This window comes from Aminobacter sp. UC22_36 (assembly GCF_044056035.1).
GTDB lineage: Bacteria > Pseudomonadota > Alphaproteobacteria > Rhizobiales > Rhizobiaceae > Aminobacter.
Genome location: NZ_CP171996.1, coordinates 4,880,129 through 4,937,035 on the forward strand (window position 1 = coordinate 4,880,129; position 56,907 = coordinate 4,937,035).

Below are 56,907 nucleotides of genomic sequence, written 5' to 3' on the forward strand. Positions count from 1 at the left end.
ATTCGACTGTCCCGCGTCCGCCACGACGACGCCATCGACAACCACGCTGCCTTCACCATGCAAGCTGCAAAAAATGCCGCCATCGGGCACTTCCGCAAGCTGCAGCGGCGCAGCGAGATCGATGCCGAGGTCAACGAGCTTCTGTCGGCGTCGGTCGACGAACTCTCGCCCGAACGCATCGTCATGGGCCGCGACATGCTGCGCGCCGTCGACAAGGCACTGCAGACGATGCCGGAAAGAAGCCGGCGTATCTTCCTGATGAACCGCGTCAACGGCATCTCGCACCGCGAGATCGCCCGCCAGCTCGGCATCAGCGACGAGGCCGTTTACTATCATATCCGGCGGGTGGTCGAACGCCTGGCCGAGTTGCGCGATAGCAACGACTGACCTGATCCGGGATTTATTTTCCATGACGCTTAGGCGTGGTGCCATCTCGCGTGTCTATGATAGCAAGATGGTTAGTGTGCCCGAACAGATGGGCACTGCTTGCGTGACTGGCGATGGGCAAAGGGCAACAACGATCCGAGATCGACCGTAGCGTCGCACTGGATGCGCGCGACTGGATCGTGCGACTGACCGCCGGCAATGTCAGCCGGCAGGATCTCGACCGATTCCACGCCTGGCGCGACCAGTCGGCGGAGCATTCGCACGCATTCGCCCGCGAAAAGGAATTCTGGCAGCTGCTGCAGAACGTGAACGGCAGCGACCTGGATGCTGCCCCGGTTGCGGCGCCAAGACAGCGGCAGGCTGTCAGCCGGCGCTCGTTTCTGGTCGGTAGCGCCCTCGCCGCCTCGGCGGCTGCTGTCGCTGCCCCGCGTGTCTACACCTGGATGCGCTCGGACTTCGTCACCGGTACGGGCGAACAGGCAACAGCCACCCTGCCCGACGGCTCGACGATGCTGCTCAATACCAACAGCGCCGTCGACGTCGATTTCCAGCCGGGCTTGCGCCTGGTGAACCTGCTCTCGGGCGAAGTCGAATTCTCCGTCAGGCCGGACACCGCTGCACCGTTCCGGGTCGCAGCACTTGGCGGCAACAGCGATGCCTTTGAAGGCACCTATGCCGTGCGCTCCATCGCCGATGAAGTGGCTGTCACGGCGTCAGCTGGAACCATTGCCGTCACGGGCGGGGACAGGCCTGCCCTGGCCAACACCGTGTCGCTCGCCGCTGGCCAGCAGACGCGCTACCTGAGCGGCGAAGCGCCGGTCGCTGCTGCCAACGTGAACCTTGCAAGCGAACTCGCCTGGCGCGGCGGCCGCGTGGTGTTCGAGGGCAGGCCATTCAGGAGTGCCGTCGGCGAGCTTGGCCGCTATGTTCCCGAACGCCTCGTCATCGCCACGCACACACATGATGCGAGCCCGGTCAGCGCGGTGTTCCTGACGCGCGACGCGCATGACGCGATCGAGGCCCTGGCCCAGACGCAGGGTCTGACCGTGCGCCGGGTTCCGGGCGTCGTCATCGTCATCTCCTGACCCCAACGAACCCGACCCAACCTATTTCAGAAAAATTGCAGCTGGCTCTTTAGGCGGCGGCCTTTGTCACGCGTCACACCATCGAGGGCGCTCGGTGGATGGGGCGCATGACTATTTGGGGACCAGCATGACGAGCAAGAGCAACAAGGACTTTCGCGGCACGGCATCGGGACGCCTGCTGGCACGGCTTCTGGTGGGAACGGCGCTTGGCGCCGGGATGCTGACGGCGGCTGCACCATACAACGTGGCCCATGCCCAGTCGGTCACGCGCGTGCAGAACATCAACCTGCCGGCGCAGCCGCTAGGCCAGTCGCTGAAGCAGCTCGCGGCCCAGACCGGCCTGCAGATTGCCTTCGGCACGGCTGAAATCGGATCGGCCCGCGCACCTGCGGTCTCTGGCAATCTCTCGCCGGAACAGGCGCTGCAAAGCCTGCTCGCCGGCAGCGGGCTCAACTACCGCTTCACCGGGCCCAACACGGTTTCGATCCAGTCAGCCGTCGCGAGTTCCGCGACCGGCGGGCTCAGCGTCTCGGCCAATGGTGCCGTGGTTCTCGACACCATCGACGTGAGCACGCTGGGTTCCGGCGGCAGCGTCAACAATGTCCAGATCACGGCCGAGGACCTGGCGCGGAAGGCCCCCGCCGACCTGCAGGAGGTGTTCACCAACGAGCCGAAGGTCGCTGTCGGCGGCTCGACGTCGACATCGCAGAAGGTTTACGTCCAGGGCATTGAGGAGAACAACCTTGCAGTGACTGTCGACGGCGCGCGGCAGAACAACAAGGTCTTCCACCACAACGCGACAAACCTGATCGACCCGGCGCTGCTCAAGGCCGTCAGCGTCGACGCGGGCGTGGCACCGGCCGATGCCGGTCCCGGCGCACTCGGCGGCTCGATCGCCTACGAGACCAAGGATGCGCGCGACCTGCTCGAGCCGGGCAAGAGTCTCGGCGGGCTGGTCACCGGCACCTACGACTTCAACAGCAAGACCTCGACGGTCGGCCTGTCGGCATATGGCATGAAGGACGGCTTCGAGTTCTTCGGCTACCTGAACTTTGCCAAGGGCGACAACTACACCGGCGGTGATGGCAAAGTTATCGATGGTACCAGCGCCAACCTTTTGAGCGGCATCGGCAAGGTGGCTTACCAGGCTAAAAGCGGTCACCGTTTCGAGCTCAGCCACGAACAGCTGCGTGACGACGCCCCGCGGCCGTTCCGCGCCAATATGGGCTCGATCACGAACCCAAAGCCGGGAGAGGTCCCGATCCGCGACTACACGCTGGACCGCAGCAGTGCAGTTTTCACCTATACCGACGAAACTCCCGAGGGCTGGTGGGATCCGAAGGTAGTGATCGCTTACACGAGTGCCAGAGTGGAGATCCCGATCTATCCTGCCCCCACCTATCCTGGCATTGGCAAGACCGAAAGCTTCAACGGAAAGGCCGAAAATCGCTTCGCCTTTGACATCGGCACCGTCACCGCCGGCTTTGACTTCTACAAGGACAAGGCCCATCTCGACGCAAAGGCGGATACCTCGACAGAGCATGCCAGCAATGTCGGCCTTTATGCCCAGGCACGTCTGGAGCCCTGGGAGCGGACGCGCCTGTCGTTTGGCGCGCGCGGCGACAACCAGTGGTTCGAGGGGACCAAAGGCCAGAAATGGACAAATGCCGGCCTGAGCGGCAACATTTCGGGCGAGTACGATCTCATTCCGGATTTCCTGACCGCCAAGGCGGGCTATTCGCATGTCTGGGCCGGCGTGCCTCTCGCCGAAAACTTCATCTTCAATCCGAACTGGAATTATGGCGCCGGGCCGAAACCGGTGACCTCGGACAACGTCACTGTTGGACTGATAGCCACCTATGAAGGCTTCACTATCGAGGGCGACGTCTTCCGCACCGACATCTACGATGCCCGCACTGCCCGCTACGGCGTCACGCGTGGCATCGAGGCGAAGGACGTGCGCTCGCAGGGCTTCACCATCGCTGGCGGTTACGATTGGGGTGCAGGCAATGTCAGCGTCAAGTACGCCAACATCGACGTCACCATCAACGGCGCGCCTGCCGACTCCGACACAGGCACTTATCTGGCGACGCCGGTTGGCGAGATCATTACCCTTGCGGCTACACACCGCTTTGACGACTGGGGCGTGACCGTCGGTGCCGATGTCGAGATCGCGCTGAAAAGCAACAAGCCGAAGCTCGAAGGGCACGAAGTCGTCAACATCTTCGCTGAGTACCAGCCGGAGTCGAACCCGAACCTGACCTTCCGTGGGGAGGTGAAGAACCTGTTTGACGAGGACTACGCCAGCCGCGCCACATATGGCCAGGAATTCGCCAACGTGAAGCCCCTGCTGGAACCCGGCCGCTCGTTCCGCCTGAGCGCGACGGCCAAGTTCTGAGCTAGATGGCCACGGGTCTTCGCCCGTGGTCCTTCAACTACAACGACGGACAGGGAACGACATCATGTTTCAATCGACGGGACGGTTCGAGACCGAGCATGGCTCCAAGTACCTGACCCAGCTGTGCAAGCATTTTGCCCACAAGATCAAGGTAACCCAAGGCGACGGGCACGGCGAATGCCATTTTCCGTTCGGCCATGCCGTGATGGACGCCGACGCCGCCGCGCTGACCATTGCGGTGGACGCGCCCGACGTCGATCAGCTGGCGCGGACCAAGGCCGTCATCGACGACCATCTCGCCCGCTTCGCCTTCCGCGAGCCGGAACGCACCATCCAGTGGAGTGCCTGAGGCTCGTTAGGCAGCGCCTACGTTCCCGAGAAAATCCGTCAGATACCTAGCTGCTGCAAGGGACTCTATCGGTCAAACCATGTGGTGACGACAGATGAAGTTCACGCTGCGGCAGGTTGCCGAACACGCAACGTTCCAGAATTTCGCCAACTGCTATGTCCGCGAAATCTCGCCCGGCAGGGTGACGCAACACAGGGTCGGCACGGACGACCCCATCGACTGCATCGAACTTGTTCTGGCAGCACAGCAGCTTGTGCTGCGCGCCGAACTTGCTTCGCACTCGCTATGTGGTCCGCACCGCTTCGGACAGGTCTGGCAGCGACGGGCGACGGAAGGTGGTTGGCGCCATGTCGAACCCTTCGCCGCACTGCAGCTGCTGTTGCAGGAGGCTTACAGGCAATTGCACGATGAGCGCGGCGACGCGATGCGCGGCTGCGAACTCGAACTGCTCGGCCGGGCGCTGCAGAGCTACCAGCAGACGCTGCGCTATATCGAGGCGCATTGCCCCGTCGATGACGACGACAGCTTCATTTCAGCCGAGCAGTCACTGGTGTTCGGGCACTCGCTGCACCCGACGCCGAAGAGCCGGCAAGGCATGAGCTCGTGGCAGGAGCCGAGCTACGCGCCGGAGCTGCGCGGCGGCTTCCAGCTTGTCTATTTCGCCGCCGAAGCATCCGTCGTCAGCCACAAGTCGGCCGACAGGCAGTCGGCACCCGAGATCGTCGCATCGCTGGTCGGACCCGGCGGGATCGAAACGCGGCCAGGGGAGATGCTGCTGCCGATGCATCCGCTGCAGGCCGAAGCGCTTTTGCTCGATGAAGGTATTCGCGCACTGCAGGCATCGGGCAAGCTGCGCCTCGTCGGCCCGGCCGGCCCGGCCTTCACCGCAACGTCGTCGGTGCGCACCGTCTACAATCAGGATCTGCCATGGATGCTGAAATTCTCGCTGCCGGTGCGGATTACCAATTCGCTCAGGGTCAACAGCCGCAAGGAGCTGGAGGCAGGGGTTGCCATGGCCAAGCTTGTGCAACGCACGGGCATCGGCAGCGGCGACGGCCGCTTCAAGATCATTTCCGACCCGGCCTACATCACGCTCGACCTGCCCGGCCGCAGTGAAAGCGGCTTCGAGATCATCCTGCGCGAAAACCCCTTCGTTGCCTGCAAGGGTCACGGCAAGATCACCATCGCGGCACTCACCGCCGAACCGCTGCCGGGCGAACAATCGCGGCTCGAACGCATTATCAAGCAGGTGCGCCTCAGGGATGGCACGCATCCCGAACTGGTCTGCCGCTACTGGTTCCAGCGCTATCTCGACTGCGCGCTCGACCCCCTGGTGATGCTGTATGACGACTTCGGCCTGGCGCTCGAAGCGCATCAGCAGAACAGCCTGATCGACGTCAGCCAGGGTTACCCGACCACCGGCTATTATCGCGACAACCAGGGCTTCTACCTGTCGAAACGCCATCGCGCCCGCCTCAGCCAGCATGTGCCGGAGGCCGCGGAGATCGCCTCGCTGTATTATGACGACCACGATATCCAGGACCGCTTCGCCTACTACCTGATCGTCAACCAGATCTTCTCGGTCGTCGCCCGCATGGGGCATGACGGCCTGATCGACGAGGAGGTCCTGCTGCACATGCTGCGCGACCGGCTGGAGGTGCTGTCGCGAACGACGTCGGGCGTCGGCCGCGAATTCGTCCGCAGCGTGCTCGACCGGCCAACAGTGGCGTTCAAGGCCAATTTGATGACGCGGCTGTTCGACGTTGACGAGTTGCAGACCAGCAACGAGCGCTCGCTCTATGCCCGCCAGCCCAATCCGCTCCTCGCCGCCATCGCGGGCCTCTATCACGGAGATGGCAGTGCCCTTGCCTCTTGACCTGCCCGGCCGTCCGGACGAGCGCGTGGTCAGGCAGTTGGTCGAGGCCGCGCTGTATGAGGGGCTCGTCGAGATGACGGTAACCGGCGATGGCGCGCAGCTGACCTTCGCATGGTGGGATGGCGACAAGCGGTTTCGCTGCGAGGGCGTGAAGGGCGCGTTCGGCCGCATCCGCCTTTCGGCCGGCTCGGTCGAGAGCGAGAGCCGCGATGGAGCATGGCAAGCAGCGACGCTCGACGAGCTGGTCGCGAGCCTGCCGGCCTCAGTGGAAGACAAGCGCCGGCTGCTGGGCGAACTGTACAGTACGGTGGCGCATTGCAGCTGGAACGACCGCAATTTGCGGCAAGGGTCGCGCCGCGACCTCGGCTTCGCCGCGCTCGAAGGCGCGCTGCATGAGGGCCATGCCTACCACCCCTGCTTCAAGGCGCGGACGGGGTTCAGCGAAAGCGACCACCGCGATTTCGGCCCCGAAGCCGGCAACAGCTTCCAGCTCGCCTGGCTGCTGGTCAAGCGCAGCGAAGTAAGCCAGCGCCTGCCGGTGGATGAAGCCGCGTTCTGGATTGCCGAGCTTGGCACAGAGGTCTTCGCCCAGCTCGACCGCGAGCGCGCCCGCCTTGGCCTTGCCTGGAACGACTACTGCCTGCTGCCGCTACACCCATGGCAGTGGCAATCGCTGCGGGACACGCTGCTTTCGCCATGGCTTGAGGACGGAACCGCGCATTTCGCCGCCATCGCCGGCGACCGCTACACGGCGAGCCAGTCGATCCGGACGCTGCTCAACGCGGACCGGCCCGAGGCGGCAAACGTCAAGCTATCGATGAACATGAGCAACTCGTCGTCGCTGCGGACGATCGAGCCGCATTCGGTGTGCACGGCACCCGATATCTCGCGCTGGCTCGGCGCCCTCGTCGCCGACGATCCACTGTTCGAGACGACATATCCGCTTGTCGTGCTCGACGAATATGCCGGCATCATCGCCGGGCGCGATGGGCCGCTGGCCGGCCAGCTTGCGGCGATCTGGCGCCGCAGCGTCACCTCGACGCTCGGCGACGGCGAACAGGCCGTGCCGTTCAACGCGCTGATGGCGACCGAACACGACGGACGCCCCTTCATCGATGAGTGGGTGCGCCGCCATGGCTTCCGCAACTGGCTCGGGCAGTTGCTTGGGGTTGCCATCCTGCCAGCCTGGCACCTGCTTGTCGGGCACGGCATCGCCACCGAAGCACATGGCCAGAACATGGTGCTCGTCCATCGCGACGGCTGGCCGGTGCGGCTGGTGCTGCGCGACTTCCACGACAGCGTCGAATACGTGCCCCACTTCTTGCGCGAGCCAGACCAAGCGCCTGATTTCCTGGCGCTCGACCCGGCCTATCGCACAGCACTGCCCGACCAGTATTACTGGATGGAGGATGTCGAGACGCTCGGCGAGCTGGTGACGGACGCGCTGTTCGTCTTCAACCTGGCCGAGGTCTCGCACCTGCTGCAGACGTTCTACGGCCTTGATGAAGCCGACTTCTGGCAAGCCGTCCGACGGATGCTGGCAGACTACGCCGCCACCCACGGCCTTGGCGCGCGCCAGGACCAGCTCGGACTGGCCCGACCGACAATCACGGCCGAAGCCCTGCTCGCCCGCAAGCTGAACACCGGCCGGTCGAGCCACGCCGTTGCCAACCCCCTCTCCACCCCCGACGCCTGAAGGAAAATCGATGCTCCAGATCGACGACAGGTACTATGACCGACAGAAGTTCGAGCAGATGGTGGCGCAGAGCGCCGACGCGGCCGGACTGAACGCCAATGCGCGCTACGCCGTCTGCTTCAGCGACACAGCCGCCTGGCTGGCGCTGTTTTTCGCCATCCGCGACATCGGGGCCAGTGTCTTCCCGATCCACCCGGCAACGCCGCATGCTGCGGCGCGCCGGCTGGCGGTCGCCGCAGGCTGCCACGCTTTGTACTTCAACAGCCTCGATGCGGAGACGCTGTCGAGCGACGTCGGGCCGGGTGCCACCGGCCAGCTGCTGCAGATGAGCTCAGGCACGACGGGCGCGCCGAAATGCATCGCCCGCGGCTGGGCCGAGATCGACGCTGAAGTGGCAAGTTATGTCGCGACCTTCCGCCAGCCGGAGGAGATGACAGCAGTCATCGCCTGCCCGACGACGCATTCCTACGGCCTGATCTGCGGTATCCTCGTCGCGCTCAAGCGCGGCCGTACGCCCGTCATCGTCGATGCCGGCAACCCGAAATACCTGCTCAGGATCCTGCGCGGCATCGAGCGGCCATTGCTCTATTCGTCGCCGGCGGTGCTGCACACGCTGGCCCGGCTGATGCCCGAAGGCGAGAAGCTGTTTGCGGCGATGACCTCAGGCACGGTGCTGCCCGAGCCATGGTTCGCTCGCATCCGGGCGCGGACAACGCATCTGTTCCAGCAATATGGCTGCTCGGAAACCGGCTGCATCGCGGTCAACCCTGATGTCACCGATGCCGCCGACATGGGCTTCGTGCTGCCGCACCACAGCGTCGCCTGCAGCAACAGCGCGGTCGCGCCGGCGGAGATGATTGTCAGCGGTCCGAACGGCGAGGTCGCCACCCGCGACCTCGGCTACTACAGGCCTGATGGCATGCTGGTGTTCGTCTCCCGGCTCGACGACACCATCAATGTCTCCGGCCTCAATGTCTATCCGCGCGAGGTCGAGGATGTGGTGATGTCGATGCCCGCTGTCACCGACGCCGTCGCCTTCCGCAAGGCCGACACACTGGCCGGCGAGCGGGTCGGCTTGCTGTTCAGTGCCACCGAGCAGCTGGAGGGTTCTGCGGTGCGGCAATGGTGCGCGCAGAACCTCGCCAGCCACCAGCTGCCGATGGAGATCGTCCAGGTCGATGCGATACCGCGCCAGTCCAATGGCAAGATCAGCCGCCGCGAGGTCGCGGCACAGCATGCCGCGGGTCAGTTCACGGCATTGGCGAGGGAGGTCGCGTGATGAACACCGAACAGGTGATCGAAGCGATCGGCAGCGTGCTGCGCGATCACATGAACCATGCCCATCTCGACCGTTTCGGCCCCGACGCGCGGCTCAACGAGGACCTCTATCTCGACTCGGTGCTGATTCTCGAAATCTTCCTCAGCCTGGAGCTCGAGTTCGGCCTGCCGGCGCCCGAAGAGGCGATCAACCGCCAGGACATCGAGACGGTGCGTGAGCTGGCGCAGCTGTTCACCGGCGAGGCCGGCACAGCTGCCGCGCGTCCCGAGCCACAAGGCGAGGGCGTGCACGGCGAGGACTATATCGACATCAAGGTGCATTGCTTCGTCAGCAGCGTCTGCGACGCGCTGAAGCGTTGCGGCATCGACCAGCGGCCGTTCTATTTCAGCGTCTGGGACGCCGGCTTTGCCATCAACGAGCGCTGGCAGCTCGCTTATCACGACAAGTCGATCACCCACGATTTCTTCCGCGCCTGGTACCAGCGGCTCTATGGCGTGGGCATGCACTGCTGGTACGACCCGGCGCGGTCGAAGGACCAGAACATCGTCGTCATGCTCGACCTGCTCGAGCGCAAGCGCGACAGCGAATATCTGATGGTAATGCTGGACCTGTTCCACCTGCCGGAGCGGGAAAACAAGTTCAACCAGAACCCGTTCCCGCATTACCTGATGATCGAGAAGACCGACGATCCGAAGATCTGGCAGGTCAACGATCCTGACTTCCGCTGGGAAGGCCAGATCGCCCGCGACAAGGTCATCCACGCCATTCGCCAGCCGACAGTCGGCGGCGGCTACATCTTCGACCGGCTAGAGGCGCGTGTGCCCGCCGCCGCCGACCTGCGCGACTTCTTCCTCGCCTGCTACCAGCCCGACCACAACCCGCTGGTCGACGGCGTGCGTCGCATCGTTTCCGCCCATCTCGAAGGCCGGGATGGCGTCAAGCTCGCCGCTCTCGGCGCCGCCTCGCGCGAAGTGCCGGTCATTTCGATCCGCAAATATGCCTACGAGCACGGCTTTGCCTTCTTCTGGCGCGAGATGAAGCTGGCCAATGCCGATTTCGATCACTGGTGCGACGCGATCGAGCGGGTGATCCAGGACTTCAAGGCGCTGCACTACGCCGTCATGAAGCTGGCCCAGACCGAGGACCGCAGCCTCGCCGACGACGTCTTGCTACGGCTCGACACGCTGGACGGGCTCGAACGGCAGATCAAGGCGAGGCTCGGCGAGGCCTTCCAGGCCTGGTGCGCCACAAAGGGCATCCCCCACACCATCCCCACCGAACTGCTCGGAGCAGCCGAATGAAGATCTCGCTCTGCACCATCACCTTCCGCCATCACCTCGTTTCGCTCGAAGACATCGCCAGATGGGCTGGCGCCAACGACTTCCAGGGCATCGAGCTGTGGGGCTCGCATGCGCGCAACCTGGCCTACCAGCCGCAATACGACGCCGATTGGCTGGCCGAGCAAGGGCTCTATGTGCCGATGGTCAGCGACTACCTGCCGCTCGACGGCGACGCCGAAACGCTGCGCAAGAAGACCATCGACCTGTGCCGCCTCGCCCGGCACTGGCGCGCCGGCAAGATCCGCACCTTTGCCGGCAGCCGCGGCAGCCGCGACACTCCGGCCGAGGTCAGGCGCATCATCACGGCGCGGCTGCATGAGATCTCCGGGATTGCCGGGGATTTCGACCTCGAACTCCTGGCCGAGACGCATCCCGGCACGCTGGCAGATTGCGGCGCCTCGACGCTCAGGCTCGTTGCCGAGGTCGGCCACCCCGCGTTCAAGCTCAATTTCGACACGCTGCATGTCTGGGAGGGCGGCGACGACCCTATCGCTGCGCATGCCGCGATGCGTCCGCATATCCGCCACTACCACCTCAAGAACGTGCGCTCGCGCGCCGATCTCCGGGTATTCGAGCCGGCTAACGTCTATGCGGCGGCGGGAAGCCGCGAAGGCATGACGTCGCTTTTCGACGGCAAGGTCGACTACCGGCGCTTCCTGGCGGAACTGCGCAACGACCCCGGCGTCGAGGCATCACTCGAATGGTTCGGCAACGATTGCTTCAACGTGCTGCGCAGCGACCGCCAAGCAATAAAGCGCTTGAAGGGCCGCGACGAAGTCTTGCTGCGCACCGGCAGCTTCTGATATGCGCAAAAGATGAGTATATCGCGAAGGTTTTAAGCAACCGACGCAAATCCACCAGGACGGAGACAAAAGATGAAGTTTGTTCGGCTGCTGGCCAATCTTGCGGCGACACTGGCAATTGCCACGGCACCCGCCTTCGCCATCGAGATCACCACCGCGACCGGCCCCAAGACCATCGACAAGGTGCCGGCCAAGGTCGCCGTCTATGACATCGCCGCAATCGACACGCTGACCCGCCTCGGCATCCAGCCGGCCGGCATTCCCGACAAGCTGTTCGTGCCGGAACTCGCCGACGTCGCCAAGGGCGCCACAGTTGTCGGCACGCTGTTCGAGCCGGACCTCGAGGCGCTGAATGCGCTCGCCCCCGACCTGGTGATCGTCGGCGGCCGCTCGTCGACGCAGGTCGAGGCGACGTCGCGCGTCGCCCCGACCATCGACATGACCATGGATGGCGACGACCTGGTGGCCCAGGCCAAGGAGCGGCTTGCCGCCTATGGTGAGCTGTTCGCCAAGCCGGACGAGGCCGCCGCCGCCGCCAAGGAGCTGGATGCCGCCGTCGAAGCCGCAAGGCAGGCCGTCAAGGGCAAGGGCAAGGCGCTGATCCTGATGACCAACGGCCCGAAGATCACCGCCTATGGCCCGGGTTCGCGCTTCGGCTGGGTGCATAAGACACTTGACCTCGAGCCGGCTGTCGCCGACGTCGAGGCGGCAACACATGGCGAGGCGATCTCGTTCGAATTCATCAGCAAGACCAACCCGGACTGGCTGCTGGTTCTCGACCGCGCCGCGGCGATCGGCTCGAACGACCAGGGCGCCAAGGCGACGCTGGACAATGAGCTGGTGGCCCAGACGACCGCCTGGAAGAAGGGCCAGGTGATCTTCCTGCCGTCGCCCGACTTCTACATCGCTGCCGGCGGCGTGCAGTCGACGCACCGCGTGCTTTCGGCCATTGAGCAAGCTTTCGCTAAGGCCAAGTGATGACACCGTTGCCCAACGCCCGGCTGCTCGTCGCCGCCGGGCTCGTCGGGCTTTTTGCCGTAAGCCTGTGCATCGGCGTCGATGACCTGCCGATGGGCAGCGTGTTCACCGATGCTGGCGCACTGCAGCTGCTGCTGGTCAGCCGCCTGCCGCGAACGGTCGCCGTGGTGCTGACCGGTGCCGGCCTGGCTATCGCCGGGCTGGTGCTGCAGATCCTGGTGCGCAACCGCTTCGTCGAGCCGATCACCACGGGTACGGGCCAAAGTGCTGCCCTGGGTGTGCTTGCCGTGACCTTGCTGTTTCCAACCGCCTCGATCGCGATGAAGACGCTGGGCGCCAGTGTGACCGCCCTTGCCGGCACATCGATTTTCCTCACCATCGCGCATCGGCTGCCGCCGACGCAGCCATTTCTCATTCCGCTGTTCGGCCTCGTCTATGGCGGTGTCATCGGGGCCGCGGTGACCTTCATCGCCTGGCAGACCGACCTGCTGCAATATGTCGACGTCTGGACCAATGGCGAGTTCTCCGGCGTGCTGCGCGGCCGCTACGAGCTGTTGTGGATCACGGCCGCCATGGTGGCGCTGGCCTGGTGGGTCGCCGACCGGCTGACCATCGCCTCGATGGGTAGAGAGGTCAGCCTCGGGCTCGGCCTCGACTACCAGCGCATCGTCCAGCTCGGCCTGGTCATGGTGGCAGTGATCTCATCGCTGGCCGTCGTCGTCGTCGGCATGATCCCCTTCGTCGGGCTGGTGGTGCCGAACCTCGTGTCCCGGCTGATGGGCGACAATCTGAAAAGCGCCCTGCCCTGGGTGGCGGTGACAGGTGCGGTGCTGCTGCTCGCCTGCGACATCATCGGCCGCCTCATCCGCTACCCCTATGAAATTCCTGTCGGCACGGTGCTCGGTGTCGTCGGTTCGGGGCTGTTCCTGTGGATCCTGTTCGGGCGGACCCAGCGTGCCTGACAAACGTCTCCTGATACTGGCGGCCCTTGCAGTGGTCGTGGCTGTCGCCTTCATGACCGTCGGATTGCGTGGCAATATCGGCTTCGCGCTCGAACTGCGCGCGGTGCGGCTGGTGACTCTGGTCCAGGTCGGTGTCGCGATCGCAATCTCGACGGTGGTATTCCAGACGGTGACGGCGAACCGGGTGCTGACGCCGCAGATCATGGGGCTCGATGCGCTCTATCTGTTCGGACAGATGGCGCTTGTGCTGACGCTCGGCAGTGTTGGCTATGTCGCGCTCGACCCGCGCCTGAAATTCGCCGGCGAGGCCGGCCTGATGATGGTCATGGCGCTGCTACTGTTTCTGCCGATGCTGCGCCGGCGTTTCGACATCGGCCTGCTGCTGCTGACCGGCGTGGTGCTGGGTGTGCTGTTCCGCAGCCTCGCAATGCTGATCGCCCGGCTGATCGACCCGAACGAATTCGCCGTCGTCCAGGGGTCGAGCTTCGCCGATTTCAACACCGTGCGGCCGGACCTCGTCGTCGTCGGCCTGGCGGTGACAACGATTGCCGCCGTCATCATCTGGCGCCTGCGCCGTTTGCTCGACATCGTTGCTCTCGGGGCTGACAGCGCCACCGGGCTCGGCGTCGACTGGACCAAAGCGCTGGCCGGCCTGCTGCTGCTGGTCGCGGCACTGGTTGCGGTGTCGACCGCACTGGTCGGGCCGGTGACCTTCTTTGGGCTGCTGGTCGTGGCGCTGGCCGAGCGCATCGTCAACAGCCGGCGCCACCACCTGCTGTTGCCGGCGGCGATGCTGACGGCAGTCGTCGTGCTGCTCGGCGCCCAGATGTTGCTGCAGCACGTGCTGGGTGGTGCTGCGACGCTCGGCGTCGTCATCGAATTCGTGGGGGGCCTGGTGTTCCTGGTTATGCTGATCACAACGAGCAAACGATGATCGAGATCAACAACGTTTCGCTTCGCCTCGGCGACACGCAGATCCTTGAGAATGTGTCGCTGACCATGCCCAAGGGCGGCGTGACGGCGCTCGTCGGGCCCAACGGCGCCGGCAAGTCGAGCCTGTTGTCGCTGATCGCCCGGCTGCAGCCGCTGCAGAGCGGATCCATTTCGGTCGACGGGCTGCCGGTCGACACGACGCCGAGCCGGCAGCTGGCCAGGACGCTCGCCATCCTGCGTCAGGACCCGGCGGTGGCAAGCCGGCTCAAGGTGCGCGAACTTGTCGGCTTCGGCCGCTTTCCGCACCAGCGCGGGCGCATCAACGCAAATGACCTGAAGCTGATCGAGGCGGCACTGCAGCAGTTCGGCCTGATGGATCTCGCCGACCGCTTTCTCGATAATCTTTCGGGCGGCCAGCGCCAGCGCGCCATGGTCGCCATGGCCTTCTGCCAGGGCACCGACTACATGCTGCTCGACGAGCCGCTGAACAATCTCGACATGCTGTTTGCCCGCCAGTTGATGCGCGACCTGCGCGCGGCAGCTGACGACGACAAGCGTACCGTGATCGTGGTGCTGCACGACATCAACCATGCCGCCGTCTATGCCGACCGCATCGTGGCGATGAAATCAGGACGCATCGTCGCCGACGGATCGCCGGCGGAGGTGTTGCGGCCGGACGTGCTCGCCCAGGTTTTCGGCTACGACATGAACGTCATCGACGTCGGTGGCGCGCCGCTGGTGCTGCACCACCGCTAACGGCACGGCGCATTATGCTTCGACCTCGATGGCCGACAGCGGCTTCGAGCAGCAAGCGAGGATGAAGCCGTCTTCGATCTCGTGATCGAGGATGCCGCCATTGTGGCTCATCTCGACCTCGCCGGAGAGCTTCCTGACCTTGCAGGTGCCACACAGGCCGAACTCGCACGCCGCCGGGATCCGCACGCCCGAGGCGCGTGCCGTCTGCAGCACGGTCTGGCCGGCCAGGCAGTCGGCATCGATGTCCGACAGTGAGAAGCGGACCGGGATGACTTCTTCTGCTTCGAACCCGCCCTCGCCTGGTGTCGGGAAAGGTGCCGGGACCTCCTCGATGATTGGTGCGGCGAAGCTCTCCTGATGGTAGCTGGCCATGTCGAAGCCCGACGCTTCCAGCATGCCGCGCACGGCGCGCATGAAAGGATCGGGGCCGCAGCAGAACACCTCGCGCTCGCGGAAATCGGGCGACAGCAGCGGGAGCCGCACCGCATCGATGCGCCCCATATGGCCGAACCAGCCCTCGCGGCTCGACCGTTCCTCGATCATGAAACCGAGCGACAGGCCGGGCATATGGGTGCCGAGCAGCTCAAGCTCCTTACGGAAGATGATCTCTTCCGGCCGCCTTGCACAATTGACGAAGGAAACGTCCGTCCACGGCGCGCAGTCGTTGAGCCAGCGCAGCATCGACATCATCGGCGTGATGCCGGAGCCGGCGGAGACGAAGAGATATTTGGCGGCCGGATGCTGGTGCAGCGAGAAGTCGCCCGAAGGGCCATAGGCCTTGATGCGGACGCCCGGCCTCAAATGGTCGAACATCCAGCGCGTGCCGACACTGCCCGCCTGCGCCTTGACGGTGACGGCGATGGAGAACGGCCGCGACGGGCTGGACGACAGCGTGTAGGTACGCATGACAGGCACCGGGTCGACCGGCAGCTCGAGCGTCACGAACTGGCCGGGCTTGTAGCGGAACCAGGTCTGGTTGTCGGAGCGGAAGGTGAAGGTCTTGACGTCGGGCGCCTCGTCGGTGACGCCGATGACCTCCAGAACCTGAAGCCTGTCGTTCCAGGGCACCATCTCGTCTAGGTTGCGGTAAAGGCCGAGATCGGACATCGCGTTCATGCCTCCTCCTGCTCAGGCAACGTTGCGCAATGCCGGCTTGCCGTCATCGGCCAGCCGCGGCTCGATGAAATTGGCGTACCATTCGATGAACTGCATGACCCCGCCCTCGTGCTCGACCGAATAGGGCCCGGGCTCGTAGGCCGGCGATTTGATGCCGAAGGCGTTTTCCTCGACGATGCGGCGGTCCTGGTCGTTGGTCTCGGTCCAGACATGGGTCAGTTCGGCAAGATCGTAGTCGACGCCCTCGACGGCATCCTTGTGAACCAGCCACTTGGTGGTGACTGCCGTTTCGGTGGCGCTGATCGGCAGCACGCGGAAGGTGACGGCGTGGTCGCCGAGCACATGGTTCCAGGTCGTCGGATAGTGATAGAGCAGAAGCGTGCCAATCCTGTCGGCCGACACGCTATCTGAGAGATTTCGTTGCACAGCGCGCTTGCCGGACAGGGTGTAGCTCACCGCATCGCGCAACAACGGCGCGCGCGTCGCCCGGTACTGGCCGCCGGCATCGATGCGGAACTTGCTCGGCAGCCCTGCCGCTTCGCACTTTGCCCAGTGCGCCAGCATTTCGGGATCGCTCTCGGCACCGTTGACGCCGGTGACCGTCGGCGCCTCGGGGAAGGTCTTGCACAGCTCGGGATGGTTTGCGGCGCAATGATAGCACTCGCGGTTGTTTTCCCAGACCAGCTTCCAGTTGCCCTTCTCGACGATGGTGCTTTCAAAGGCAACCTTCGCCTCGCGCAGCCGGTGCGGCAGAAGGTAGGGCTCGACCAAAGCCCGCATCGGCGCGAAGTCGGCCGGCTCGTCGGCGAGGCAGATGAAGATGTAGCCGCCAACGGATTCGCAGGCGACCGGCTTCAGGCCGAACTGGCTCTTGTCGAAGCCTTCCGCCATCTGGCGCGCGAACAGCAGCCGGCCGTCGAGCTCATAGGTCCACTGGTGGTAAGGACAGACAAGCTTGGCCGCCGTGCCCTTTTCCGTCGCGCAGACACGGCTGCCGCGGTGGCGGCAGGAATTGTGGAAGGCACGAAGCTCGCCCTTCTGGTCACGGACGAGCACGACGGGATAGTCGCCGATCTGGACGGTGAAGAAGCTGCCCGGTTTGGCCAGTTCGCAGTCATGGCCGACAAACAGCCAGTCGCGATACCAGATCAGCTCCATGTCGACCCGGAAGAAATCCGGATCGGTGTAGAAGGGCTGCTCGAGGCTGAACCCGTCACGGCGTCCGCGCAGCAGCCTCAGCATTTCGTTCTTCGTGTCCATGTCCTGTCCTCATGCCAAGGACTGAACTGGTGGTGATGTCGGGAAGAACGACTGCCTGGCGGACACAAGGTCCGCGCAGCAACGATCCGCCTCTTGACCGCCCACCGCGATCAGTCGAGTTGTTTCAGGTTCAAGGCTGGTTTCCGGGCTCCGGAGCTGTCCTTTCGGACTGTTTCGACACCTTCCCAGGCCTTCAGGCCCAGTGGTCTCCCGTCGAAACAACAAACTCCGCCACCGTTGCGGGGGCAGCGCCGGCATCTCACCGGCTTCCCAATTCTCCGCTTCGTCTCACGCGAAGCAGCACCTTGAACATGTTCTGATCAGACCACGGAAAGCTGGCCGGACACGAGCACGAAAACGACACGGGCTCAGCGCAAAGGCGACAGAGCCCGCGAACGCTATTCGGCCGCCTCGGCGAATGAGGCCGGTATGTAGTTAAGGATCGGCCCGAGCCAGCGTTCGACTTCGGCGATGGTCATGTCCTTGCGCCGGGCATAGTCTTCGACCTGGTCGCGCTCGACCTTGGCGACACCGAAATAGTAGCTCTCGGGATGCGCCAGATAGATACCTGAGACCGAGGAGCCCGGCCACATCGCCATGCTCTCGGTCAGGCTGACACTGGCGTTCTTCTCCGCGTCGAGCAGGCGGAACAGCGTCACCTTTTCGGTATGGTCGGGCTGGGCCGGATAGCCCGGCGCCGGCCGGATACCGCGATATGGCTCGCCGATCAGATCGTCAGGCGCCAGGTTTTCATCCGGCGCATAACCCCAGAACTCCTTGCGCACCTTTTCATGCATGCGCTCGGCGAAGGCCTCGGCGAAACGGTCGGCCAGCGCCTTGACCATGATCGAGGAGTAGTCGTCATTGGCACGTTCGAAACGCTCGGCGATCGCCACTTCCTCGATGCCTGATGTGACGACAAAGCCGCCGAGATAGTCCGGCTTGCCGCTCCCCAGAGGCGCGATGAAATCGGCCAGCGCGACATTGGCCTTGCCGTCGCGCTTGGTCAGCTGCTGGCGCAGGGTGAAGAAGGTGCCAAGTTCCTTTTTACGCGCCTCGTCGGTGAACAGCCTGACGTCGTCGCCGACGGCATTGGCCGGCCAGAAGCCGATGACCGCCTTGGGCGCGAACCACTTCTCGTCGATGATCTTCTTCAGCATTGCCTGCGCGTCCTCGAACAGCTGGCGCGCCGCAGGACCCTGCTTCTCGTCGTCGAGGATCTTGGGGTAACGGCCCTTGAGCTCCCAGGTCTGGAAGAACGGCGTCCAGTCGATGTAGCGGGCAAGCTCGGCCAGATCCCAGCCTTCGAACACCCTGGTACCGAGGAAGGATGGCTTGGGCGGCGTGTAGGACGCCCAGTCGACCTTGTGCGCATTGGCACGCGCCTTGGCCAGCGGCAGCCGTTGCTTGTCGGCCTCCGAGCGGTGATGGGCGTCGGCGACCTTCTGGTATTCAGCCTGAATGGTCTCGACATAGCCGGCCTTGGCCTCCGACGACAACAGGTTGGACACCACGCCGACCGCACGGCTGGCGTCGGTCACGTAGACGGTCTGGCCGCTGTGATAGCGCGGATGGATCTTCACCGCCGTGTGGACGCGGCTGGTGGTGGCACCACCGATCAAAAGCGGAATGTCGAAACCTTCGCGCTCCATTTCAGCAGCGACATGCGCCATCTCGTCGAGTGACGGCGTGATCAGGCCGGAAAGGCCGATGATGTCGACCTTTTCGTCCCTGGCGACCTGCAGGATCTTGGTTGCCGGCACCATGACGCCGAGGTCGATGATCTCGTAATTGTTGCAGGCGAGCACGACGCCGACGATGTTCTTGCCGATGTCGTGGACGTCGCCTTTGACCGTCGCCATCAGGATCTTGCCGGCGGTCTGGCGTTCGCCATTGTCGATGCCGTTGGCGGCGTTGGCGAGCTTCTCCGCCTCCATATGTGGCAGCAAGCCGGCCACCGCCTGCTTCATGACGCGTGCCGACTTGACGACCTGCGGCAGGAACATCTTGCCGGCGCCGAACAGGTCGCCGACGACATTCATGCCGGCCATCAGCGGACCTTCGATGACATGCAGCGGACGCTCCGCCCTCAGCCGCGCCTCGTCGGTGTCGGCATCGATGAACTCGGTGATGCCATTGACCAGCGCGTGGCTGATGCGGCTCTCGACCGGCCAGTCGCGCCAGGCGAGATCACGCTCCTTGGCCTCCTTGCCGGCCGTGCCCTTGTAGCGTTCCGCCAGTTCCAGCAGCCGCTCGGTGGCGGTGCCGCCGGCCTTGGGCGCGCGGTTGAGCACGACGTCCTCGCAGGCCTCGCGCAGCTCCGGATCAATCGATTCATAGACGGCAAGCTGGCCGGCATTGACGATGCCCATGTCCATGCCGACCTGGATGCAGTGGTAGAGGAACACGGCGTGCATGGCTTCGCGCACCGGCTCGATTGCCGCGGAAGGAAAACGACAGGTTGGACACGCCGCCCGAGATGTGGACATGCGGCAGGGTCGCAGTGATCTCGCGGGTCGCCTCGATGAAGTCGACGCCGTAATTGTCGTGCTCCTCGATGCCGGTGGCGACCGCGAAGATGTTGGGGTCGAAGATGATGTCTTCCGGCGCGAAGCCGGCCTGCTCGGTCAGAAGCTTGTAGGCGCGGGTGCATATCTCGACCTTGCGCGCCCTGGTGTCGGCCTGGCCCTGCTCGTCGAAGGCCATGACGACGACGGCGGCGCCATAGGCGCGGCAAAGCCTGGCGTGATGCAGGAAGGCCTCTTCGCCCTCCTTCATCGAGATCGAATTGACGATCGGCTTGCCCTGGACGCATTTCAGCCCGGCCTCGATGACCTCCCATTTGGAGCTGTCGATCATTACGGGCACACGCGCGATGTCGGGTTCGGCGGCGATCAGGTTGAGATACTCGACCATCGCCTTCTTCGAGTCGATCAGGCCCTCATCCATGTTGATGTCGATGATCTGCGCGCCATTGACGACCTGGTCGCGGGCGACGTCGAGCGCTGCGGCGTAATCGCCGGCAGTCACCAGTTTGCGGAACTTGGCCGAACCGGTGACGTTGGTGCGCTCGCCGACATTGACGAAGGGAATCTCGTCGGTAAGCGTGAACGGCTCGAGACCCGACAGGCGCATCTGCGGCTTGAGCTCCGGCACCTGGCGCGGCGGATATTTGGCCACTGCTTCGGCGATGGCGCGGATATGCTCCGGCGTCGAGCCGCAGCAGCCGCCGACGATGTTGATGAAGCCCTCGCGCGCGAACTCCTCGACCTGCGCGGCCATGAATTCCGGGCTCTCGTCATACTGGCCGAAGGCGTTGGGCAGGCCGGCATTGGGATAGGCGCAGATGAAGGTCTCGGCGACATCGGACAGTTCGGCCAGATGCGGGCGCATGGCGGCCGCACCGAGCGCGCAGTTGAGCCCGACCGTAAACGGATCGGCATGGCGGATCGAATTCCAGAAGGCCGACGGCGTCTGGCCGGACAGCGTACGGCCGGACAAGTCGGTGATGGTGCCCGAAATCATCACCGGCAGGCGTACGCCCTTTTCGATGAAGATCTCATCGCAGGCAAAGATCGCCGCCTTGGCGTTGAGCGTATCGAAGATGGTCTCGATCAGGATGATGTCGGCGCCGCCGTCGATCAGGCCGCGCAGCTGTTCGCCATAAGCGATGCGCAGGTCGTCGAAGGTGACTGCGCGGTAGCCGGGATTGTTGACGTCGGGCGAGATCGAGGCGGTGCGGTTGGTCGGCCCGAGCGCGCCGGCAACGAAACGGCGCTTGCCGTCCTCCTGCTGCGCCCGGATGACGGCGCGGCGGACCAGCCGCGCGCCGTCGCGGTTGAGCTCATAGACCATGTCCTCCATGCCGTAATCGGCCTGGGCGATGGAGGTCGACGAAAACGTGTTGGTCTCGATGACGTCGGCGCCGGCGATGGCGTATTTGTAGTGGATCTCCTCGATCGCCTTGGGCTGCGACAGGATCAAAAGGTCGTTGTTGCCCTGCTGGTAGCAGGCGCAACCGGTGAACTTGTCGCCGCGGAAATGATCCTCGTTGAAGCCGAGCCCCTGGATCTGGGTGCCCATCGCGCCATCAAGGATCAGGATGCGTTCGCGCGCCGCAGCTTTCAGCGCCGCAAGCACCTCCGAGCCGTCAGGCTTGGCGGCAACCGACCCAAACAGGGCGTCGAGCGAGGTGGCGTTTTGCGACACTTTTCATCCTTTCGGCGACAAAGCCGTCAGGTCACATAAAGACATCTTTATGTCAATATGTCGAGAGCATCGTTATCGTATTTGCGACCGCGCGTTATGCGCCCAGCCCACGGGCTACTCCTGTTGTTTCAGCAGGTAGGTGTCCATGATCCAGCCATTTCGCTCGCGCGCCTGCTTGCGGATGCGCTCGATGTCGCCGACGACCTCGCGCAATTTGCCCGACACCAGGATTTCATCAGGCGTGCCGACATAGGCACCCCACCAGATATCGAGATCCCCATCGAGACCGGCGAAGGCGCCTTCGCCATCGAGCATGACCACGACGCTGTCGGCATTGTTGGGAAAACCCTCTGCAAGCTTGCGACCGGTGGTGATGGCGATCGACTGGCCGATCTTGTTCAGCGCGACCTTGTGCCGGGCGGCAAGCGCCTGGACGCTGGTGATACCAGGAATGACATCATATTCGAGTTCGAAACCACCCTTGGCCTGCAGTCGATCGAGGATGCGCAAGGTGCTGTCGTAGAGCGTCGGATCGCCCCAGACCAGGAACGCGCCGCACTCGTCTTCCTCGAGTTCCTCCATCAGCAGCTGTTGGTAGACGCCTTCGACAGCGTCGTGCCAATCCGCCACGGCGGTGCCGTAGTCCTCCGCCGCCGGCCGGCGGCGCGGCACGTCGAACGCGACGGTGCGATAGCTCTGGTCGCGGATGAAGCGTTCGCAGATCTCGCGCCTGACACGTGCCAGCCCGTCCTTCTCGATACCCTTGTTGGGGATGAAGAAGACGTTGACGCGGTTGAGGGCATCGACAGCCTGGATCGTGACATAGTCGGGATTGCCCGCACCGATGCCGATGACAAGAATCTTTCGCTTCATGACGGCATGGCCCTGCCGCCCGCCGTGCCACCGCCAAGCTCGGCGGCGAGGTCGAGGAACAATTGCCTGAGCTGCCTTGGACCCGGATGCCCACCCGCATACTCGGCGAGGCGGCTGGCCTGTCGCGATGCGGCCTCGTAAAGATTGCCGCCTTCAGGTTGCGCGACCAGCCACGCCAGGAACACCTGTTCGGGTTCGGGCATGACCGGAGCAACGGTAGGACGGTTCCAGTTCAGTCCCATGCCAGAGCTCCACCGTTCTGGTATTCGATGACGCGGGTTTCGAAGAAGTTTTTCTCCTTCTTGAGGTCCATCGCCTCCGACATCCACGGGAAAGGATTCTCGACTTCGGCGAAGACCGGCTGCAGGCCGAGCTGGGCGCAGCGCCGGTTGGCGATGAAGTGCATGTAAGTTTCGCAAAGCGCTGCATTGAGGCCGAGGAAACCGCGCGGCATCGTATCGCGGCCATAGGAAGCCTCAAGCTCGGCCGCCGTGCGGATCATGCCGCGGATCTCGTCCTGGAACGCCGGCGTCCACAGATGCGGGTTCTCGTGCTTGATTTGGTTGATGACGTCGATGCCGAAGTTGAGATGGATCGACTCGTCGCGCAGGATGTACTGGTATTGTTCGGCTATGCCGACCATCTTGTTGCGCCGGCCCAAGGACAATATCTGGGCGAAACCGGTGTAGAACCACATGCCCTCGAAGATGACGTAGAAGGCGACGAGGTCGCGCAGGAAAGCCTGGTCGGCCTCGGGCGTGCCGGTCCTGAAATCCGGGTCGTCGAGATGCTGGGTGTGCTTCAGCGCCCATGCCGCCTTGTCGGTGATCGAAGGCACCTCGCGGTACATGTTGAACAGCTCGCCCTCGTCCAGGCTGAGGCTCTCCACGATGTACTGGAAGGTGTGGGTGTGCACCGCCTCCTCGAAGGCCTGGCGCAGCAGATATTGCCGGCATTCGGGATTGGTGAGGTGGCGGTAGATGGCCAGCACGATGTTGTTGGCAACCAGGCTCTCCGACGCGGCAAAGAAGCCGAGATTGCGCTTGATCATGCGCCGTTCGTCGTCGGTCAGCCCATCCTTCGACTTCCACAGGGCGATGTCGGCCTGCATCGACACTTCGGTCGGCATCCAGTGATTGTTGCAGCCGGCGAGATATTTCTCCCAGGCCCAGCGGTATTTGAGCGGCAGAAGCTGGTTCACGTCGGCACGGGCGTTGATCATGCGCTTGTCGTCGACGCGGACGCGGCAGCCACCGCGTTCGATCACACCCAGCCCGGTGGCATCGGCAAGCGGGACGTCGCCTGTGAAGGCGGGGTGGATGGTTGCGGCGGCAGCCTTTGGATCAGACCAGTCGAGCATCTTGTTGTTCCTCTTCCTGATCGCCGCTTACTGGCAGGCTTCACATTCGGGATCGTCGATGGCGCAGGCCTTGCCCCATGCGGCATCGGCGTTGACGATGATTGGGGCTGACGCTGCAACAGCGACAGCGGAGACGGAATTGAGCTTGCCGTCGGTGCCCTTCAGCGTCGACTTCTCGACATGCGAGGCCGAGCGCGAGCGCAAATAGTAGGTCGTCTTCAGGCCCTTGTTCCATGCCAGACGGTAGAGCGCGTCGAGCTTCTTGCCGCTCGGATTGGCGATGTAGAGGTTGAGCGACTGGGCCTGGTCGATCCATTTCTGCCGACGCGACGCCGCTTCGATCAGCCAGACACTGTCGATCTCGAAGGCGGTAGCGAAGAGCGCCTTGAGATCGTCGGGGATGCGGTCGATCTGGCCGATCGAGCCGTCGAAATATTTGAGGTCGGAGACCATGACCTCGTCCCAAAGGCCGCGCGCCTTCAGCTCATGCACCAGTGCCGCGTTGACCACGGTGAAGTCGCCGGACATGTTCGATTTGACGAACAGGTTCTGGTAGGCCGGCTCGATCGACTGCGCGACACCGCAAATGTTGGAGATGGTCGCCGTCGGCGCGATGGCCATGGTGTTTGAGTTGCGCATGCCTGTCTTCCTGACGCGCTTGCGCAAGGCATCCCAGTCGAGCGTCAATGCCCGGTCCATGTCGACACCGGGGCGCGCCTTGGCCAGCAGGTCGATGGAATCGATCGGCAGGATGCCCTTCGACCACAGCGAACCGTCAAAACTCGGATAACGCCCGCGCTCGGCAGCAAGGTCGCAAGACGCCGAAATCGCGTTATAGGAGATCGTTTCCATGCTGGCGTCGGCGAAGGCCACCGCCTGATCGGAGGCATAGGGGATCTTCAGCGCCTGCAAGGCATCCTGGAAGCCCATCAGACCGAGGCCGACCGGACGATGCTGCAGGTTGGAGCGCCTCGCTTCGGGGATGGTGTAGAAATTGATGTCGATGACATTGTCGAGCATGCGCATCGCCGTCTTCACGGTGCGGGCGAGACGGTCGAGGTCGAGACCTTCGGCTGCGATGTGATTGGCGAGATTGACCGAACCGAGATTGCAGACGGCGACCTCGTCCTTCGAGGTGTTGAGGGTGATTTCGGTGCAGAGGTTCGACGAATGCACGACGCCGATGTGGCCTTGTGGCGAACGGATATTGCAGGGGTCCTTGAAGGTGATCCATGGATGCCCGGTTTCAAACAGCATGGTTAGCATCTTGCGCCACAGGTCGAGCGCCTTGACCGTGCGGAACACCTTGATGCCACCAGCCAGAGCCTTCACCTCGTAGGCTTCGTAGGCCGCCTTGAATGCCGTGCCATAGAGATCGTGCAGGTCGGGCACCTCGTCGGGCGAAAACAGCGTCCATGCGCCATCGGCCTCGACGCGCTCCATGAACAGGTCCGGCACCCAGTTGGCGGTGTTCATGTCGTGGGTGCGGCGACGGTCGTCGCCGGTGTTCTTCCTGAGGTCGAGGAATTCCTCGATGTCGACATGCCAGGTTTCGAGATAGGCGCAGACAGCACCCTTGCGCTTACCGCCCTGGTTGACGGCAATCGCCGTGTCGTTGGCCACCTTGAGGAACGGCACCACACCCTGGCTCTCGCCATTGGTGCCCTTGATGTGGGCGCCGAGGCCGCGCACCGGGGTCCAGTCGTTGCCGAGCCCACCGGAATATTTGGCGAGCAGCGCATTGTCCTTCACCGCCTTGAAGATGCCGTCGAGGTCGTCGGCGACGGTAGTCAGGAAGCAGGAGGACAATTGCGGGCGCAGCGTGCCGGAATTGAACAGCGTCGGCGTCGAGGCCATGAAATCGAAGGACGACAACAGGTCATAGAACTCGATGGCGCGGCTCTCGCGGTCGATCTCGCGCCCAGCCAGGCCCATCGCCACGCGCATGAAGAAGGCCTGCGGCAGTTCGAAACGCTTGCCCCTGGTGTGCAGGAAATAACGGTCATAAAGCGTCTGCAGGCCAAGATACTGGAACTGCAGGTCGCACTCGGGTTTAAGCGCGGCACTCAGCCTGGCAAGGTCGAAACGGCCAAGTTCGGGGTCGATCAATTCGGCCTTGATGCCGGTGGTGATGAAGGCGGGGAAATAGGAGGCGTAGCGCTCGGTCATTTCGGCCTGGGTGGCCTGCTCCGGCCTGCCGGAGACGAAGCTCAGCGCCTCGCGCCGCAACCGGTCCAGCAAAAGCCGGGCGCTGACGAAGGCGTAGTTCGGCTCGGTCTCGACAAGCGTGCGCGCGGCGAGGATCGGCGCCAGCGAAAGCTCGTCCACGGTGATGCCGTCATAGAGATTGCGCCTGGTCTCGGCCAGGATGGCAGCCGCCGAGACGGCCTCGAGCCCGGCGCAGGCCTCATCGACGATACGGGCTAGGCGCGTCTCGTCCAGCGGAGCCAGGCTGCCGTCATCGGCCTTGACCTGGAGCGCCGGTGCGGCGACCTCGACCGACACAACCTTGGCGGCGGCGCGCTCACGCGCACGTTCCTCGCGGTAGAGCACATAAGCGCGGGCGACCTTGTGGTGCTCCGAGCGCATCAGCGCCAGTTCGACCTGGTCCTGGATTTCTTCGATGTGGAAGGTGCGGCCCGCGTCGGCACGCCGGGTCAGGGCTGAGACGACCTGTGCCGTCATGTCTTCGACCACCTCATGGACGCGGCGCGAACCCGCCGCCACGGAGCCCTCTGTGGCGAGAAACGCCTTGGTCAGCGCCACAGTGATCTTGGTCGCATCGAATGGCGTCACCGAGCCGTTGCGCCGGATGACGCGGAAGCCAGGTTCGGACGCGGCCTTAGGACTCTGGCTGAGCCCGGACGGTATCCTGTCGGTCCCGTTGCTGTGAAATGTAGAGGTCGCCGGCATCATCTTCCCCGATGGTTTGGGGGCGAAGGGCCTCGAGCGGACGCTGCCGGATTTCGACCGGCGCAAGCCGGCAGAACGCAAGCGCACCACCGGACACCCCGCCCGTGGACGTTCAGAATCTATCGCGGCAGGTCTCCTGGCTCACAGGTCATTACCGCTGTCTGGCCTTCCCAGCGCCCATTGGCGCCAGTGGCACTACGCGACAGCAACTCACTGCTTACAGTTGCGGGGGCAGCGCCGGCATTGCGAAATCGCTCACCGGCTTCCCTCTTAGCTCCCGAGCTGGAATCAACTCGGAAGACCACGATGTCTACATGTAGTATGACTGACTGGTGTCGTGTCAACAGGTGGAAAAATCATTTCCACCTGTTCGACCACTCAACGCCGGCGGCCGATCAATCCTGACGTAGTCGCGCCACAGCGCCTGATAGAGCGAGCACTCGGCACTCAGGGGTTCATGGCTGCCAACACCAACGATCCTGCCTTCGTCGAGCACGGATCGTGTCGGCCGAACGCGCCGAAAAGAGATGATGGGTGACGATGATGACGAGGCGGTCGCGGCCGAAGGACAGAAGCTCGCGCTCGAGCGACATCGCCGATGCGGCGTTAAGTCCGGAGGAAGCCCCCCAGAAACGAAAAAAGCGGGCGCCAGCCCGCTTCCCTCTGGGTCCTGAGACTTGCACACCGCCGGTACATTCGTGGTCGGCCAGCCGTCAATCAGGGCAAATTCAACAATCCGCGGCAAAACCCGACATCGTATCTCGACGCGCGTTTCACTCCCGGCGGACTGCCGATGGGGCTCATATGGGGAGGGGCGTCGGATAAGACAATAGGATTGCCGACGGTTGCAAGGCCGGCATCGTCGAACTGACGCCGACCGACTGGCCATCCTGCCTAGCGCATCGGCTCGAAAATCGGAAACAACTTTCGGAAAGCACGATGCGTAGATTTAAAGACTAGAGCGTCGTTTGTGGCAGTCCGGCCAGGCAGGTGCCGCTTGCTACTTTGCAGCGCGGGCTACGCGCTTCTTCTTGGGTTCTACGGGTTTCAGAGCCTCGGCGGCGCGGTCAGCCTCGTCCTTGGCCAAGCGCAATTCCCGCAACTTTGCGGTCTTGATGGCCCGGGCTTTTGCTTCCGACTGATATTCGGCCATGGCGCTGTTGCGCTCCGCTGTCTTCTTCTGTGCCTCGATCGAACGAGACTGAGCTTTTTCCAGAAAATTTTCCATGACTACATCCAATATCTGAAATCCTCTTCGTGCGCGGAAAATAAAAATTCCACTGCGCCTTAAATAAGGTTTCTCAGCCCGGAATTCAAATTTCTCGGCTATTTGTCACTGAATCAGGTTTTTAAGCGCCTCTGGCACCTGTTATTTTTGAATACTCTGGCGCCTGCGGAATAATTTTTGGCACTCCTGTCATTCGAGTGCCAAAGGGCGTACATAGAGGATGCGGTCCCCTATGCGCCGACTGCAGAAAGAATCTTCATGAAATTCCGACCACTTCACGACCGCGTCGTCATCCGGCGCGCCGAAGGCGATATCACATCCAAAGGCGGCATCATCATTCCCGACAATGCCAAGGAAAAGCCCCAGCAAGGCGAAGTCATTGCCGTTGGCCCAGGCACGCGCGACGAAAGCGGTAAGCTGATCCCGCTCGACGTCAAGGCTGGCGACACCGTGCTGTTCGGCAAATGGTCGGGTACCGAAGTCAAGATCGACGGCGCCGATCTCCTGATCATGAAAGAGGGCGACGTCATGGGCATCGTCGACACGAGCGAAGCGGCCAAGAAAGCCGCCTGATCCGGCTCTGCCGCCTCAAGAACGAACTGGACCAAAATCATGTCTGCCAAGGAAATCAAATTTTCGACCGATGCCCGCGACCGCATGTTGCGTGGCGTCGAACTGCTCAACAACGCCGTCAAGGTAACGCTCGGCCCGAAAGGCCGCAATGTCATCATCGACCGCGCCTATGGTGCGCCGCGCATCACCAAGGACGGTGTCACGGTCGCCAAGGAGATCGAGCTTTCTGACAAATTCGAGAATATGGGCGCGCAGATGGTGCGCGAAGTGGCCTCGAAGACCAACGACCTCGCCGGCGACGGCACGACGACAGCAACAGTGCTCGCCGCCTCCATCCTGCGCGAGGGCGCCAAGCTGGTGGCCGCGGGCATGAACCCGATGGACCTCAAGCGCGGCATCGATCTTGCTGTCGCTGCCGTGGTCAAGGACATCCAGGCGCGGGCCAAGAAGGTCAAGTCGTCGGACGAGATCGCCCAGGTCGGCACCATCGCCGCCAATGGCGATGCCACCGTCGGCGACATGATCGCCAAGGCGATGGACAAGGTCGGCAATGAAGGTGTCATCACCGTCGAGGAAGCCAAGACCGCCGAGACCGAACTCGACGTCGTCGAAGGCATGCAGTTCGACCGTGGCTATCTCAGCCCTTACTTCGTCACCAACGCCGACAAGATGCGGGCCGAACTGGAAGATCCCTACATTCTCATCCACGAGAAGAAGCTCGGCAATCTGCAGGCGATGCTGCCGATCCTCGAGGCCGTTGTGCAAAGTGGCAAGCCGCTGCTCATCATCTCGGAAGACGTCGAAGGCGAGGCTTTGGCCACACTCGTCGTCAACAAGCTGCGTGGCGGCCTCAAGGTCGCCGCCGTCAAGGCGCCCGGCTTCGGCGATCGCCGCAAGGCCATGCTCGAGGACATCGCGGTTCTGACCGCCGGCCAGCTGATCTCGGAGGACCTCGGCATCAAGCTTGAGAATGTCACCATCGACATGCTTGGCAGGGCAAAGCGCGTGCTCATCGACAAGGACACGACCACGATCATCGACGGCTCCGGCGACAAGGCCGGCATCGCCGCCCGTATCGCCCAGCTGAAGATGCAGATCGAGGAAACCACCTCGGACTACGACAAGGAAAAGCTGCAGGAGCGCTTGGCCAAGCTCGCCGGTGGCGTTGCCGTCATCCGCGTCGGCGGCGCGACCGAAACCGAGGTCAAGGAAAAGAAGGACCGCATCGACGACGCGCTCAACGCCACCCGTGCGGCCGTCGAAGAAGGCATCGTTGCCGGCGGCGGCGTGGCCCTGCTGCGCGCCAAGGCGGTGCTTGAAACGCTCACCGGTGCGAATGCCGATGTCACCGCCGGCATTTCGATCGTGCTCAAGGCGCTCGAAGCACCGATCCGGCAGATCGCCGAGAATGCCGGTGTCGAAGGTTCCGTCGTCGTCGGCAAGTTGATGGAAGGCAAGGATGCCAATCTGGGCTTCAATGCGCAGACGGAAACCTATGTCGACATGATCAAGGCCGGCATTGTCGACCCCGCCAAGGTCGTTCGCACGGCACTGCAGGATGCTGGCTCGATCGCAGCCCTGCTGATTACCGCCGAAGCCATGATCGCCGACATTCCGGCGAAGGAAGCGTCCAGCGGCGGCAACCCAGCCGGCATGGGTTACTAAGCCACGCCTGAACCGTCCGGCCGCCATGCGGCTGGATGGTGACTGCCCACCCATCAACAAGGAACGTTTCCATGGCTATGCAGAGCAACCAGAAGCAGTCCCTCGCCGCACGTTGGGAGAACTACCAGCCGTCCAAATCAACGCTTGTCTGGACATGCGTCGGCACCGCCGTCGCCACGATGATCATCGGCTTCAGCTGGGGCGGCTGGGTCACCGGCGGCACCTCGCAGACACTTGCGCAGACGGCCGGCGACGTGGCGCGCGGCCAGCTCGCCTCGACCATATGCGTCGAGCGGTTCAACGCAGCACCCGATGCAGCGGCAAAGCTGACCGAACTGAAGGCCAAGTCCGTCGGTTATGACAGGCAGAAGTTCGTCGAGACCGGCGGCTGGGCAACCATGCCGGGAGAGACCGCTCCCGACCGGCGCGCTTCCATCGGCTGCGCCACAGCACTCGCGGCCTAAGATCTGCCGAGACCCGTGACGTCCGCGCCGAAAACGCACACTCGGCGCGGACAGTTTGCACTCTGCGGATTTTCGAACCGGCCTGATTTTCGTCTCGAAAGACTAGTGCTGCCGCCGCCAGGGCATTTCCCGGCGGGCTCCTCGGCTTCAGCAGGATAGGATTTCGCCCATGATCAAATTTTCAAAGAAGACCGATACGCTGCCGAAGCCGGCTGATACCGACGAAAACCGGTTCGATTTCATCCGCAAGACGGCAGCGGCGCAGCACAGGAAATCGAGCGATGCTGCTCAGCAGCGCGATCGGCCAGTGGCCGAAGACGACCAGGTGGAATGAAGTTCCGGGCAGCTAGCCCGCTTGGTGGCCGGCAAAGCTGACATCGCTCGCCGAAGCCACAATCGTTACTTCATCGCCGAGCGACCATTCCGCCGCCCGCGCCGCCATGCGCGCGGGAACACCCGGGGAGCCGCCCGGACCGGGCGGGACATCATAGGTTGCATGGCCGTCATGCGGCAGGATCACGCCGTAGCCGATGGCCATCGCAGTCCGGGCTGTCGCGGCAACGCACATCTCGGAAAGCGTGCCGCAGATGGCAAGGACGCTCGCGCTGGAAGCCGCGAGCAGTTCGTTCAGCCCGGTGCCGTCGAAGCCGTCGTCACCCGTCTTGCGCACCACATGCTCGCCTGGGAGCGGGGCAAAGTGCAGCTCCCATCCCGGCCTGTGCGGTTCGTCGACAGCGCCCGGCATTCCGTCATTCTGGATGAAGATGACCGTCACGCGCGCAAGGCGTGCCTGCTCGAGCAACAGCGCCACCGCTGCCTGAAGCCTTGGATGATCCGGGACCGCTTCAGCGCCGCAGACAAAGGCGCTCTGCACGTCGACAACGACCAACACGTCGGCGGTCGGCACCTCGTCCATGTCAACTCCCCGATCTGCTTGCACCGATGGCCCCTCACCCGAATGAGAGGCATATGGTGACCGGCTCAGACAATGTCATCGAGTGCCTTGCGCTGGCGGTGCATTTCGAGGAACACCCGGTAGTCGCGGTCAAAGCGTGGACGCGCCGATGGATTGGGCTGGCGCGCGCGACCCTCCTGGCGCATCGCGGCACAAGCTTCGGTAAGGCTCGGATAAAGCCCGGCAGCAGAGGCCGCAGCCATGGCCGTCCCCAGCAGCACGGCATCGCCGCCAAGCGGTTCAACGACGGTGCACCCAGTGGCGTCGGCATAGAGCTCCATCAAAAGCGGATTGCGGGTGTGGCCGCCGGTGACGTGCAGCGTGTCGATGCCGTAGCCATTGGCGTTAAGCGCGTCGAGCACATGGCGAAGGCCGAGCGCTATGGCAACGGCTGTGCGCCAGTAGAGCCGGCACAGGCTGTCGAAGGACGAATCGAGCGCCAGCCCGCTGATCACGCCCAGCGCATGCGGGATCGGCCAGCGGCGAGCGGTTGCCATGGAAATCGGGCAGCACATGCAGGCGGCCGGCGAGGTCGAGGCCCTCGGCGCCGCGCAGTTCCATGATGCGCTCGGTGATGCGCCGGTGCATTGCGACATCAGGCTCACCACCGGCGCCGTGCCAGCGGATGATGTGGTCGAGCAGCGCGCCCGTCGCCGACTGGCCGCCTTCACTCAGCCAGAGATCGGGCAGGGCGGCGCCGAAATACGGCCCCCAGACGCCGGCAAATGCCCGCGGCTCGGGCGACATCGCCATGACGCAGCTCGAAGTGCCGGCGATCAGCGCAAGGTGGCGTTCGATGCCGGACAGGCCGCCGATGACGCCGATGGCACCCGCAAAGGCGTCGATCATGCCGGCACCGACACGGCATGCGATGGTCAGGCCGAGCGCTTCGGCGGCAGCCGACGTGAGCGGGCCAAGATCGGCGCCGACAGGGCTTGCGCGATGCGGCAAGGCAGCATGATCGAAGATGTCGCCGAGACCGACCGCAGCGAAGAAATCGTGACGCCAGCCTTCGCGCTCATGGGCGAGATAGGTCCATTTGGCGGTCAGCGTGCATTGCGAGCGGGCGAGCGAACCGCATGCCTTGTGGCCGAGAAAATCAGCGAGATCGAAAAGCTGGCCGGTCCGGGCCCAGCTCTGTGGCAGATGACGCTTGACCCACATCAGCTTGGGCGTCGCCATCTCCGGCGACATCACCCCGCCGGCATAGCCGAGCACCTCGTGGCTGGTATCAGTGCATTCGTCGGCCTCGGCCAATGCGCGATGGTCGAGCCAGACGATGGTGTCCCAACGCTGCTCGCCATTGCTCGAAATGCCGACCTGCTCGCCGGCCCTGCCGCGGAACACCGTCGAGCACGTCGCGTCAAAGCTGATGCCAACGATTTCGGCCGGGTCGACGACGGCCGCCGCACGGGCACTGCGCACAGCCACGCAGACTGCCGACCAGATCTGTTCGGAATCGTGCTCGCATTGGCCGGAGGCCGAACGGTTCATGGCGATGGGGTTTTCGGCGCGTCCGAGCAGTTTGCCCGATGCATCGAAGATGCCGGCGCGTGCGCTGCCGGTGCCGACGTCGACCGCACACAGATAAGCCGCCATCACAACGACGACGCCCCGAACGGCCCGCTTGGACAGCCGTCGCCGGGCCCTGCCGGCGGCGATTTTACCCGTTGCAACAATGCGCTGATCAACACCATGACGCGCAGTCTATATGCGCGCCATGACCAATTCCAGCGGTCAGCAGCGACCTGGATTTGGTTCAGAGGCGATCGCCGAGATAGCGCGTCAATGTCTCCCGCGTGCCCAGCTGCCAGAGCATGTCGAGGCTATCGCCAAAGGCTGTGGCGAAGGGCGCCGACTTGCCGACATCGCCGTAGATGTCTTCCATGGCGAGCCAGCTCTCAGGGGTATCTTTTGCTGTTTTGGCCGCTGCCTGCAACCGGTCCCAGTTTGGGTCGTTGGGCTCGATGATGGCACCGGAGTCGGTGGTGCCGAAACAGTATCGACACCAGAGCGCGGATTCGAGCGCGAGGCCTGTGATGCCGGCGCCTGCCTTGAGCCGATCTGATATCGTCGGGATAATGAATTTCGGCTGCCGGTTGGAACCGTCGAGGCACAGACGCTGCACCGTGTCGCCGATCTTGGGATTGGCGAAGCGGCGCTCGATGAGCTGGCAATACTCCTCCAGCACGACGCCCGGCACTGACGGCACGGTCGGCATGATCTCCTCGCGTTCGAGCTTGGCGAGGAATGCGCGCACAAGCGGGTTCTCCATCGCCTCGTGGACGAAATGGATGTCCATCAGCCCGGCGGGATAGGCAATGGTGGCATGCCCGCCATTGAGGATGCGGATCTTCATCAACTCAAAGGGCGCCACGTCATGCACGAACTGGACGCCGACCTTTTCCAGCGCCGGACGTCCGTCGGTGAAATGGTCCTCCATCACCCATTGCTTGAACGGCTCGCAGAAGACCGGCCAATTGTCCTCGACGCCGAACTCGCTGGCGAGAATGGCACGCTCGCGGTCGGTGGTCGCAGGGGTGATGCGGTCGACCATGCTGTTGGGAAAGGCGACATTTTCGCGAACCCAGTCGGCCAAGGGTTCGTCGACCAGTCGCGCCAGCCCGACCATGGCGTCAGATGTGACGTGGCCATTGCCGGGAATGTTGTCGCAGGACATTACCGTGAACGGCACGATGCCGTCCTGGCGGCGGCGGATGAGGCCGGCGAGGATGATGCCGAACACCGTTCGGGGCGTTGCGATGGCTTGCGCGTCGGCGACGATATCGGGATGGGTCGGGTTGAATAGGCCGGACGCCGGATCGATGAAATAGCCGCCTTCGGTGATGGTCAGCGAGACGACACGGATCGCCGGATCGGCCAAGCGCTCGATGATGGCAGCGCCGTCCCCGGGCAACAGGAAATCGACCATGACAGAGGTGACGCGGGCGCCGATATGACCGCTGTCCTGCTCGACCACTGTCGTCAGCCAGTCTTGCTCGGCCAGCCTGGCACGACCAACCTTTTCGCCATCGAACACGCCGGCACCGACGATCGCCCAGTCATGGCCGACACCCGCATTGAACAGTTCGTCGAGATAGACGGCCTGATGCGAGCGGTGGAAATTGCCAACGCCGAAATGGACGATGCCAGCCTTGAGCGATGCGCGGTCGTAGTGGGGACGCGCGACCTTGGCGGGCAAATTCGGCAGTGTGGCGAGGGAGAGCTTCACGGTCATGGTTCGACGCTTTCTGTTGTTCGGCGCAAGCGCCTCCGATCCCTTCGCCCCGTTTACGGGGAGAAGGTGGCCCGAAGGGCCGGATGAGGGGCAGAGCGAAATCTCGAAGGTTCTCGCTGCCCTCACCTGCCTGCCGGCATCCTCGCCCCGTGAACGGGGAGAGGAGCGTTGAATTCAACTCAGCCAGTTGCCGCCATCGACGTTGTAGGTCTGGGCGACGACGTATTGGCTCTCCGGCCCGGCGAGGAAGATCGCCATGCCCAGGAGATCCTCGGCGGTGCCCATGCGGCCAAAGGGAACGGCCTCACCGACGAGGCGCTTCTTCTCGCCCCGGGGCCGGTTCTCGTAGCGCGCAAACAGCTCGTCGACATGCTCCCAATGCTCGCCCTCGACCACGCCGGGGGCGATGGCATTGACGTTGATGCCATGCTTGATCAGGTCGAGCCCCGCCGACTGGGTCAGGCTGATGACGGCGGCCTTGGTGGCGCAATAGACGGCGACGAGCGCTTCGCCGCGACGCCCGGCCTGGCTCGCCATGTTGATGATCTTGCCGCCCTTGCCACGCTCGATCATCGAGCGGGCGACGGCCTGCATGGTGAACAGCGTGCCGGCGACATTGACCGAAAACAGCTTGTCGTAGCTTGCCCTGGAAATCTCGACGATCGGCGCGAGATCGAACAGGGCGGCGTTGTTGACCAGGATGTCGAGCCCGCCGGTCTTCTGCTCCACGACCTTGATCGCGGCCTCGATTGAGCTCTGCTTGGTGACGTCAAGGCTGACGGCATAGGCCGACGGGCCGATTTCGGCCGCCGTCTTCATCGCGGCGTCGAGATTGATGTCGCCGATGGCAACCACGGCCCCTTCACTGATGTAGGCCTCGGCGAACGCCCTGCCGATGCCGCGCGCGGCACCGGTTATCAGCGCCGACTTGCCCTTCAGCCTGCCGCTCACATGGCCCTCCCATCGGCGCCGAAGCGATGGATCTTGACCGGGCTCGGGGTGAGGAAGATCGTATCGCCATGACGCACGCCGAGTTCACCGTCGGCGCGGACGGTCAGCGGCCCAACGCCATCGGCCTGGACGTGCAGGAAGGTGTCGGAGCCGAGATGCTCGGCGACACCGACGATTGCTTTCCATTCGCCTGCGGTGGTCGAAATGCCGAGATGTTCGGGCCTGACGCCGATTGTCGTTGCGCCGTGCTTGGCCGCCGGCGCGCCATCGATGAGGTTCATCTTGGGCGAACCGATGAAGCCGGCGACAAACAGGTTCTTCGGCGTCTTGTAGAGCTCCATCGGCGAGCCGACCTGCTCGATGTTGCCGGCATTCAGCACCACGATCTTGTCGGCCATGGTCATCGCCTCGACCTGGTCGTGGGTGACGTAGATCATCGTCGTCTTGAGCTGGTGGTGAAGCTCGCTGATCTCGAGGCGCATCGTGCCGCGCAGGGCGGCGTCGAGGTTTGAAAGCGGCTCGTCGAACAGGAAGGCCGAGGGCTGGCGCACGATGGCGCGACCGATGGCGACACGCTGGCGCTGGCCGCCCGAGAGCTGGCCGGGCCGGCGCTCGAGATAGTTGGTCAGGTTGAGGACACGCGCCGCGTCCTTGACCTTCTTGTCGATGGCCGCCGCATCCTCGCCCGCCATCTTCAACGGGAATGCGATGTTCTTGTAGACGGTCATGTGCGGATAGAGCGCGTAGGACTGGAACACCATCGCCAGCCGGCGCTTGGCTGGGGCTTCGCCGGTGACGTCGCGGCCATCGATGTTGATCGTGCCGGCGGAGGTGTCTTCCAGCCCGGCGATCAGCCTGAGCAAGGTCGACTTACCACAACCCGACGGCCCGACGAAGACGACGAACTCGCCGTCTTCGATCTCGAGATCGATCTCCGGGATGATTGTCGTTGCGCCGAAGGACTTCGACACTTTCTTGAGATTGATGTTTCCCATGGTTTCCTCCCGCGGGGTCGACTACTTCACGGCGCCGAAAGTGAGGCCGCGGACGAGTTGGCGCTGGGAGAACCAGCCCATGATCAGGATCGGTGCGATGGCCAGTGTCGAGGCCGCCGAAAGCTTCGCCCAGAACAGGCCCTGCGGACTGGAGAAGGACGCGATGAAGGCGGTCAGCGGCGCCGCGTTGGTGGTGGTCAGGCGGATGGTCCAGAACGCCTCGTTCCATGCCAGGATGATGTTGAGCAGCATTGTCGAGGCGATGCCGGGCACGGCCATCGGCGTCAGCACATAAACGATCTCGCCCCAAAGCGTGGCGCCGTCCATGCGCGCGGCCTCGAGGATCTCGCCCGGGATCTCGCGGAAGTAGGTGTAGAGCATCCACACGACGATCGGCAGGTTGATCAGCATCAGCATGACGGTGAGGCCGATGCGCGTATCGAGCAGATGCGTGTCGCGGAAGATCAGATAGATCGGCACCAGGACCGCCACCGCGGGCATCATCTTGGTGGAGAGCATCCACATCAGGATGTCCTTGGTGCGCTTGGTCGGCGAAAACGCCATCGACCATGCGGCAGGGACAGCGACGACCAGCGCGAGGATTGTCGAGCCAACGGCGATGATCACCGAATTCAGGAAGAACTTGAAATAGTTGCTCTGGGCCTGGACCTCGGCATAGCTCTCCAGCGTGCCTGACGGGATCAGGCTGAAGCCGGCGATCGCCTCGGTTTCAGATTTGAAGCTGGTGATGATGGTGTAGAGGATCGGGAAGAAGATCAGCAGCGCAACCACCCAGGCGGCGACGGTGAAGCCGATCTTGCGTCTTGTCGAAACTGCGCGGGCCATCGGTACCTCCTCACTTGTCCAGGTTCTTGCCAACGGCGCGCATCAGGAAGAAGGCGACGATGTTGGCCAGGATGACCGCGATGATGCCGCCGGCCGAAGCGCCGCCGACGTCGTAGCCGAGCAGTGCCGTGCGGTAGATCAGGAACGGCAGGTTGGTCGAGGCGTAGCCCGGGCCGCCATTGGTGGTGACCAGGATTTCCGCATAGACGCCGAGCAGGAAGATGGTCTGGATCAGGATGACCACTGTGACGGCGCGCGAAATGTGCGGGATCGTCAGGTAGATGAAGCGGCTGACGAAGCCGGCACCATCCATCTCGGCGGCTTCCTTCTGCTCGCCGTCGAGCGATTGCAGCGCGGTGAGCAGGATCAGCGTCGCAAAGGGCAGCCACTGCCAGGCGACGATGATGATGATCGAAAACAGTGGGTATTGCGCGAACCAGTCGACCGGCTGGGCGCCGAAGAATTTGGCGATGTCGGCGAAAACGCCGTAGCCGGGGTGCATGATCATGTTCTTCCACACCAGTGCCGCCACCGGCGGCATGACGAAGAAGGGCGAGATCACCAGGATGCGGACAATGCCCTGGCCGAACATCGGCTGGTCGAGCAAAAGCGCCAGCGCGATGCCGCCAACGACCGTGATCAACAAGACCCCGACCACCAGCACCAACGTGTTCCAGATCGACTGGAAGAAGGCCGGATCGGTGTAGAAGAACTTGTAGTTGAACAGGCCGGCAAAGCTGACATTGGCCGGATTGAGCAAATTGTAGTTCTGGAACGAGAACCACAGGGTCATCGCCAGCGGCACGATCATCCAGATGAAGAGCAGGATCACCGAGGGCGCCATCATCAGGCGCGCCAGCGAGCTGGTCTGTCGAGTAGCCATGGCGATCACCCCGGTTCGGACAGATGAGGTTTCAGGTCACCGAAAGGGGCCGTCCGGACTGGGAGGCCGGACGGCCAGGCAGGGAGGATCTGCCTATTTGATGTAACCGGCGCGGGTCATCTCACGGACCGCTGTGGTTTGAGCCGCGGCCAACGCGTCATCGACGCTCGACTGGCCAGCGAGTGCTGCCGAAAACAGCTGGCCGACGGTCGTGCCCAGCCCCTGGAACTCGGGAATGGCGACGAACTGCACGCCGACATACGGCACCGGCTTGACAGTGGGCTTGGTCGGGTCGGCCGAGTTGATCGAGTCCAGCGTCATCTTGGCGAAGGGCGCGGCCTTCTGGTATTCGGGATTGGCATAAAGCGAGCTGCGCGTTCCCGGGGGAACGTTGGCCCAGCCTTCCTTCGAGGCGACGAGGTCGAGGTAACCTTTGCCGGTAGCCCAAGCGACGAACTTCTGCGCCGCTTCAGCCTTCTGCGTGCCGGCCGGAATGCCGAGCGACCATGCCCACAACCAGTTGCCGCGCTTGCCAAGACCAGTGTCCGGCGCCAGCGCATAACCGACCTTGTCGGCGACGGTCGAGTCCTTCGGATTGGAGACGAAGGAGGCCGCGACCGTGGCGTCGATCCACATGCCGCACTTGCCCTGCTGGAACAGCGCCAGGTTCTCGTTGAAGCCGTTTGAGGAGGCGCCGGACGGGCCGGCATCCTTCATCAGGTCGACGTAGAACTGGAGTGTATTCTTCCATTCGGGCTGGTCGAACTGCGGCTGCCACTTCTCGTCGAACCAGCGCGCGCCAAAGGAGTTGGACATGGCGGTCAGGAAGGCCATGTTCTCGCCCCAGCCGGCCTTGCCGCGCAGGCAGATGCCGTTGATGTCGGCGGCGCGGTCGGTCATCTTGCGGGCCGCGTCGGCGATGAAATCCCAGGTCGGCGCGTCGGGCATGGTCAGCCCCGCCTTTTCCATCAGGTCCTTGCGGTACATGACGAACGAGCTCTCGCCGTAGAAGGGCGCGGCATAGAGCTTGCCGTCAGCCGAAAGGCCACCGGCGATGGCCGGGATGATGTCGGCGGCGTCGTAGTCGGCACCGAGATTGTCGAGCGGCAGCAGCCACTGCTGCTTGGCCCAGATCGGCACTTCATAGGTGCCGATGGTCATGACGTCATACTGACCGCCCTTGGTGGCGATGTCGGTGGTGACGCGCTCGCGCAGCACGTTCTCTTCGAGCGTGACCCACTCGAGCTGGATGTCGGGGTTCTTGGTGGTGAAATCGTCCGTCAGCTTCTGCATGCGGACCATATCGCCATTGTTGACCGTGGCGATGGTGATGGTCTCGGCGTGGGCGGCAAACGCAAGCGCGCTCGCTCCGCACAGCCCCAGAAAGAGCGTGTTCAGTTTCATCAAATTCCTCCCAAAAGCCAAAGTGAGCATTTGCCTCGGCTGTGAGCAATTATTCATCTGATATGATTTATGTCAAGCAGGAATCTCGATGCGACGACGGGGCCCGCCGCGCAGGCGGCAGGCACAGGCCATGAATGCTGGGATTTGAGGGGCGCGCACGACAAGCCCGACGCGGCGGGCGACGGCTTGCTGAAGCTTCAGATCAGCTAGCGAGCAGGCCGGCCGCAGTGCGCTCGTCGGTGATCAGGCCGTTGACGAGGCGACGGGTGATCGCAGCCTGGATGCCGGGCAATTTGCGCTCGCCCATGGCGAGCGCCACCACCAGGGAGCGCTCGCGCGATGGCAGCGGCGCGGAAGCGACGCGGTCATTGGTGATGCCGTCGATCAGCTTGCCGTCGCGGTCGAAGGCCCAGCCGACGATCTCGCCGACCGCGCCGGCTTTCTGCAGCGCCTTGAGTTCGGCTTCGGAGATGAAGCCGTCCTCGTAGAGCGGCGCCTGCGGACCCATGTCGCCGACGCCGACAAAGGTGACGTCGGCCTGTGCGGCGAGCGCCAGCGTCGGCTGGATCAGCGGCTGACTGTGCAGCATGCGGCGCTCTTCCGAAGACGAGGCGATTGCCGGCAAGGGCATGGGAAAGCTGCGCGCCTTGATGGTGTCGGCCATGGTGAAGATGACGTTGTAAAACGCCGCCGAACCATCCGGCGAGATGTTGCCGGTCAGCGAGACCACCTTGTGATGCGGGCACTCCATCGGCGGCAGCTGCTCGATCGCCGCCTTCAGCGTGCGGCCGGTGCCGATCGCCATGACGATCGGCTCTGGCTTGCGCAGCCATTTCTCGATCTCTGCGGCCGCAGCCTGGGCAATGCCGATCGTCGTCGACGACGAATCCGGATCGCTCGGCGTGACCTCGACAAGGTCGAGCGCAAAACGCGAACGCAGCCGCGCCGCAAGGTCGAGACAGCTGGCGATCGGATGGTCGACCCGCACCTTGATCAGGCCTTCGGACATGGCGAGCGAAACCAGCCGCTGCGCCGTCTGGCGTGAGACGCCAAGCTTCGTTGCGATCTGGTCCTGGGTGTTGCCGGCGACATAATAGAGCCAGCCGGCGCGGGCGGCCTCGTCAAGCCTTGGGTTTTCGCTCCGGGAACTCATGCGTCACGCCTCTTCAATCTGCCGAGACAGTTTCGCAGGGTTTTCGGAATTGCGCAATTGCTCGACAAGGCGTCAATTGCTCGCGCACCTGGTCGGGCATCCTGCCGCCTGCAAGACGGCAGCAGGATGAAACGTCAGTTCGTTGCAGCTGAGGTGTCGACGACCTCGAAGTCGTGGGTCAGCACTGCCGACTTGGCGAGCATGGCGGACGCCGAGCAGTATTTCTCGATCGACAGGCTGACGGCACGCTCGACCTTGGCCGGCGCGAGGCCACGGCCCTTGACCACGAAATGCATGTGGATGCGGGTGAACACCTTGGGGTCGGTTTCAGCACGATCGGCGTCGAGCTCGACGGTGCAGTCCTCGATCGCCTCACGCCCCTTCTCCAGAATGTGGACGACGTCATAAGCCGAGCAGCCGCCGGCACCGATCAGCATCAATTCCATCGGGCTTGGACCCGGCGTCTGACCGCCCGGCTCCCTGGACGTTCCAAGCACGATCTTGTGCCCGCTGCCGGACTCGCCAACGAAGGTGCGATCCTCAACCCATTTGATGCGTGCCTTCATGACAGCCATCCTTCCATGCAAAATGTTCCGCGATCGTGCGGTCCAAGTTCATAACCGGATGCAGGCCAAAGCGTCGAGTGCCCAGCCACGCAGGCAAGCTTTTTGAGCCGGAATAATTGTCGCGGGCAGCGGGCCGAAACTTGTTGCCTGCGGCAGCCGTGTGTTCGAGAGGTTGCGTCCAGTGCAGCCGAAAGTTGAGAGAAGAGCCGTGATGCATGCCCATGAAATCGGGCTCCTACCGCGGCAAATCGAAGGCCATGCCGCGCCACAATTCCACGCATGCAAACTAAATGTTCGATCACGACATTCTGTGCGGAACTTTGGCTGTTCAGGGAAGTTGAGAGGAAGGCAAAAGGTCGAAGTGGTGTTACACTCCCAACCGACTTCGGCATTGTGAGGGTGCCATGCAAACACGTGAATCCGACGTCTTCAATCTCTTCTCGGAAATCTACAGCAGCCAAACCACCGAGGAGATGAGCCTACAGCAATATCTGCTCGCCTGCCGCGACCAGCCAGCGATGTACGCGACTGCGGCCGAGCGAATGGTGGACGCCATCGGCGCGCCCACGCTGATCGACACCAGCGCAGACCCCCGCATGGGGCGCATCTTCGCCAACCGAACAATCAAGATTTATCCAGCCTTTGCCGAGTTCTACGGCATGGAAGACACGATCGAGCGGATCGTCGGTTACTTCCGTTACGCCGCGCAAGGGCTCGAGGAACGCAAGCAGATCCTCTATCTGCTCGGCCCCGTCGGCGGCGGCAAGTCGTCGCTCGCCGAGCGGCTGAAGAAGCTGATGGAAGAGCGGCCGATCTATACGCTCAAGGTCGGCGGACAGCTCAGCCCGATTTTCGAATCACCCCTCGGCCTGTTCCATCCAGAACGCATGGCCGACCTGCTCGAAGACAAATATGGCATCGCCCGGCGCCGGCTAACTGGCCTGATTTCGCCCTGGGCCGCCAAGCGGCTCGAAGAAATCGGCGGCGACGTTTCGAAATTCTCCGTCGTCAAGCTGACGCCGTCGCGGCTGCGCCAGATCGGCATCGCCAAGACCGAGCCCGGCGACGAAAACAACCAGGACGTGTCGGCGCTTGTCGGCAAGGTCGACATCCGCAAGCTGGAAAATTTCAGCCAGGCCGACCCTGACGCCTACTCCTACAGCGGCGGCCTCAACCGCACGACCCAAGGCCTTCTCGAATTCGTCGAGATGTTCAAGGCGCCGATCAAGGTGCTGCATCCGCTTTTGACCGCGACCCAGGAAGGCAACTACAACGGCACCGAGAGTTTCGGCGCCTTCCCCTATCAGGGCATCGTGCTGGCGCACTCGAACGAATCCGAGTGGCTGCAGTTCAAGAGCAACCGCAACAACGAGGCCTTCCTCGACCGTATCCTGGTGGTCAAGGTGCCCTACTGCCTGCGTGTCACCGAAGAGCGCCAGATCTACGAAAAGCTATTGCGCGAAAGCGAACTGGTGAGCAATCCATGCGCGCCTGAGGTGCTCGACATATTGAGCCGCTTCACCGTGTCGACACGGTTGAGCGAACATGAGAACTCGCCGCTCTACACCAAGATGCGCGTCTATGACGGCGAGAACCTCAAGGACGTCGACCCCAAGGCCAAGTCGATGCAGGAGTATCGCGATGCCGCCGGCGTCGACGAAGGCATGAATGGCGTCAGCACGCGCTTTGCCTTCAAGGTGCTGTCGGAGACCTTCAACTACGACACCAAGGAGATCGCAGCCGATCCGGTGCACCTGATGTATGTGCTCGAGCAGGCGATCAAGCGCGAGCAGTTCCCGGGCGAGATCGAATCCTCCTATCTCGATTTCATCAAGTCGGAGATCGCTTCCCGCTATGCCGAGTTCATCGGCCACGAGATCCAGAAGGCCTATCTCGAATCCTACAGCGAGTACGGCCAGAACCTGTTCGACCGCTATATCGCCTATGCCGACGCCTGGATCGAGGACCAGGACTACAAGGATCCCGACACCGGCCAAATCCTCAACCGCGGCATTCTCGACTCCGAGCTGTCGCAGATCGAGAAGCCGGCCGGCATCGCCAACCCGAAGGACTTCCGCAACGAGGTGGTCAAGTTCACGCTCAGGGCCCGCGCCAAGAACAATGGCCGCAACCCGTCGTGGACGAGCTACGAGAAGCTGCGCGAGGTGATCGAAAAGCGGATGTTCGGCCAGGTCGAGGACCTGTTGCCGGTGATCAGCTTCGGTGCCAAGCGCGACAGCACCACCGAGAAGCAGCATGCCGAATTCGTCGAACGCATGACCGAGCGCGGCTACACGCAGCGCCAGGTCCGGCGGCTCGTCGATTGGTACATGCGGGTCAACAAGGCAGGCTGACCGGGAGCGAGCGGGGATCCATATGCCGAACTTCATCGATCGGCGCCTCAATCCCAAGGACAAGAGCCTTGGCAACAGGCAGCGTTTTTTGAGGCGCGCCAGGGATGAGCTGAAACGGGCGATCAACGAACGGGTCAGGTCCGGAAAGATCGATGCGGTGGGGGAAGACCAGGTCATCCCGATCCCGCGCAAGGGGATCGGGGAGCCGACATTCCAACGCGCACCACATTCGGGCCGCCGGGAGGAGGTCCTGCCCGGCAACAAGACCTTCGGCACCGGTGACCGCATTCCGCGTCCGGCCGCCGGCAGCGGCAAGGGCTCGGACCCCTCGTCATCGGGAGATGGCGAGGACGATTTCCAGTTCGTGCTGTCTCGTGAAGAGGTCCTCGACCTGTTCTTCGAGGACCTCGAGCTGCCCGACCTGGTCAAGCTCAATCTCAAGGAAGTGGTGACGTTCAGGCCACGCCGGGCCGGCTACACGATGAGCGGCAACCCGACCAGCATCAGTGTCGGGCGCACCATGTTCAACAGCTTCGGCCGGCGCATCGCGCTCAGACGCCCGAAGCAGACCGAGATCGACGCGGTTGCGGTGGAGCTCGCCAAGCTGGAGGGTGAGAGGCGGCCGAGCGCCGCCATTCAGCAACGTATCGTCGCCCTGCGCGAGGAACTTGCAACACTCGCGCGCCGGCGCAAGCTGATCCCCTACATCGACCCCATCGACATCCGCTTCAACCGTTTCGAGCCGCAGCCGGTGCCCAATGCCAATGCGGTGATGTTCTGCCTGATGGACGTCTCGGGTTCGATGGGCGAACGCGAGAAGGACCTCGCCAAGCGCTTCTTCGTGCTGCTGCACCTGTTTCTCAAGCGGCGCTACGCCAAGACCGACATCGTCTTCATCCGCCACACGCATGAAGCGTCCGAGGTCGACGAGGATACGTTCTTCTACAGCACCCAAAGCGGCGGCACCGTCGTTTCCACGGCACTCGACGAGATGCTGCGCGTCATACGCGAGCGCTATCCCGCCAAGGAATGGAACATCTACGCGGCGCAAGCCTCCGATGGCGACAACATCCCCCAACGATTCCGAGCGCTGCGTGTCGATCCTCGACAACACGCTGATGCGGCTGTGCCAGTATTACGCCTATGTCGAGATCATCGATGAGCGCGAAAGCGAGATGTTCCGCCATGCCGACAACGGCACCTCGTTGTGGAACGCCTATCGCGAGGTCAGCGCTGAATGGCCGAACTTCGAGATGACGCGCATCGCCAAGCCGTCCGATATCTATCCCGTCTTTCATGAGCTGTTCGCCAAGGCGCCGGCGCCGGCAAAACGCGGATGAGGATGCACATTGGAAAAGCGTTCAAAAACATTGCCGCTGCTGTTTACGAATTCCGACTGGAACTTTGACGACCTGTCGCGGGCCTATGACGCGATCAAGGAGATCGCGGTCAAAGAGCTTCGTCTCGACTTCTATCCCAACCAGATCGAGGTGATTTCGTCCGAGCAGATGCTCGACGCCTATTCCTCGATCGGCATGCCGCTGATGTACCAGCACTGGTCGTTCGGCAAACATTTTGTCCACGAGTCCAATCTCTATCGCAAAGGCCGCATGGGGCTGGCTTACGAGCTGGTGATCAATTCCAATCCCTGCATCACCTACCTCATGGAAGAAAACACCATGGCGCTGCAGACGCTTGTCATCGCGCACGCGTCGTTCGGCCATAACCACTTCTTCAAGAACAACTATCTGTTCCAGCAATGGACCGATGCGGGGGCGATCCTTGCCTATATGGAGTTCGCCAAGAGCTACATAGCGCGCTGCGAGGAGAGGTATGGCCCGGCAGCCGTGGAAGCCGTTCTCGATGCCGCCCACGCGCTGATGCCGCAAGCCGTGTTCCGCTATCGCCGGCGGCCGAGGCTATCGGTCGAAAGGGAGCAGGCACGCATCCGCGAGCGGCTGGAGCATGAGGAACGTACCTTCAGCGACCTGTGGCGCACCCTGCCGCAGGCAGCCGAAGCCGAAGCACCGCGCGAGGTCGAAACGGATATGTCGGAGCGCCAGTCGGCGATCGAATATCCCGAGGAAAACCTGCTCTACTTCCTGGAAAAATACAGCCCGGTGCTCAAGGCCTGGCAACGCGAGATCCTGCGCATCGTCCGCGTCATCGCGCAGTATTTCTACCCGCAGCGGCAAACCAAGGTGATGAACGAAGGCTGCGCCACCTTCGTCCACTACACCATCATGAACAGCCTTTACGACAAGGGCCAGATCAGCGAAGGCACGATGCTGGAGGTGCTGCAGAACCACTCCAACGTGGTGTTCCAGCCCGGCTTCGACGACCCGCGTTATGGTGGCCTCAATCCCTACACGCTCGGCTTCAACATGATGCGCGACATCCAGCGTATCTGCACGCAGCCGACGGCCGAAGATCGCGACTGGTTCCCGGATTTCGCCGGCAATGGCGATTGGTGCGGCACGCTGCTCGACGCCTGGGCAACACACCGCGACGAGTTCTTTCATCCGGCAGTTCCTGAGCCCAGCCCTGATCCGCGACATGCGGCTGTTTTCGCTGCAGGAAGAAGCCTCCGACCCGTACTACGAGGTGACGGCCATCCACGACGAGCGCGGCTATGAGCGCGTGCGCTCGCGCCTTGCCGACAATTACGATGTCGGCGTGACGCAGCCCGACATCCAGGCCGTCGACGCTGATCTCAAGGGCGATCGCAAGCTGCGTATCAAGCACACCGTGCATCATGGCGTGACGCTGGTGGAAGAGACGCGCAACGAGACCGTGCGCTACATCCAGCGCCTCTGGGGCCACGAGGTCAGCCTGGTCGGCGTGGACGGCACGACCGACAAGACGCTCTACGAATTCTCGTCGAAGGACCTTGCGGAGAAGGTCTAGCCAAGTGCGGTTTTCATTCTCCTGACGATGTCGGCATCGGTGTGCTTCGGTCGTGGCGCGACGAAGCCGAGTTCCAGCGCCTTCAGCTTCGTTGCCTCGACCGCAACCGAGCACGATGAATGGATCTCGTGCAAAGGCAGCCGCGCCTGGATAGCACCCACCGTGTCGAGATTGACGCCCGAGCCAGGCATGATCGCGATGCGGCCGCGCGCGTGATCGAAGCACCGAGCCAGTGCGTCGAGGCCCTTCAGGGCCGTGGTCTCGCCACCCGAAGTCAGGATGCGCTCGAAGCCGAGCTCGACGGCCAGTTCGACTGCCTTCGCAAAGTCCGGACCGGCAAGGTCGAAGGCACGATGCAGCGTCATGCCCAGCCCCTTCGCGTGGCCGGCCAGTCGCGAAAGCACGTCGCGGTCCAGCGAGCCGTCCGGCCTGTTGGCGCCGAGCACGACACCCGCCAGCCCGGCAGCGCCCGCAGCGTCGATGTCGGCCAGCAAGGTCGCCATGTCGGCATCGTCGAAGACGAAATCGCCGGGCCGCGTCCGGATCATCGCATAGACCGGGATCGGCGCCTTGGCGGCAAGCGCCATCAGGCCGGGCGACGGCGTCAAGCCGCCTGTTTCGAGCGCGGCGCAGAGCTCGATGCGATCGGCGCCGCCTTCAATCGCGGCAGCCAGGCTTTGCGGGCTGTCGACGCAGACTTCGAGCAGGATTTTCTCAGACATGGGCTAGCTCCTGGAAACCGACGGCGGCGGCGCCGATCAGGCCCGGCTCTGTGGTCAAGGCCGCCTTGACCAGTAGTGGGCTTTGCGAACGCCGCAACGTGCGGCTGCGCACCTGGTTGTCGAGGGCAGCGATCAGTTCGGGCACGTTCGACAAACCGCCACCGACCGGAACGATGGACGAGCCGATGATGTTCATCGTCAGCGCCAGCGGCACGCCGACCAGTTCGAGGTAGACATCCATCGTGCGGCACGCCTTCGGCTCGCCTTCGCGCCAACGGTCGATGATTTCGGTACTCGACAGCACCTCGTCGCACAGGAAGTGATGCAGCTTTTCCATTCCGCGTGCGCCGCCGATGGTGTCGACGCAGCCGGCCTGGCCGCAGCCGCATGCAAAATGCGGAAGCTCAACCGGTGGCGTGCCCACGCGTGTGGCCAACGCCTGGCCGTGGCCCCACTCGCCGGCGTAACCGCCGGCGCCCCGGACAAGGCGCCCGTCGATGACAAGGCCGCCGCCGACACCGGTGCCCAGGATAATGCCGAAGACATTGGCATGACCACGCCCTGCCCCTTCAGTCGCCTCGGCCATGGCGAAACAATCGGCATCGTTGGCGATCGACACAGGCAGCCCGATCTCGGCTTCGAGATCGGCGGCGATGGTGCGGCCGTTAATGCAAGGAATGTTGGCGCATTTCAGGCTGCCGGTGGCAGGATCGACAACACCGGCGATCGAAATCGAAACGCCTTTGGTACGACCGCGATCCGACGCCACGCGCTCGGCGATGACCGCGGTGAAGGCGCCAAAATCGTCAAGCGGGGTTTTCACCCGGTCGATGATCTCGATTTCGCCGGCCGAGCGCGCACGGGCGCTTTTTATCGTTGAACCGCCAATGTCGAAGCAGGTAAGCATGAAATCAGTTCCCGGATGGATGAATGCTGCGGGACGTCTGGCCACGGCGCCCGAATTTCAAGACGACAACTCGCAAAGGCTTTTATGGACAGTTCGCGCAAACGACGCACCTCGCCGACCATCGCCGATGTCGCCGAGCTGGCCGGCGTGTCGCGCGCGATCGCCTCGCGGGCGCTGTCGAGCGAAAGCCGACCCGTCTCCGCCGACAAACGCGCGCGTGTGCTTGAAGCAGCCAATACGCTTGGCTTCAAGCCCAATCTTCTCGCCCGCAGCCTGACGACCAAGACGGTCAACCTGATCGCAGTGATCGTCAACCACATCCACGACTTCTCCGACCTCGATCTGTTCGATCTCCTGATCAGCGACATCCAGTCGATCGGCAAGCAGGTGATCTTCCTGCGTGTCGGTTCGGTCGAGCGCATCGAAGAATTCCTGCGCAACGGTGTCGCCTACCATGTCGATGCGGCACTGGTGTTTTCCGACTTCGCCGACGCTGAAAGCGTGCGCAAGATGTTCCGCAGCGACGACGTTTTGATGCTCAACGGCATGCATGACGGCTCGTCTCCTTCAGTGGTGCCCAACGAGGCGATCGGCATCGCCGAGGCTGTCGCCGACGCCGCCAGCAAGGGTGTCGCAACCGCAGCGCTGGTAACCGGACGCGTATCCTCGCCGGTCGAGCAACAGCGCATCGCCAACTACAAGTCCGAGATGGAGCGACGCGGCATCCGCCTGGTTGCAGAACTGCGCGGTGACTACTCCTACCAGAGCGGCCGCAGCGTCGCGCAGTCGGCTGACTGGCCGACGACCAACGCGGTGTTCTGCACCTCCGATGCGATGGCCATGGGCATCATGGACGTTCACCGCGATGCCTTTCCCGGCAACCGGCCAGAGTGCTTCCGGCTCTACGGCTTCGACAATTTGTCGCTGACGGATTTCGAGGCCTATCCGATCTCGTCGATCGGCTACGACAAGAAGACCTATGTCGGCGAGATCCTGCGTTTCCTGGCGACACCCGAGCAGTTCGGCAACGGCCAGGCAGAGGTAACGGTGCCGACCTTCTTCGTGCCGCGCGCGACATCCTGACTGCAATAGCGGGCTGAATGCAAAACGGGCAGGCTTGCCGCCTGCCCGTCGCCTCAGCCCTGGCTTACCAGAGCGGGGTCAAAGCCGGCGGGTTGGCGGTCTCGCCCCACCACTTCTTGTAGTTCGTCTGGTAAGCGCCGCTCTGGATGTAGTCGGACACGAACATGTCGATCCAGCGCACGAAGCTCTCGTCGCCCTTGGCGACAGCGATGCCGATCGGGTCGTTGGAGTGCAGGCCCGGCAGCGTCACCAGATTCTCGTTCTTGGTGGCGAGATAGTCGAGCAGCGAAGAGTCCTCGATGGCGGCATCGACACGCTTCTGCTGCAGCAGCAGCACGCCTTCCGGCGAGAAGTTGTCGGTGTAGACGAGCTCGGCCTGCGGTGCCGCCTTCTTGATGAAGGTCTCGCCCGTCGAGCCGCGGCCAACGACGATCTTCTTGCCGGCGAGGCCTTCGAGCGAGGTGATGCCGGCATCCTTCTGGACGATAATGCGCAGGCCGGCGCGGTTGTAGGGGATCGAGAAGTCGACCGACTTGGCGCGCTCGAGCGTTGCCGAGGTGTTGGCAACGGCTATGTCGATCTGGCCGGATACCAGCATCGAGATGCGGGCGTCGCCCGAGACGTCGACGAACTCGACCGGCACGCCGAGCTTTTCGGCAAGCTGGGTGGCGACGTCGACGTCATAGCCGACAGGATTGTTCTGGGCATCGCGGAAGCCGATCGGCTCGCCGCCGAGCGACACGCCGATGCGCACGGTGCCGCGCTCGCGGATTTCGTCGATCTTGCCGGCCTGGGCAGCGCCCGTTGCAGCGAGGCCGATGGCCAGCGCCATGCCTGCCAGTTTCATCAGGTTCTTCATTTTCCCTCTCCCTTAGGTTTCTAGGATGTGAACGGTTCGGCGAAGCGATGCTCCGGTTCGGGCAGGCCGGTGTCCCAGAACCAGTATTTGATCTGCTCTTCGCAATTCAGGCTGACGACCTTGTGGTTGCCCTTGGCGTCCAACGCATGGATGACGACGCCGGCCAGGAAGCCGCTTTTCAGCTCGCGCAGTTCCTCGACGGCAAGTGCGATCGCCGCGTCGAGCGAGTAGCCGAGCCGCATGGCAAGCACGATGGTGCGCGCGGTGCCGCAGCGCATGGTCATCTCGCCGGTATGGGTGCAGGCGGCGGCGCCGAAGCGGCTATCGGCATAAAAACCCGCGCCGGGGATCGGCGAGTCGCCGAGACGGCCGGGATATTTCCAGGCCCAGCCGGAGGTCGAGGTCACCACATTGAGCCCACCAAGACTGTCCTGCGACAAGAACACGGTGGTGTCGCGAACCCGCTCCGGATCGGTGATGGTGCGGCTGAGCGGGGCAAGTGCGATGTCGGGGAATTTCGCCAGCTCTTCCGGCGAAAGCTCCTTTTCCAGCCGCTGCCACCAGACACGCTTGCTCTCTTCATAGAGCGTCTCGTCATGGGGGAAGCCGATCTCGGTGGCAAAGCGGCGGGCGCCGTCGCCGGTGAGCATGACATGCGGCAGGCGCTTCATCACTTCATGGGCAAGAGCGGCGACCGGAATGGTGTCGGGTACGGCACCGACCGAGCCGACTTCGCGGGTCGTGCCGTCCATGACGCCGGCATCAAACTCCATGCGGCCGAGCATGTTCGGCCAGCCACCGAAACCGACCGAGCGGACCTTGACCTCGCGCTCGACCTCGCCGATGCCGGCGACCATGGCATCGATGCCGTGGCGTCCAGCCTTCAGAAGGTCGACGCTTTTGGAGAAGCCCGGCCAGGCCTCGGAATTGGCAAGCAGGATCATTTCAGTCTTTACGCATCTTGGAGAGGAACTGGGCCACGCGCGGCAGGGCCATGCCCGTGGCGGAGAAGAAGTCTTCGGTCGGCAGGTCGGCGATCAGCAAGCCCTTGTCGAGGAAGGCGATGCGCGAGGAAATGGAACGCGCGAACTCGATCTCGTGGGTGACGAAGACCATGGTGGTGCCGGTCTTGGCGAGAGCCGCCAGGATCGACAGCACTTCCGACGTCATCTCGGGATCGAGCGCGCTGGTGACCTCGTCGAGCAGCAGGTAGCTCGGCTTCATCGCCAGCGCCCGGCAGATGCCGACACGCTGGCGCTGGCCGCCGGACAGCTGCGAGGGATAGGCATCGGCGCGCTCCGAAAGCCCGACCGAGTGCAGCAATTCGCGCGCCTCGGCCTCGGCCTGCTTGCGCGGCACCTTCAGCACCTCGATCGGGGCAAGTGCTACGTTCTGCACCGCCGTCATGTGCGGGTAGAGGTTGAAGAGCTGGAATACCGTGCCCGAGCGCTTGCGCGCCTCGCTCAACTCGCGCGGCTTGGAGACGTCGAAGCCGTCGACCGTGATCTTGCCGGCGTCGATCTTCTCCAGCCCGTTGATGCAGCGGATGAGCGTTGACTTGCCCGAGCCGGACGAGCCGAGCACGGACACGACCTCACCCTGGCGGATTTCGAGGTCGACGCCGTTGAGCACTGTGGCAGCACCAAAGGATTTGCGCAGGCCGGTGACGCTGATCATTTACAGACCCTTCCAGGCGGTATGGGCGCGAAGCCGCTTCTCGAAGCGACCTCCGGCGTAGGCGACCAGCTTCGCGGTCAGGTAATAGAGCAAGCCTACGGCAGTCCAGACGAGGAACGGCTTGAGCGTGCGCAGGTTGAGGATGTTGCCGACCTTGGTCAGGTCCATGACGCCGATCACCGAGATCAGCGAGGTGACCTGCAGCTGATTGACCAAAAGGCCAGTGAGCGGGCCTATGGCGAAGGCCGCCGCCTGGGGGGCGATCACCCGGCGTAGGATCTGCCAGCGCGTCAGGCCGAAGACACGCGCGGCCTCGATCTGGTCGCGGCCGACCGACTCGATCGCCGAGACGGCGATGACGTAGATGAAGGCAGCACTGTTGCCGGACAGCGTGATGACGGCGGCTTCGGTCGGCGTGACGTTGATCTTGAGGAACGCCGGCAGGCCGAAGAACACCAAAAACAGCTGCACCAGCACCGGCGAGTTCTTGAGCAGTTCGGCGATGAAGGTGACGATCTGCATCAGCGCTGGCACGCGGTAGAAGCGGATCACCGCCCATGCCGTGCCGATGACGAGGCCGATCAGCGTGGTCGAGACGAACAATGCCAGCGACACGCCGAGGCCCTGCAGCAAAAGCACGATGTCGAACGGCGTGAAATCCCCGTAGCGCATCAGGCCACTCCCTCTTCCTGGTGACGGTTGAGGTAGCGGTGCAGCATGCCAATCAGGATCGCCACGGAATAAGTCAGCGCGGCGTAGGCGACGAGCAGGACGAAATAGACCTCGAACGGGCGGAAGGTGTTCGAGGCCACGATCTTGGCCGAGCCGGTCAGCTCGTTGAGCGTGATCGTCGACAGGATCGACGAGGTCAGGATCAGGTTGATGAAGACCGAGCCCAATGGTCTCACCGAGGCGCGCAGGGCAATCGGCAGAATGATCTTGCGGAAGATGGTGATCTTCCTGAGCCCGCTGACCTGCGCCGCCTCGATGACGCCCGGGTCGATTGCCAGGATGCCCGAGCGGATGACGTCAGAAGTGAAGGCGCCGCCGGCGATCGAAAGCGCGACAACGCCAGTGGTGAAGGCGTCGATGTAGATGCCAATTTCGGGCAGGCCGAAATAGAAGAAAAACAGCTGCACGATGAACGGAATGTTGCGGAAAATATCGATGTAGACGGCAGCCAGCCGGTTGAGCAGCGGCGACGCCGACGTGCGCATCGCGCCGATAACGAGACCCAGAACCAGTGAGCCGACAACGGCAAGGGCGCAGGCCTGCAATGTCAGCCACGCCCCTTCCAGCAGGAAGGGGATATGCTTGGCGAGGATCGATAGGTCGAACTTCAAGCGGCACATTCCCGGAAAGTGAAACCGGTTTCACTCTGCAAAACAGCCAAGGCGATGTCAACGCCTGGAAGGGCTATGCCGTCAGTTTTTCGCGGAAGCAGATGCGCCATCACAGGCGCCCTTGCATCACCCCACGGGTTCAGACCCGTCCAGCAAGACGATCAACCGGGCGTCCACCGAAGCTCCTCGACTGCCTCGGGGTGACCGGACGCCCGGTCAGCGCGCTCCCCCCAAGCAATACACTCACGCCATGACGCCGGCTCAACACTTGCCCGACAGCGGGCTGCGGAACTGGTCCGCTGGTTGATCCCTAGCCGACTGCAACGAGCCTACTTGTTGTGGCCCTGATCGCCTTCGTGGTGGTCATCACTGCCACCATGGTGATCATCGCCGCCACCGCCATGATGATCGTCGCCGCCACCATGGTGGTCATCGCCACCGCCATGGTGGTCGTCGCCACCGCCATGGTGGTCGTCGCCGCCGCCGTGGTGATCGTCGCCGCCGCCATGATGGTCATCGCCGCCGCCATGGTGATCATCGCCGCCGCCATGGTGGTCATCGCCGCCGCCGTGGTGATCGTCGCCACCGCCGTGGTGATCGTCGCCGCCGCCGTGGTGATCGTCGCCACCGCCATGGTGATCGTCGCCGCCGCCATGGTGGTCATCGCCGCCGCCATGGTGGTCATGATCATGGTGATGATCGTGGTGGTGGTCGCCGCCGCCATTATCGCCGCCACCGTTGTCGCCGCCGCCGCTGGTGCCACTATTGTCACCGCCGCCACTGGTCCCGCCCGAAGGACGGTTGCCGTCGTCGCTCGAGCGTTCTTCGTCGCCGGTCTGATTGTTGGCCAGGCCAATAACTGCCGTTGTCAGCGGCGGACATTGATTCAGCTCATAAGGGGTCAGGATCTGGCTTCTATTCAAAGCAATGCAGCAGCTTTGATAGTTTGAACCGGTCAGCGGACTACATTTTGCGGCCGACATCATCGGTCGAACCGCCGCTTGGGCATGCCCCGCCAAATACAGCGAAGAAGTCGACAGCGAAAGTACTACAAACAAAGCTTCAGCTACGGATTTCCGGATTGCAGACATTGCCTGTCTCCATGGGACTGCGCCGCAACCACGGTCATCTAGCCGCTTCAAATGTTATATATTCAAGTTACAATTTGTTAAGCATTTGGACACTTTTCGGCCCCGACATCATTTTAGCAACCGCTCATTAACCGCATTGGCTCATTCTTAGAATCACGCATCGGGGACTATCACTGTGAAACGTTTTGTCGCGCTGATCGCGTTATCGGCGTCGTTTGCCTGCACATTTGCCGCCCAGGCCGGCACGTTGATGACCACCGCCGGACCGGCTTTCGCGCCGCCCGCCTTCTCTCCGTTCTGCGCACGCGAACCTCGCCTGTGCAGCACATCGGGCGGTAAAAAGGTTGTGACCTTGCAACCAGAGCTGAGTGCCGAACTCAAGCAGGTCAACCGCGCCGTCAATTCACGCATCAAGGAACGCAACGACACGGGCGATGACTGGCGCGTGCCTGTCACTTCCGGCGATTGCGAGGATTTTGCGATCCTGAAGAAGCGCGAGTTGCTGAAGCGTGGCTGGCCGGCCTCGGCACTGCTACTGACGGTGGCGCGCTATCGTGGCCAGGGTCACACGGTGCTCACCGTGCGCACCAACGAGGGCGACCTGATCCTCGACAACCTGACCAGCTCGGTCCGCGACTGGTCGAGCACGCCCTACAATTATTTCGCCCGCCAGGCCCAAGGCAATGGCAGAAGCTGGGAGCGGATTGGCGGCGCCAAGCCGATCTTGTCGACCGCCGTGGGCGGCTAGCGCCCTCTCCCGACTTCAGCCTCGGCGCTCAAGCAGGATGGTCGGCTCACCGTGATAGGTGGTTCGACCAACCTCGCGGTAGCCATTCTTCTCGGCGACACGCAGCGAAGCGCCATTGGCCGGATCTATAATGCAGACGGTATGGCCAGCAAAGCGGCTGTCGGCCCAGCGTACGAAAGCGCCGACCGTCTCGCTGGCAATGCCCTTGCCATGCATGTCGGCGGCAAAGCCCCAGCCAGCCTCAGGAATGCCTTCGATCGAAGGTTTGATATCGCGCTTCAGGTCATGGAAGCCGCACTCGCCGATGAAGCGGCCTGTGGCCTTTGCCTCGACGGCCCAGAAACCGTAGCCGATCAGTGACCACGAGCCGGCATGGCGCAGGAAGCGCTGCCAGCTTTCCTCGCGCGTCCGCGGCTTGGCGATGAAGCGCGTGACGACCGGATCGGCCCACATCGCGGCATAGGCCTCGAAGTCGTCGATGCGATGCGGCCGCAAGATGGTGCGCTCGGTCTCGATGACGGGAATGTCGGCAAGGGAAAAGGCGGCCATCGAGATGCTCCGTGAACAATGGAGGCCGGTCTAGCACAGATGTCCGATCAGGCAGCAGGCCAGAACATGGTGACGCTGTCCGCCAGCGCTCTAAACTTGTCGAGCATGATCTTATCCGAAAACTGGTTCCACGTTTCGGGACCATGCTCTAGCCGCGCCAGGCCATCCGCATGTAGACGCCGCCGTGCTCGAGTTCGTCGAGCATCTGGTCGAGCCGCTTGCGGCGGGTCGCCTCCAGCTTGGCGCGATCGATCCAGCCCAGATAATCGTTGCGCTGATAGTCAGGTCGCGCCTCATAGGCATCGAGCAGGTCGCGCGAGACGAGCTCGCCGCGGATCCAGTCCGGCATCGGGTTGATTTGTCGTGTCAGAGCCATAGCCGAAACGTGTGTTCTTCCTGCCTTACGGTCAATTCGACAAGCAGCGGTCAGCTGACATTTCCTGCCAGCTTGCTCCGTCATATGCCTGCCCGAGGTCCATTGCTAAGGTGCCGCGGTCGAGTCGCATGCGAGGTACCGATGATTGACCTTATCCTGACCATCGTTCACCACCTTCTGGCATTCGCGCTCGCGGGCGTGATCGCCGCCGAGGTCATGCTGGTGCGCCCCGGGCTCAGCCGGCGCAACCTCGCTCTGCTCGGGCGCATCGACGCGACCTATGGCGGGCTCGCAGCACTCTTGGTGCTTATCGGAGCGTCACGCGTCTATTTCGGTCTGAAGGGCTGGGAGTTCTACGTCTACAACCCGACCTTCTGGGCCAAGATGGCTGCCTTCGCCGCGGTCGGGCTTTTGTCGATCGTACCGACGATCCGCATTGCGCGCTGGCGCGGCGCCAGCGGTGGCGAGGCTTACGTCGTTCCAGATGCCGAGATCGCCAGGGTGCGCACTTTCCTCAAGGCCGAGATCGCCGTCTTCGCGCTCATCCCGATCCTTGCCGCGGCGATGGCGCGTGGCTACTGAGCCGCCACTTCCGCTTCCGCGACCTCGATCGGATCGATTTCGTCGAGGGGCACCAGCGGAGCCGGTTCGCTCGTCGACTTTTCCGGCGATTTGCAGATGTCGGCGATGACGCAGCGCCAGCAATCGGGCTTGCGCGCCTTGCAGACGTAGCGGCCATGCAGGATCAGCCAGTGATGGGCATGCAGCATGAACTCGTCGGGGATGATCTTGACCAG

Annotated in this window: 49 protein-coding genes, 4 pseudogenes and 2 riboswitches (2 of these 55 only partly in view); of the genes and pseudogenes, 24 read left to right on the top strand and 29 right to left on the bottom strand. The window is 63.2% G+C overall.

Features of this window, described 5'->3' with window-relative positions; translation table 11 throughout:
- The 13 genes from ACHMW7_RS27405 to ACHMW7_RS27465 all read left to right on the top strand — a co-directional run.
- A protein-coding gene (locus ACHMW7_RS27405; protein WP_395448517.1) for an RNA polymerase sigma factor crosses the window boundary here: on the top strand, positions 1–387 show its 3' portion. Its footprint begins 117 nt before the window's first position; only the last 387 of its 504 coding nucleotides appear in the window; its start codon lies off the left edge, out of view; its stop codon occupies positions 385–387.
- Positions 388–500: 113 nt separating this feature from the next.
- A complete protein-coding gene (locus ACHMW7_RS27410; protein WP_395448518.1) occupies positions 501–1,472 on the top strand; it encodes a FecR family protein in 972 nt (323 codons plus the stop codon).
- Between the two features lie 127 nt (positions 1,473–1,599).
- The gene (locus ACHMW7_RS27415; RefSeq protein ID WP_395448519.1) at positions 1,600–3,870 is read left to right on the top strand and encodes a TonB-dependent receptor domain-containing protein; all 2,271 of its coding nucleotides are present in this window, start codon (positions 1,600–1,602) and stop codon (positions 3,868–3,870) included.
- Positions 3,871–3,934: 64 nt separating this feature from the next.
- Positions 3,935–4,219, top strand: a complete 285-nt coding sequence (locus tag ACHMW7_RS27420; protein ID WP_395448520.1) for a DUF2218 domain-containing protein — start codon at positions 3,935–3,937, stop codon at positions 4,217–4,219.
- 94 nt (positions 4,220–4,313) lie between these two features.
- Entirely contained in the window at positions 4,314–6,095 is a 1,782-nt protein-coding gene (locus ACHMW7_RS27425; RefSeq protein WP_395448521.1) for an IucA/IucC family protein, read from the top strand.
- Positions 6,079–7,791 carry an IucA/IucC family protein gene (locus ACHMW7_RS27430; RefSeq protein ID WP_395448522.1) on the top strand — a complete coding sequence of 571 codons (1,713 nt, stop codon included), beginning with the start codon at positions 6,079–6,081 and terminating at the stop codon, positions 7,789–7,791. Before ACHMW7_RS27425 ends, ACHMW7_RS27430 begins: the two co-directional genes overlap by 17 nt.
- Before the next feature lie 10 nt (positions 7,792–7,801).
- On the top strand, positions 7,802–9,070 hold the full coding sequence (locus ACHMW7_RS27435; RefSeq protein ID WP_395448523.1) for an AMP-binding protein: 1,269 nt from the start codon (positions 7,802–7,804) through the stop codon (positions 9,068–9,070).
- A complete protein-coding gene (locus ACHMW7_RS27440; protein ID WP_395448524.1) occupies positions 9,070–10,371 on the top strand; it encodes a DUF6005 family protein in 1,302 nt (433 codons plus the stop codon). The genes ACHMW7_RS27435 and ACHMW7_RS27440 overlap by 1 nt, the downstream gene beginning before the upstream one ends.
- Complete coding sequence (locus ACHMW7_RS27445) at positions 10,368–11,213, top strand: sugar phosphate isomerase/epimerase family protein (RefSeq protein ID WP_395448525.1); 846 nt, start codon at positions 10,368–10,370, stop codon at positions 11,211–11,213. The genes ACHMW7_RS27440 and ACHMW7_RS27445 overlap by 4 nt, the downstream gene beginning before the upstream one ends.
- A gap of 72 nt (positions 11,214–11,285) precedes the next feature.
- The gene (locus ACHMW7_RS27450; protein WP_395448526.1) at positions 11,286–12,191 is read left to right on the top strand and encodes a siderophore ABC transporter substrate-binding protein; all 906 of its coding nucleotides are present in this window, start codon (positions 11,286–11,288) and stop codon (positions 12,189–12,191) included.
- Positions 12,191–13,153, top strand: coding sequence for an ABC transporter permease (locus ACHMW7_RS27455; protein WP_395448527.1), 963 nt, complete (start codon positions 12,191–12,193; stop codon positions 13,151–13,153). Before ACHMW7_RS27450 ends, ACHMW7_RS27455 begins: the two co-directional genes overlap by 1 nt.
- Positions 13,146–14,087 carry an iron chelate uptake ABC transporter family permease subunit gene (locus ACHMW7_RS27460; RefSeq protein ID WP_395448528.1) on the top strand — a complete coding sequence of 314 codons (942 nt, stop codon included), beginning with the start codon at positions 13,146–13,148 and terminating at the stop codon, positions 14,085–14,087. The genes ACHMW7_RS27455 and ACHMW7_RS27460 overlap by 8 nt, the downstream gene beginning before the upstream one ends.
- Positions 14,084–14,842, top strand: coding sequence for an ABC transporter ATP-binding protein (locus ACHMW7_RS27465; RefSeq protein WP_395448529.1), 759 nt, complete (start codon positions 14,084–14,086; stop codon positions 14,840–14,842). Before ACHMW7_RS27460 ends, ACHMW7_RS27465 begins: the two co-directional genes overlap by 4 nt.
- 12 nt (positions 14,843–14,854) lie before the next feature.
- Here the strand turns inward: ACHMW7_RS27465 and ACHMW7_RS27470 are convergent, their stop codons facing one another.
- The 8 genes and pseudogenes from ACHMW7_RS27470 to ACHMW7_RS27505 form a co-directional block, all read right to left on the bottom strand.
- Positions 14,855–15,949, bottom strand: coding sequence for a 2Fe-2S iron-sulfur cluster-binding protein (locus tag ACHMW7_RS27470; protein ID WP_395451458.1), 1,095 nt, complete (start codon positions 15,947–15,949; stop codon positions 14,855–14,857).
- A 21-nt stretch (positions 15,950–15,970) separates the two neighbouring features.
- Positions 15,971–17,218, bottom strand: coding sequence for an aromatic ring-hydroxylating dioxygenase subunit alpha (locus ACHMW7_RS27475; RefSeq protein WP_395448530.1), 1,248 nt, complete (start codon positions 17,216–17,218; stop codon positions 15,971–15,973).
- 116 nt (positions 17,219–17,334) lie between these two features.
- A riboswitch (cobalamin riboswitch) is annotated at positions 17,335–17,541 on the bottom strand.
- A 75-nt stretch (positions 17,542–17,616) separates the two neighbouring features.
- Positions 17,617–21,427, bottom strand: a pseudogene (gene metH, locus ACHMW7_RS27480) (methionine synthase).
- Positions 21,428–21,541: 114 nt separating this feature from the next.
- Positions 21,542–22,300: a precorrin-6A synthase (deacetylating) gene (gene cobF / locus ACHMW7_RS27485; RefSeq protein ID WP_395448531.1), complete on the bottom strand. Its 759-nt coding sequence runs from the start codon at positions 22,298–22,300 to the stop codon at positions 21,542–21,544.
- The gene (locus ACHMW7_RS27490) at positions 22,297–22,542 is read right to left on the bottom strand and encodes a hypothetical protein (RefSeq protein WP_395448532.1); all 246 of its coding nucleotides are present in this window, start codon (positions 22,540–22,542) and stop codon (positions 22,297–22,299) included. Before ACHMW7_RS27490 ends, cobF begins: the two co-directional genes overlap by 4 nt.
- A complete protein-coding gene (locus ACHMW7_RS27495; RefSeq protein WP_395448533.1) occupies positions 22,533–23,660 on the bottom strand; it encodes a ribonucleotide-diphosphate reductase subunit beta in 1,128 nt (375 codons plus the stop codon). Before ACHMW7_RS27495 ends, ACHMW7_RS27490 begins: the two co-directional genes overlap by 10 nt.
- Before the next feature lie 27 nt (positions 23,661–23,687).
- The gene (locus ACHMW7_RS27500; RefSeq protein ID WP_395448534.1) at positions 23,688–26,573 is read right to left on the bottom strand and encodes a ribonucleoside-diphosphate reductase subunit alpha; all 2,886 of its coding nucleotides are present in this window, start codon (positions 26,571–26,573) and stop codon (positions 23,688–23,690) included.
- Positions 26,574–26,681: 108 nt separating this feature from the next.
- Positions 26,682–26,894, bottom strand: a riboswitch (cobalamin riboswitch).
- Between the two features lie 679 nt (positions 26,895–27,573).
- Entirely contained in the window at positions 27,574–27,801 is a 228-nt protein-coding gene (locus tag ACHMW7_RS27505; RefSeq protein WP_192567188.1) for a hypothetical protein, read from the bottom strand.
- A gap of 258 nt (positions 27,802–28,059) precedes the next feature.
- On the opposite strand from ACHMW7_RS27505, the gene ACHMW7_RS27510 reads away from it, so the two are divergent.
- From ACHMW7_RS27510 to ACHMW7_RS27525, 4 genes are all read left to right on the top strand, one after another.
- Positions 28,060–28,374 (top strand): co-chaperone GroES, encoded by a 315-nt coding sequence (locus tag ACHMW7_RS27510; protein ID WP_395448535.1) that lies wholly within the window; start codon positions 28,060–28,062, stop codon positions 28,372–28,374.
- A 39-nt stretch (positions 28,375–28,413) separates the two neighbouring features.
- Positions 28,414–30,039, top strand: a complete 1,626-nt coding sequence (gene groL, locus ACHMW7_RS27515; protein WP_395448536.1) for a chaperonin GroEL — start codon at positions 28,414–28,416, stop codon at positions 30,037–30,039.
- Between the two features lie 71 nt (positions 30,040–30,110).
- Positions 30,111–30,503, top strand: a complete 393-nt coding sequence (locus ACHMW7_RS27520; RefSeq protein WP_395448537.1) for a hypothetical protein — start codon at positions 30,111–30,113, stop codon at positions 30,501–30,503.
- 169 nt (positions 30,504–30,672) lie between these two features.
- Positions 30,673–30,837, top strand: a complete 165-nt coding sequence (locus tag ACHMW7_RS27525) for a hypothetical protein (RefSeq protein ID WP_395448538.1) — start codon at positions 30,673–30,675, stop codon at positions 30,835–30,837.
- Between the two features lie 12 nt (positions 30,838–30,849).
- On the opposite strand, the gene ACHMW7_RS27530 is transcribed toward ACHMW7_RS27525, so the two are convergent.
- From ACHMW7_RS27530 to ACHMW7_RS27580, 11 genes and pseudogenes are all read right to left on the bottom strand, one after another.
- Entirely contained in the window at positions 30,850–31,419 is a 570-nt protein-coding gene (locus ACHMW7_RS27530) for an isochorismatase family protein (RefSeq protein WP_395448539.1), read from the bottom strand.
- Positions 31,420–31,484: 65 nt separating this feature from the next.
- A pseudogene (locus tag ACHMW7_RS27535) lies at positions 31,485–33,057 on the bottom strand (FGGY-family carbohydrate kinase).
- Positions 33,058–33,217: 160 nt separating this feature from the next.
- Positions 33,218–34,696: a mannitol dehydrogenase family protein gene (locus tag ACHMW7_RS27540; RefSeq protein WP_395448540.1), complete on the bottom strand. Its 1,479-nt coding sequence runs from the start codon at positions 34,694–34,696 to the stop codon at positions 33,218–33,220.
- 174 nt (positions 34,697–34,870) lie between these two features.
- Entirely contained in the window at positions 34,871–35,647 is a 777-nt protein-coding gene (locus ACHMW7_RS27545) for an L-iditol 2-dehydrogenase (protein WP_395448541.1), read from the bottom strand.
- Positions 35,644–36,642 (bottom strand): ABC transporter ATP-binding protein, encoded by a 999-nt coding sequence (locus tag ACHMW7_RS27550; RefSeq protein ID WP_395448542.1) that lies wholly within the window; start codon positions 36,640–36,642, stop codon positions 35,644–35,646. The genes ACHMW7_RS27545 and ACHMW7_RS27550 overlap by 4 nt, the downstream gene beginning before the upstream one ends.
- A gap of 21 nt (positions 36,643–36,663) precedes the next feature.
- Positions 36,664–37,488, bottom strand: a complete 825-nt coding sequence (locus ACHMW7_RS27555) for a carbohydrate ABC transporter permease (protein ID WP_280224450.1) — start codon at positions 37,486–37,488, stop codon at positions 36,664–36,666.
- A 10-nt stretch (positions 37,489–37,498) separates the two neighbouring features.
- Complete coding sequence (locus ACHMW7_RS27560; protein WP_067965772.1) at positions 37,499–38,371, bottom strand: carbohydrate ABC transporter permease; 873 nt, start codon at positions 38,369–38,371, stop codon at positions 37,499–37,501.
- Between the two features lie 93 nt (positions 38,372–38,464).
- Positions 38,465–39,775 (bottom strand): ABC transporter substrate-binding protein, encoded by a 1,311-nt coding sequence (locus tag ACHMW7_RS27565; RefSeq protein WP_395448543.1) that lies wholly within the window; start codon positions 39,773–39,775, stop codon positions 38,465–38,467.
- Between the two features lie 202 nt (positions 39,776–39,977).
- A complete protein-coding gene (locus tag ACHMW7_RS27570; RefSeq protein WP_395448544.1) occupies positions 39,978–40,928 on the bottom strand; it encodes a sugar-binding transcriptional regulator in 951 nt (316 codons plus the stop codon).
- Between the two features lie 134 nt (positions 40,929–41,062).
- On the bottom strand, positions 41,063–41,494 hold the full coding sequence (locus ACHMW7_RS27575; protein ID WP_395448545.1) for an OsmC family protein: 432 nt from the start codon (positions 41,492–41,494) through the stop codon (positions 41,063–41,065).
- Complete coding sequence (locus ACHMW7_RS27580) at positions 41,469–41,717, bottom strand: hypothetical protein (RefSeq protein WP_395448546.1); 249 nt, start codon at positions 41,715–41,717, stop codon at positions 41,469–41,471. Before ACHMW7_RS27580 ends, ACHMW7_RS27575 begins: the two co-directional genes overlap by 26 nt.
- A gap of 181 nt (positions 41,718–41,898) precedes the next feature.
- On the opposite strand from ACHMW7_RS27580, the gene ACHMW7_RS27585 reads away from it, so the two are divergent.
- The 3 genes and pseudogenes from ACHMW7_RS27585 to ACHMW7_RS27595 all read left to right on the top strand — a co-directional run bounded on the left by ACHMW7_RS27585 (position 41,899) and on the right by ACHMW7_RS27595 (position 46,755).
- On the top strand, positions 41,899–43,848 hold the full coding sequence (locus ACHMW7_RS27585) for a PrkA family serine protein kinase (protein ID WP_395448547.1): 1,950 nt from the start codon (positions 41,899–41,901) through the stop codon (positions 43,846–43,848).
- 22 nt (positions 43,849–43,870) lie between these two features.
- Positions 43,871–45,188 (top strand): annotated as a pseudogene (locus ACHMW7_RS27590) (YeaH/YhbH family protein).
- Between the two features lie 9 nt (positions 45,189–45,197).
- Positions 45,198–46,755: pseudogene (locus ACHMW7_RS27595) on the top strand (SpoVR family protein).
- Here ACHMW7_RS27595 and ACHMW7_RS27600 read toward each other — a convergent pair.
- Both ACHMW7_RS27600 and ACHMW7_RS27605 read right to left on the bottom strand, forming a co-directional pair.
- Positions 46,752–47,477 carry a copper homeostasis protein CutC gene (locus ACHMW7_RS27600; RefSeq protein WP_395448548.1) on the bottom strand — a complete coding sequence of 242 codons (726 nt, stop codon included), beginning with the start codon at positions 47,475–47,477 and terminating at the stop codon, positions 46,752–46,754. The pseudogene ACHMW7_RS27595 and the gene ACHMW7_RS27600 overlap by 4 nt on opposite strands.
- Positions 47,470–48,384 carry an ROK family protein gene (locus ACHMW7_RS27605; protein ID WP_395448549.1) on the bottom strand — a complete coding sequence of 305 codons (915 nt, stop codon included), beginning with the start codon at positions 48,382–48,384 and terminating at the stop codon, positions 47,470–47,472. Before ACHMW7_RS27605 ends, ACHMW7_RS27600 begins: the two co-directional genes overlap by 8 nt.
- 84 nt (positions 48,385–48,468) lie before the next feature.
- Here ACHMW7_RS27605 and ACHMW7_RS27610 point away from each other — a divergent pair, with 84 nt between their 5' ends.
- Positions 48,469–49,467, top strand: coding sequence for a LacI family DNA-binding transcriptional regulator (locus ACHMW7_RS27610; RefSeq protein WP_395448550.1), 999 nt, complete (start codon positions 48,469–48,471; stop codon positions 49,465–49,467).
- 64 nt (positions 49,468–49,531) lie between these two features.
- Here ACHMW7_RS27610 and ACHMW7_RS27615 read toward each other — a convergent pair whose 3' ends face one another.
- From ACHMW7_RS27615 to ACHMW7_RS27635, 5 genes are read right to left on the bottom strand one after another with little or no spacing between them, the layout of a single operon-like run.
- On the bottom strand, positions 49,532–50,326 hold the full coding sequence (locus tag ACHMW7_RS27615; protein ID WP_395448551.1) for a transporter substrate-binding domain-containing protein: 795 nt from the start codon (positions 50,324–50,326) through the stop codon (positions 49,532–49,534).
- A gap of 20 nt (positions 50,327–50,346) precedes the next feature.
- Positions 50,347–51,270, bottom strand: a complete 924-nt coding sequence (locus ACHMW7_RS27620) for an isoaspartyl peptidase/L-asparaginase (protein WP_395448552.1) — start codon at positions 51,268–51,270, stop codon at positions 50,347–50,349.
- Position 51,271: 1 nt separating this feature from the next.
- Positions 51,272–52,003, bottom strand: a complete 732-nt coding sequence (locus ACHMW7_RS27625; protein WP_395448553.1) for an amino acid ABC transporter ATP-binding protein — start codon at positions 52,001–52,003, stop codon at positions 51,272–51,274.
- Positions 52,004–52,675, bottom strand: a complete 672-nt coding sequence (locus ACHMW7_RS27630) for an amino acid ABC transporter permease (RefSeq protein ID WP_395448554.1) — start codon at positions 52,673–52,675, stop codon at positions 52,004–52,006. It abuts the gene before it with no gap.
- Complete coding sequence (locus ACHMW7_RS27635) at positions 52,675–53,346, bottom strand: amino acid ABC transporter permease (protein ID WP_395448555.1); 672 nt, start codon at positions 53,344–53,346, stop codon at positions 52,675–52,677. The genes ACHMW7_RS27630 and ACHMW7_RS27635 overlap by 1 nt, the downstream gene beginning before the upstream one ends.
- A 338-nt stretch (positions 53,347–53,684) precedes the next feature.
- Here ACHMW7_RS27635 and ACHMW7_RS27640 point away from each other — a divergent pair, with 338 nt between their 5' ends.
- The gene (locus tag ACHMW7_RS27640; protein ID WP_395448556.1) at positions 53,685–54,296 is read left to right on the top strand and encodes a hypothetical protein; all 612 of its coding nucleotides are present in this window, start codon (positions 53,685–53,687) and stop codon (positions 54,294–54,296) included.
- Positions 54,297–54,612: 316 nt separating this feature from the next.
- Positions 54,613–55,185, top strand: a complete 573-nt coding sequence (locus ACHMW7_RS27645) for a transglutaminase-like cysteine peptidase (protein WP_395448557.1) — start codon at positions 54,613–54,615, stop codon at positions 55,183–55,185.
- Positions 55,186–55,200: 15 nt separating this feature from the next.
- On the opposite strand, the gene ACHMW7_RS27650 is transcribed toward ACHMW7_RS27645, so the two are convergent.
- Positions 55,201–55,734 (bottom strand): GNAT family N-acetyltransferase, encoded by a 534-nt coding sequence (locus ACHMW7_RS27650; protein WP_395448558.1) that lies wholly within the window; start codon positions 55,732–55,734, stop codon positions 55,201–55,203.
- A gap of 148 nt (positions 55,735–55,882) precedes the next feature.
- Positions 55,883–56,083 (bottom strand): YdeI/OmpD-associated family protein, encoded by a 201-nt coding sequence (locus tag ACHMW7_RS27655; RefSeq protein ID WP_395448559.1) that lies wholly within the window; start codon positions 56,081–56,083, stop codon positions 55,883–55,885.
- A gap of 168 nt (positions 56,084–56,251) precedes the next feature.
- Here ACHMW7_RS27655 and ACHMW7_RS27660 point away from each other — a divergent pair, with 168 nt between their 5' ends.
- Positions 56,252–56,692: a DUF2214 family protein gene (locus tag ACHMW7_RS27660; RefSeq protein WP_395448560.1), complete on the top strand. Its 441-nt coding sequence runs from the start codon at positions 56,252–56,254 to the stop codon at positions 56,690–56,692.
- Here the strand turns inward: ACHMW7_RS27660 and nth are convergent.
- Positions 56,686–56,907: the end of an endonuclease III gene (nth, locus tag ACHMW7_RS27665; protein WP_395448561.1), read on the bottom strand. Its footprint extends 591 nt past the window's final position; 222 of the gene's 813 nt are visible here — the last part of the coding sequence; its start codon lies beyond the right edge, outside the window; it ends in the stop codon at positions 56,686–56,688. The genes ACHMW7_RS27660 and nth overlap by 7 nt on opposite strands.

Bases quoted from the DNA above. Each gene is read 5' to 3' on its own strand.
- ACHMW7_RS27410 (WP_395448518.1), top strand. From the start codon at position 501: ATGGGCAAAGGGCAACAACGATCCGAGATCGACCGTAGCGTCGCACTG.
- ACHMW7_RS27415 (WP_395448519.1), top strand. From the start codon at position 1,600: ATGACGAGCAAGAGCAACAAGGACTTTCGCGGCACGGCATCGGGACGC.
- ACHMW7_RS27420 (WP_395448520.1), top strand. From the start codon at position 3,935: ATGTTTCAATCGACGGGACGGTTCGAGACCGAGCATGGCTCCAAGTAC.
- ACHMW7_RS27425 (WP_395448521.1), top strand. From the start codon at position 4,314: ATGAAGTTCACGCTGCGGCAGGTTGCCGAACACGCAACGTTCCAGAAT.
- ACHMW7_RS27435 (WP_395448523.1), top strand. From the start codon at position 7,802: ATGCTCCAGATCGACGACAGGTACTATGACCGACAGAAGTTCGAGCAG.
- ACHMW7_RS27440 (WP_395448524.1), top strand. From the start codon at position 9,070: ATGAACACCGAACAGGTGATCGAAGCGATCGGCAGCGTGCTGCGCGAT.
- ACHMW7_RS27445 (WP_395448525.1), top strand. From the start codon at position 10,368: ATGAAGATCTCGCTCTGCACCATCACCTTCCGCCATCACCTCGTTTCG.
- ACHMW7_RS27450 (WP_395448526.1), top strand. From the start codon at position 11,286: ATGAAGTTTGTTCGGCTGCTGGCCAATCTTGCGGCGACACTGGCAATT.
- ACHMW7_RS27455 (WP_395448527.1), top strand. From the start codon at position 12,191: ATGACACCGTTGCCCAACGCCCGGCTGCTCGTCGCCGCCGGGCTCGTC.
- ACHMW7_RS27465 (WP_395448529.1), top strand. From the start codon at position 14,084: ATGATCGAGATCAACAACGTTTCGCTTCGCCTCGGCGACACGCAGATC.
- ACHMW7_RS27470 (WP_395451458.1), bottom strand. From the start codon at position 15,949: ATGTCCGATCTCGGCCTTTACCGCAACCTAGACGAGATGGTGCCCTGG.
- ACHMW7_RS27475 (WP_395448530.1), bottom strand. From the start codon at position 17,218: ATGGACACGAAGAACGAAATGCTGAGGCTGCTGCGCGGACGCCGTGAC.
- cobF (WP_395448531.1), bottom strand. From the start codon at position 22,300: ATGAAGCGAAAGATTCTTGTCATCGGCATCGGTGCGGGCAATCCCGAC.
- ACHMW7_RS27490 (WP_395448532.1), bottom strand. From the start codon at position 22,542: ATGGGACTGAACTGGAACCGTCCTACCGTTGCTCCGGTCATGCCCGAA.
- ACHMW7_RS27495 (WP_395448533.1), bottom strand. From the start codon at position 23,660: ATGCTCGACTGGTCTGATCCAAAGGCTGCCGCCGCAACCATCCACCCC.
- ACHMW7_RS27500 (WP_395448534.1), bottom strand. From the start codon at position 26,573: ATGCCGGCGACCTCTACATTTCACAGCAACGGGACCGACAGGATACCG.
- ACHMW7_RS27505 (WP_192567188.1), bottom strand. From the start codon at position 27,801: ATGGAAAATTTTCTGGAAAAAGCTCAGTCTCGTTCGATCGAGGCACAG.
- ACHMW7_RS27510 (WP_395448535.1), top strand. From the start codon at position 28,060: ATGAAATTCCGACCACTTCACGACCGCGTCGTCATCCGGCGCGCCGAA.
- groL (WP_395448536.1), top strand. From the start codon at position 28,414: ATGTCTGCCAAGGAAATCAAATTTTCGACCGATGCCCGCGACCGCATG.
- ACHMW7_RS27520 (WP_395448537.1), top strand. From the start codon at position 30,111: ATGGCTATGCAGAGCAACCAGAAGCAGTCCCTCGCCGCACGTTGGGAG.
- ACHMW7_RS27525 (WP_395448538.1), top strand. From the start codon at position 30,673: ATGATCAAATTTTCAAAGAAGACCGATACGCTGCCGAAGCCGGCTGAT.
- ACHMW7_RS27530 (WP_395448539.1), bottom strand. From the start codon at position 31,419: ATGGACGAGGTGCCGACCGCCGACGTGTTGGTCGTTGTCGACGTGCAG.
- ACHMW7_RS27540 (WP_395448540.1), bottom strand. From the start codon at position 34,696: ATGACCGTGAAGCTCTCCCTCGCCACACTGCCGAATTTGCCCGCCAAG.
- ACHMW7_RS27550 (WP_395448542.1), bottom strand. From the start codon at position 36,642: ATGGGAAACATCAATCTCAAGAAAGTGTCGAAGTCCTTCGGCGCAACG.
- ACHMW7_RS27555 (WP_280224450.1), bottom strand. From the start codon at position 37,488: ATGGCCCGCGCAGTTTCGACAAGACGCAAGATCGGCTTCACCGTCGCC.
- ACHMW7_RS27560 (WP_067965772.1), bottom strand. From the start codon at position 38,371: ATGGCTACTCGACAGACCAGCTCGCTGGCGCGCCTGATGATGGCGCCC.
- ACHMW7_RS27565 (WP_395448543.1), bottom strand. From the start codon at position 39,775: ATGAAACTGAACACGCTCTTTCTGGGGCTGTGCGGAGCGAGCGCGCTT.
- ACHMW7_RS27570 (WP_395448544.1), bottom strand. From the start codon at position 40,928: ATGAGTTCCCGGAGCGAAAACCCAAGGCTTGACGAGGCCGCCCGCGCC.
- ACHMW7_RS27575 (WP_395448545.1), bottom strand. From the start codon at position 41,494: ATGAAGGCACGCATCAAATGGGTTGAGGATCGCACCTTCGTTGGCGAG.
- ACHMW7_RS27580 (WP_395448546.1), bottom strand. From the start codon at position 41,717: ATGGGCATGCATCACGGCTCTTCTCTCAACTTTCGGCTGCACTGGACG.
- ACHMW7_RS27585 (WP_395448547.1), top strand. From the start codon at position 41,899: ATGCAAACACGTGAATCCGACGTCTTCAATCTCTTCTCGGAAATCTAC.
- ACHMW7_RS27600 (WP_395448548.1), bottom strand. From the start codon at position 47,477: ATGTCTGAGAAAATCCTGCTCGAAGTCTGCGTCGACAGCCCGCAAAGC.
- ACHMW7_RS27605 (WP_395448549.1), bottom strand. From the start codon at position 48,384: ATGCTTACCTGCTTCGACATTGGCGGTTCAACGATAAAAAGCGCCCGT.
- ACHMW7_RS27610 (WP_395448550.1), top strand. From the start codon at position 48,469: ATGGACAGTTCGCGCAAACGACGCACCTCGCCGACCATCGCCGATGTC.
- ACHMW7_RS27615 (WP_395448551.1), bottom strand. From the start codon at position 50,326: ATGAAGAACCTGATGAAACTGGCAGGCATGGCGCTGGCCATCGGCCTC.
- ACHMW7_RS27620 (WP_395448552.1), bottom strand. From the start codon at position 51,270: ATGATCCTGCTTGCCAATTCCGAGGCCTGGCCGGGCTTCTCCAAAAGC.
- ACHMW7_RS27625 (WP_395448553.1), bottom strand. From the start codon at position 52,003: ATGATCAGCGTCACCGGCCTGCGCAAATCCTTTGGTGCTGCCACAGTG.
- ACHMW7_RS27630 (WP_395448554.1), bottom strand. From the start codon at position 52,675: ATGCGCTACGGGGATTTCACGCCGTTCGACATCGTGCTTTTGCTGCAG.
- ACHMW7_RS27650 (WP_395448558.1), bottom strand. From the start codon at position 55,734: ATGGCCGCCTTTTCCCTTGCCGACATTCCCGTCATCGAGACCGAGCGC.
- ACHMW7_RS27655 (WP_395448559.1), bottom strand. From the start codon at position 56,083: ATGCCGGACTGGATCCGCGGCGAGCTCGTCTCGCGCGACCTGCTCGAT.
- ACHMW7_RS27660 (WP_395448560.1), top strand. From the start codon at position 56,252: ATGATTGACCTTATCCTGACCATCGTTCACCACCTTCTGGCATTCGCG.